Annotated in this window: 50 protein-coding genes (2 of these 50 only partly in view); 20 read left to right on the plus strand and 30 right to left on the minus strand. The window is 74.7% G+C overall.

The window, feature by feature from the left end; all coding sequences use genetic code 11:
• The 3 genes in view from ACBR40_RS42065 to ACBR40_RS42075 are tightly spaced (at most 55 nt apart) and all read right to left on the minus strand, a layout consistent with a single transcriptional unit that may run on beyond the window.
• On the minus strand, positions 1–66 hold the 5' end (the start) of the coding sequence (locus ACBR40_RS42065; protein WP_344205905.1) for a DUF3140 domain-containing protein. It extends 267 nt beyond the left edge of the window; 66 of the gene's 333 nt are visible here — the first part of the coding sequence; its start codon is at positions 64–66; the stop codon falls past the left edge of the window.
• Positions 63–305 carry a DUF2945 domain-containing protein gene (locus ACBR40_RS42070; RefSeq protein ID WP_344205907.1) on the minus strand — a complete coding sequence of 81 codons (243 nt, stop codon included), beginning with the start codon at positions 303–305 and terminating at the stop codon, positions 63–65. The genes ACBR40_RS42065 and ACBR40_RS42070 overlap by 4 nt, the downstream gene beginning before the upstream one ends.
• A gap of 55 nt (positions 306–360) precedes the next feature.
• Positions 361–1515, minus strand: coding sequence for an epoxide hydrolase family protein (locus tag ACBR40_RS42075; protein WP_371252351.1), 1155 nt, complete (start codon positions 1513–1515; stop codon positions 361–363).
• Between the two features lie 63 nt (positions 1516–1578).
• Between ACBR40_RS42075 and ACBR40_RS42080 the strand changes: the two genes are divergently transcribed.
• Together ACBR40_RS42080 and ACBR40_RS42085 are read left to right on the plus strand one after the other, a co-directional pair.
• A complete protein-coding gene (locus ACBR40_RS42080; RefSeq protein ID WP_371252352.1) occupies positions 1579–2559 on the plus strand; it encodes a helix-turn-helix transcriptional regulator in 981 nt (326 codons plus the stop codon).
• A 20-nt stretch (positions 2560–2579) separates the two neighbouring features.
• Positions 2580–3152, plus strand: a complete 573-nt coding sequence (locus ACBR40_RS42085) for an NADAR family protein (RefSeq protein WP_344205910.1) — start codon at positions 2580–2582, stop codon at positions 3150–3152.
• Here ACBR40_RS42085 and ACBR40_RS42090 read toward each other — a convergent pair.
• The 3 genes from ACBR40_RS42090 to ACBR40_RS42100 all read right to left on the minus strand — a co-directional run bounded on the left by ACBR40_RS42090 (position 3137) and on the right by ACBR40_RS42100 (position 7175).
• Positions 3137–3670 carry an RNA 2'-phosphotransferase gene (locus ACBR40_RS42090; RefSeq protein WP_371252388.1) on the minus strand — a complete coding sequence of 178 codons (534 nt, stop codon included), beginning with the start codon at positions 3668–3670 and terminating at the stop codon, positions 3137–3139. The genes ACBR40_RS42085 and ACBR40_RS42090 overlap by 16 nt on opposite strands.
• 17 nt (positions 3671–3687) lie before the next feature.
• The gene (locus ACBR40_RS42095) at positions 3688–5844 is read right to left on the minus strand and encodes an ATP-dependent RecD-like DNA helicase (RefSeq protein WP_371252353.1); all 2157 of its coding nucleotides are present in this window, start codon (positions 5842–5844) and stop codon (positions 3688–3690) included.
• A gap of 188 nt (positions 5845–6032) precedes the next feature.
• Positions 6033–7175, minus strand: coding sequence for an acetate/propionate family kinase (locus ACBR40_RS42100; RefSeq protein ID WP_371252354.1), 1143 nt, complete (start codon positions 7173–7175; stop codon positions 6033–6035).
• 107 nt (positions 7176–7282) lie between these two features.
• On the opposite strand from ACBR40_RS42100, the gene ACBR40_RS42105 reads away from it, so the two are divergent.
• The 4 genes from ACBR40_RS42105 (at position 7283) to ACBR40_RS42120 (ending at position 11390) form a co-directional block, all read left to right on the plus strand.
• Positions 7283–7771 carry a 2Fe-2S iron-sulfur cluster-binding protein gene (locus tag ACBR40_RS42105; RefSeq protein WP_344205913.1) on the plus strand — a complete coding sequence of 163 codons (489 nt, stop codon included), beginning with the start codon at positions 7283–7285 and terminating at the stop codon, positions 7769–7771.
• Positions 7768–8739, plus strand: a complete 972-nt coding sequence (locus tag ACBR40_RS42110; protein ID WP_344205915.1) for a xanthine dehydrogenase family protein subunit M — start codon at positions 7768–7770, stop codon at positions 8737–8739. Before ACBR40_RS42105 ends, ACBR40_RS42110 begins: the two co-directional genes overlap by 4 nt.
• The gene (locus ACBR40_RS42115; protein ID WP_371252355.1) at positions 8736–10766 is read left to right on the plus strand and encodes a xanthine dehydrogenase family protein molybdopterin-binding subunit; all 2031 of its coding nucleotides are present in this window, start codon (positions 8736–8738) and stop codon (positions 10764–10766) included. The genes ACBR40_RS42110 and ACBR40_RS42115 overlap by 4 nt, the downstream gene beginning before the upstream one ends.
• Positions 10767–10832: 66 nt before the next feature.
• Complete coding sequence (locus tag ACBR40_RS42120; protein WP_344205918.1) at positions 10833–11390, plus strand: DUF6328 family protein; 558 nt, start codon at positions 10833–10835, stop codon at positions 11388–11390.
• On the opposite strand, the gene ACBR40_RS42125 is transcribed toward ACBR40_RS42120, so the two are convergent.
• The 8 genes from ACBR40_RS42125 to ACBR40_RS42160 all read right to left on the minus strand — a co-directional run bounded on the left by ACBR40_RS42125 (position 11303) and on the right by ACBR40_RS42160 (position 19748).
• Complete coding sequence (locus tag ACBR40_RS42125) at positions 11303–11668, minus strand: monovalent cation/H(+) antiporter subunit G (RefSeq protein ID WP_344205919.1); 366 nt, start codon at positions 11666–11668, stop codon at positions 11303–11305. The genes ACBR40_RS42120 and ACBR40_RS42125 overlap by 88 nt on opposite strands.
• Positions 11665–11940 (minus strand): monovalent cation/H+ antiporter complex subunit F, encoded by a 276-nt coding sequence (locus tag ACBR40_RS42130; protein ID WP_371252357.1) that lies wholly within the window; start codon positions 11938–11940, stop codon positions 11665–11667. The genes ACBR40_RS42125 and ACBR40_RS42130 overlap by 4 nt, the downstream gene beginning before the upstream one ends.
• The gene (locus tag ACBR40_RS42135) at positions 11937–12482 is read right to left on the minus strand and encodes a Na+/H+ antiporter subunit E (RefSeq protein ID WP_371252358.1); all 546 of its coding nucleotides are present in this window, start codon (positions 12480–12482) and stop codon (positions 11937–11939) included. The genes ACBR40_RS42130 and ACBR40_RS42135 overlap by 4 nt, the downstream gene beginning before the upstream one ends.
• Complete coding sequence (locus ACBR40_RS42140; protein ID WP_371252359.1) at positions 12479–14062, minus strand: Na+/H+ antiporter subunit D; 1584 nt, start codon at positions 14060–14062, stop codon at positions 12479–12481. Before ACBR40_RS42140 ends, ACBR40_RS42135 begins: the two co-directional genes overlap by 4 nt.
• Positions 14059–14865 carry a Na(+)/H(+) antiporter subunit C gene (locus ACBR40_RS42145; protein ID WP_344205924.1) on the minus strand — a complete coding sequence of 269 codons (807 nt, stop codon included), beginning with the start codon at positions 14863–14865 and terminating at the stop codon, positions 14059–14061. The genes ACBR40_RS42140 and ACBR40_RS42145 overlap by 4 nt, the downstream gene beginning before the upstream one ends.
• On the minus strand, positions 14862–17672 hold the full coding sequence (locus ACBR40_RS42150; RefSeq protein WP_371252360.1) for a Na+/H+ antiporter subunit A: 2811 nt from the start codon (positions 17670–17672) through the stop codon (positions 14862–14864). The genes ACBR40_RS42145 and ACBR40_RS42150 overlap by 4 nt, the downstream gene beginning before the upstream one ends.
• Before the next feature lie 124 nt (positions 17673–17796).
• Positions 17797–19182: an alpha/beta hydrolase gene (locus ACBR40_RS42155; protein ID WP_371252361.1), complete on the minus strand. Its 1386-nt coding sequence runs from the start codon at positions 19180–19182 to the stop codon at positions 17797–17799.
• Between the two features lie 146 nt (positions 19183–19328).
• The gene (locus ACBR40_RS42160; protein WP_371252362.1) at positions 19329–19748 is read right to left on the minus strand and encodes an SRPBCC family protein; all 420 of its coding nucleotides are present in this window, start codon (positions 19746–19748) and stop codon (positions 19329–19331) included.
• 141 nt (positions 19749–19889) lie between these two features.
• On the opposite strand from ACBR40_RS42160, the gene ACBR40_RS42165 reads away from it, so the two are divergent.
• Genes ACBR40_RS42165 through ACBR40_RS42175 form a run of 3 tightly spaced genes read left to right on the plus strand, consistent with a single transcriptional unit; the run spans position 19890 to position 27348 of the window.
• A complete protein-coding gene (locus tag ACBR40_RS42165) occupies positions 19890–21800 on the plus strand; it encodes a DUF2397 family protein (RefSeq protein WP_371252363.1) in 1911 nt (636 codons plus the stop codon).
• Positions 21797–22978: a TIGR02678 family protein gene (locus ACBR40_RS42170; protein WP_371252364.1), complete on the plus strand. Its 1182-nt coding sequence runs from the start codon at positions 21797–21799 to the stop codon at positions 22976–22978. The genes ACBR40_RS42165 and ACBR40_RS42170 overlap by 4 nt, the downstream gene beginning before the upstream one ends.
• The gene (locus ACBR40_RS42175; protein WP_371252366.1) at positions 22975–27348 is read left to right on the plus strand and encodes a TIGR02680 family protein; all 4374 of its coding nucleotides are present in this window, start codon (positions 22975–22977) and stop codon (positions 27346–27348) included. Before ACBR40_RS42170 ends, ACBR40_RS42175 begins: the two co-directional genes overlap by 4 nt.
• Here the strand turns inward: ACBR40_RS42175 and ACBR40_RS42180 are convergent.
• The 4 genes from ACBR40_RS42180 to ACBR40_RS42195 all read right to left on the minus strand — a co-directional run bounded on the left by ACBR40_RS42180 (position 27336) and on the right by ACBR40_RS42195 (position 32149).
• Positions 27336–28349 carry a carbohydrate kinase gene (locus tag ACBR40_RS42180; RefSeq protein WP_371252367.1) on the minus strand — a complete coding sequence of 338 codons (1014 nt, stop codon included), beginning with the start codon at positions 28347–28349 and terminating at the stop codon, positions 27336–27338. The genes ACBR40_RS42175 and ACBR40_RS42180 overlap by 13 nt on opposite strands.
• A gap of 38 nt (positions 28350–28387) precedes the next feature.
• On the minus strand, positions 28388–29212 hold the full coding sequence (locus ACBR40_RS42185; RefSeq protein WP_371252368.1) for a PIG-L family deacetylase: 825 nt from the start codon (positions 29210–29212) through the stop codon (positions 28388–28390).
• A gap of 107 nt (positions 29213–29319) precedes the next feature.
• Positions 29320–30480, minus strand: coding sequence for a hypothetical protein (locus tag ACBR40_RS42190; protein ID WP_371252369.1), 1161 nt, complete (start codon positions 30478–30480; stop codon positions 29320–29322).
• A gap of 277 nt (positions 30481–30757) precedes the next feature.
• The gene (locus ACBR40_RS42195) at positions 30758–32149 is read right to left on the minus strand and encodes a tetratricopeptide repeat protein (RefSeq protein WP_344205938.1); all 1392 of its coding nucleotides are present in this window, start codon (positions 32147–32149) and stop codon (positions 30758–30760) included.
• A 90-nt stretch (positions 32150–32239) separates the two neighbouring features.
• On the opposite strand from ACBR40_RS42195, the gene ACBR40_RS42200 reads away from it, so the two are divergent.
• Entirely contained in the window at positions 32240–33052 is an 813-nt protein-coding gene (locus ACBR40_RS42200; protein ID WP_371252370.1) for a DUF1206 domain-containing protein, read from the plus strand.
• 6 nt (positions 33053–33058) lie between these two features.
• Here the strand turns inward: ACBR40_RS42200 and ACBR40_RS42205 are convergent, their stop codons facing one another.
• Together ACBR40_RS42205 and ACBR40_RS42210 are read right to left on the minus strand one after the other, a co-directional pair.
• Positions 33059–34063 (minus strand): glycerophosphodiester phosphodiesterase, encoded by a 1005-nt coding sequence (locus tag ACBR40_RS42205; protein ID WP_344205941.1) that lies wholly within the window; start codon positions 34061–34063, stop codon positions 33059–33061.
• Between the two features lie 35 nt (positions 34064–34098).
• A complete protein-coding gene (locus tag ACBR40_RS42210; protein WP_371252371.1) occupies positions 34099–35961 on the minus strand; it encodes a DUF2264 domain-containing protein in 1863 nt (620 codons plus the stop codon).
• An 88-nt stretch (positions 35962–36049) separates the two neighbouring features.
• On the opposite strand from ACBR40_RS42210, the gene ACBR40_RS42215 reads away from it, so the two are divergent.
• The gene (locus ACBR40_RS42215) at positions 36050–37423 is read left to right on the plus strand and encodes an OFA family MFS transporter (protein WP_344205943.1); all 1374 of its coding nucleotides are present in this window, start codon (positions 36050–36052) and stop codon (positions 37421–37423) included.
• Positions 37424–37531: 108 nt separating this feature from the next.
• Here the strand turns inward: ACBR40_RS42215 and ACBR40_RS42220 are convergent, their stop codons facing one another.
• The 7 genes from ACBR40_RS42220 to ACBR40_RS42250 all read right to left on the minus strand — a co-directional run bounded on the left by ACBR40_RS42220 (position 37532) and on the right by ACBR40_RS42250 (position 43554).
• Positions 37532–38845: an amidase gene (locus ACBR40_RS42220; protein WP_371252372.1), complete on the minus strand. Its 1314-nt coding sequence runs from the start codon at positions 38843–38845 to the stop codon at positions 37532–37534.
• 23 nt (positions 38846–38868) lie between these two features.
• On the minus strand, positions 38869–39660 hold the full coding sequence (locus tag ACBR40_RS42225) for an amino acid ABC transporter permease (RefSeq protein ID WP_344205945.1): 792 nt from the start codon (positions 39658–39660) through the stop codon (positions 38869–38871).
• A complete protein-coding gene (locus ACBR40_RS42230) occupies positions 39657–40325 on the minus strand; it encodes an amino acid ABC transporter permease (RefSeq protein WP_344205946.1) in 669 nt (222 codons plus the stop codon). Before ACBR40_RS42230 ends, ACBR40_RS42225 begins: the two co-directional genes overlap by 4 nt.
• A 4-nt stretch (positions 40326–40329) precedes the next feature.
• Positions 40330–41157 carry a glutamate ABC transporter substrate-binding protein gene (locus tag ACBR40_RS42235; RefSeq protein WP_344205947.1) on the minus strand — a complete coding sequence of 276 codons (828 nt, stop codon included), beginning with the start codon at positions 41155–41157 and terminating at the stop codon, positions 40330–40332.
• 13 nt (positions 41158–41170) lie between these two features.
• Positions 41171–41914 carry an amino acid ABC transporter ATP-binding protein gene (locus ACBR40_RS42240; protein WP_371252373.1) on the minus strand — a complete coding sequence of 248 codons (744 nt, stop codon included), beginning with the start codon at positions 41912–41914 and terminating at the stop codon, positions 41171–41173.
• Between the two features lie 105 nt (positions 41915–42019).
• A complete protein-coding gene (locus tag ACBR40_RS42245; RefSeq protein WP_344205949.1) occupies positions 42020–42859 on the minus strand; it encodes a glutamate ABC transporter substrate-binding protein in 840 nt (279 codons plus the stop codon).
• An 8-nt stretch (positions 42860–42867) separates the two neighbouring features.
• Positions 42868–43554 (minus strand): response regulator, encoded by a 687-nt coding sequence (locus tag ACBR40_RS42250; RefSeq protein ID WP_344205950.1) that lies wholly within the window; start codon positions 43552–43554, stop codon positions 42868–42870.
• Between the two features lie 157 nt (positions 43555–43711).
• Here ACBR40_RS42250 and ACBR40_RS42255 point away from each other — a divergent pair, with 157 nt between their 5' ends.
• Complete coding sequence (locus tag ACBR40_RS42255; RefSeq protein WP_344205952.1) at positions 43712–46546, plus strand: response regulator; 2835 nt, start codon at positions 43712–43714, stop codon at positions 46544–46546.
• A 6-nt stretch (positions 46547–46552) separates the two neighbouring features.
• Here ACBR40_RS42255 and ACBR40_RS42260 read toward each other — a convergent pair whose 3' ends face one another.
• Positions 46553–47605, minus strand: coding sequence for a DUF5685 family protein (locus tag ACBR40_RS42260; RefSeq protein WP_371252375.1), 1053 nt, complete (start codon positions 47603–47605; stop codon positions 46553–46555).
• A gap of 154 nt (positions 47606–47759) precedes the next feature.
• On the opposite strand from ACBR40_RS42260, the gene ACBR40_RS42265 reads away from it, so the two are divergent.
• The 6 genes from ACBR40_RS42265 to ACBR40_RS42290 all read left to right on the plus strand — a co-directional run bounded on the left by ACBR40_RS42265 (position 47760) and on the right by ACBR40_RS42290 (position 52786).
• A complete protein-coding gene (locus ACBR40_RS42265) occupies positions 47760–48674 on the plus strand; it encodes an ATP-binding cassette domain-containing protein (RefSeq protein WP_344205955.1) in 915 nt (304 codons plus the stop codon).
• On the plus strand, positions 48671–49498 hold the full coding sequence (locus ACBR40_RS42270) for an ABC transporter permease (protein ID WP_344205956.1): 828 nt from the start codon (positions 48671–48673) through the stop codon (positions 49496–49498). Before ACBR40_RS42265 ends, ACBR40_RS42270 begins: the two co-directional genes overlap by 4 nt.
• A gap of 41 nt (positions 49499–49539) precedes the next feature.
• Positions 49540–50721: a sensor histidine kinase gene (locus ACBR40_RS42275; RefSeq protein ID WP_371252378.1), complete on the plus strand. Its 1182-nt coding sequence runs from the start codon at positions 49540–49542 to the stop codon at positions 50719–50721.
• Positions 50712–51356: a response regulator gene (locus ACBR40_RS42280; RefSeq protein ID WP_371252379.1), complete on the plus strand. Its 645-nt coding sequence runs from the start codon at positions 50712–50714 to the stop codon at positions 51354–51356. The genes ACBR40_RS42275 and ACBR40_RS42280 overlap by 10 nt, the downstream gene beginning before the upstream one ends.
• An 86-nt stretch (positions 51357–51442) precedes the next feature.
• On the plus strand, positions 51443–52252 hold the full coding sequence (locus tag ACBR40_RS42285) for a transglutaminase family protein (RefSeq protein WP_344205962.1): 810 nt from the start codon (positions 51443–51445) through the stop codon (positions 52250–52252).
• A gap of 93 nt (positions 52253–52345) precedes the next feature.
• On the plus strand, positions 52346–52786 hold the full coding sequence (locus ACBR40_RS42290) for a hypothetical protein (protein WP_371252380.1): 441 nt from the start codon (positions 52346–52348) through the stop codon (positions 52784–52786).
• Here the strand turns inward: ACBR40_RS42290 and ACBR40_RS42295 are convergent.
• Positions 52740–54215 carry an MFS transporter gene (locus ACBR40_RS42295; protein WP_371252381.1) on the minus strand — a complete coding sequence of 492 codons (1476 nt, stop codon included), beginning with the start codon at positions 54213–54215 and terminating at the stop codon, positions 52740–52742. The genes ACBR40_RS42290 and ACBR40_RS42295 overlap by 47 nt on opposite strands.
• 63 nt (positions 54216–54278) lie before the next feature.
• Between ACBR40_RS42295 and ACBR40_RS42300 the strand changes: the two genes are divergently transcribed.
• Entirely contained in the window at positions 54279–55310 is a 1032-nt protein-coding gene (locus tag ACBR40_RS42300; protein WP_371252382.1) for a LysR substrate-binding domain-containing protein, read from the plus strand.
• Positions 55311–55314: 4 nt separating this feature from the next.
• The gene (locus ACBR40_RS42305) at positions 55315–55674 is read left to right on the plus strand and encodes a hypothetical protein (protein ID WP_371252383.1); all 360 of its coding nucleotides are present in this window, start codon (positions 55315–55317) and stop codon (positions 55672–55674) included.
• A gap of 12 nt (positions 55675–55686) precedes the next feature.
• On the opposite strand, the gene ACBR40_RS42310 is transcribed toward ACBR40_RS42305, so the two are convergent.
• Positions 55687–56458: the 3' portion of an acyl-CoA synthetase gene (locus ACBR40_RS42310; RefSeq protein ID WP_344205965.1), read on the minus strand. Its footprint extends 746 nt past the window's final position; the window shows 772 of its 1518 coding nt (coding positions 747–1518); the start codon falls outside the window, past its right edge; it ends in the stop codon at positions 55687–55689.

Below are 56458 nucleotides of genomic sequence, written 5' to 3' on the forward strand. Positions count from 1 at the left end.
CTCCTTGACCGTCATGTTCACGGCCCGGTCGAACTCGGCGGCGATCTCGCGGCGGTCGTCGCTCATTTCTTCTTCCGCTTCTTGAGCGCCGACGCCTTGTGCACGGCCTCGCCGCCGCTCTTGTCGCTGCGCACCACGTACTGGGGCTCCTCGGGCGAGGCGGCGACGGTGCGGCCGGCGGCCTTCGTCCGCTTGGTGATCTTCTTCTCCACCTCGCCCTCGGCGGTGCCGCCGTGGCTGCGCCAGCTCACCTGGTCGCCCTTGGCGAGCGCGTCCTTCTTCGGCTGGTCCTTCTTCTTCGGCATGCACCTGCGGCTACCCGCACCCCGGGGGGATAACCGCAGGTCAGGGCCGCCTTCGCTAGCGCAGCCCGGCGAAGAGGGCGCGCAGCTCGGCCACGAGCAGGTCCGGCGCCTCCAGCGCGGCGAAGTGGCCGCCGCGGTCGAACTCCGACCAGCGCACGACGTTGTGGACCGGCTCGGCCAGCGGCCGGACCGAGAAGTCGGTCGGGAAGACGGCCACGCCCGTCGGCACCGTCCCGCGCGGCTTCGGCGCCCACGCGGCCGCGTCGTTGAAGCGCTCGTAGTAGGTGTGGGCGGCCGGGCCCGCCGTCTCGGTGAACCAGTAGATGCTCACGTCGGTGAGGATGCGGTCGCGGTCCACGGCGTCCTCGGGCAGCTTCGCCGCCGGGTCCGTCCAGTCCTTGAACTTCTCCACGATCCAGGCGAGCTGCCCGGCGGGGGAGTCGTGCAGCGCGGCCGCGATCGTCTGCGGGCGGGTGCCCTGCAGATTCATGTACGCGCCCAGCTTCCGCTGCCACTCCTCCATCCCGGCCAGCCGGGCCCGCTCGGCGTCGGTGAGCGCGCCCATGATCGCCGGGTCGCCGTTCGGGAACGTGAGCAGCGCGTTGACGTGCACGCCGATGACGTGCTCCGGCGCGGCCCGGCCGATGAGCGGCGCGATGAAGGCGCTGACGTCGCCGCCCTGCACGCCGTAGCGGTCGTAGCCGAGCCGGTCCATGAGCGTGGCCAGCGCGGCGGCGGTGCGGCCGTCGGTCCAGCCGGTGTCCGGCAGCGGGCCGGAGAAGCCGTAGCCGGGCAGCGACGGGATCACCAGGTGGAAGGCGTCGGACGCGGCGCCGCCGTACGCGGCCGGGTCGGTGAGCGGCCCGATGACGTCGAGGAACTCCACCACCGATCCCGGCCAGCCGTGCAGGAGCAGCAGCGGCGTCGCCTCGGGCACGGCCGAGCGTACGTGCAGGAAGTGCACGTTCGCGCCGTCGATCGTGGTGGTGAACTGCGGGAAGGCGTTGAGCGCCGCCTCCTGGGCGCGCCAGTCGAAGCCGCCCGCCCAGTACGCGGCCAGCTCCCGCAGGTAGCCGGTCGGCACGCCGCGCTCCCATCCGGTGCCGGGCAGCTCCGGGGCCCAGCGGGTGCGGCGCAGGCGGTCGCGCAGGTCGTCGAGGGCGGTCTGGGGGATGTCGATGCGGTACGGCGCGATGCGCGAGGTCTCCATGCGCAGCACGCTAGAAGGAATCGGTGACAGGTTCGGGCACCGATGCGCGGCAGAATGTCGGCCATGCTGGAAACCTCGGCGCGGCTGCTCCGCCTGCTGTCCCTCCTCCAGTCCCGGGCCGACTGGACCGGCAGCGAGCTTGCCGACCGGCTCGGCGTCGGCCTGCGCACGGTGCGGCGCGACGTCGGGCGGCTGCGCGAGCTCGGCTACCCGGTGGACGCCGCTCCCGGCGTGGCCGGCGGCTACCGGCTGGGCGTGGGCGCGGCGCTGCCGCCGCTGCTGCTCGACGACGAGGAGGCGGTGGCCGTCGCGCTCAGCCTGCGCACCGCCGCCACCGGCAGCGTGGCCGGGCTGGAGGAGGCCGCGCTGCGCGCGCTGGCCAAGCTGCGGCAGGTGCTGCCGTCGCGGCTGCGGCACCGGGTGTCGGCGTTCGAGGCCGCGACCGTCCCGCTGGCCGGGGCCGCCGTCCCCGGCGTCGGCGTCGGCGCCGACCTGCTCACCGCCGTCGCCGCCGCCTGCCGCGACCACCGGCGGCTGCGGCTGCGTTACCGGGGCCGCGACGGGGCGGGCGAGCGGGAGGTGGAGCCGCACCGGCTGGTCCACACGCCGCGCCGCTGGTACCTGCTGGCGTGGGACGTCGGCCGGCGCGACTGGCGGACGTTCAGGATGGACCGCGTCGAGGAGCTGCTGGGCCTGCCCGGCGCCCGGTTCACGCCGCGCACGCCGCCTGACGACGACGCGGCGGCGTACGTCTCGCGCGGCATCACCACCGCCCCCTACCGGCACCAGGCCCGGATCCTCTTCCACGCCCCGCTCACCGCCGTCGCCCCGCGCACCTCGCCGGGCGCGGGCCGGCTGGAGCCGGTGGACGGCGAGCGCTGCCTGTTCACGGCGGGCGCCGACTCCCTCGACGAGCTGGCCGCGTACGTCGCCGCCAAGGGCTTCGACTTCGAGGTGCTCGACCCGCCCGAACTGGCGGCCACCCTGCGCACCCTCGCCGCCCGGCTGCACCGTGCCGCCGATCACTCGGCTGAACAACCGTGATCTGTGGGACAGTCACTCTCATGTCCGACGAACCCGCCCTGCCCATGACCGTCGAGGAGGCCGTCGCCGCCGAACGCGCCGGTCTCCGGCTGAAGTACCTCTACTTCTGGGGCCACCGGCCGCCGCGCGGCGGCGGCGTGGGGCCGGGCTGCCTCAGCCAGTGGTGGCCGGTGACGTTCACCGAGGACGGCCACGTCTACGCCTCGGCCGAGCACTACATGATGGCGCACAAGGCGTGGCTGTTCGGCGACGGCGAGACCGCCGAGCGGATCCTCGCGGCCGGGCACCCGGCCGAGGCCAAGGACCTCGGCCGCGGTGTGCGCGGCTTCGACGAGGCGACCTGGGCCGGGGAGCGTTTCGCCATCGTGGCGCGGGGCAACGCCGCCAAGTTCGGCCAGCACGCCGACCTGGCCGCCTATCTGCTCGGCACCTCCGGGCGGGTGCTGGTCGAGGCCAGCCCTCGCGACCGCGTGTGGGGCATCGGCCTGGCCGCCGCCGACGAACGCGCCGCCTCCCCGGCCACCTGGCAGGGGCTCAACCTGCTCGGCTTCGCCCTCATGGCCGCCCGCGCCACGCTTCAGAAGGCGAGGTAGGCCGGGGGGACGTGGCCGGTCAGCCAGACGCCGTTGGCGCTGAGGTGGAAGACGTGCCCGTCGGCGTGCATCGCGCCCGCTCGCACCACCAGCACGACGGGCGCGCCCCGGCGGGCGCCGACGCGGACGGCGGTGTCGCGGTCGGGCGACAGGTGCACATGGTGGCGGCCCATCGGGCGCAGCCCCTCGCGCCGGATCGCGGACAGGAAGCGGCCCACCGTGCCGTGGTAGAGCACCTCGGGCGGCTCGGCGGGCGGCAGGCCCAGCTCGACCGGCACCGAGTGACCCTGGCTGGCGCGGATGCGGCCGTCCTCGATGACGTAGCGGCGCTTGTCATCGGTCTCCACCACCCGCGCCAGCTCGGCGGGCGTGATCGGGAAGCCGTGCGCGGCGGCGGCCGACAGCAGCTCCTCGACCGGCACCCAGCCGGCCGGGTCGAGGGTGAGGCCGATGCGCCCGGGGTCGTGGCGCAGGTGGCGGGCCAGGAATTTGGATACGCGGACCAGGCGGCGCCGCATCACGTCTTCGTCCACTCTCAGGTCTCCGCTGTCTCCGTCGGCGGGGTCTCCAGGGTCAGGGCCAGGCGGCGGGCCAGGCCGGTGTTGCGGCGGGAACCGACCCGGTGGACGGCCAGCTCCAGCGCCTCGCGCTGCCCCACCAGCACCACCCACGCCCTGGCCCTGGTGACCAGGGTGTAGAGGAGCTTGCGGCGCAGCATGATGCCGCCGGACTCGGCGACGATCGGCGCCACCACGAACGGGTATTCGCTGCCCTGTGAGCGGTGCACGCTGATCGCGTAGGCGTGGGTGAGGTCGTCGAGCTCGTCGAAGCCGTAGGCGACGCTCTCGCCGTCGTCGGTGCGGATGGTGATCGTGCGCTCGGCCGGGGTGACGGCCGTCACCGTGCCCGTCTCGCCGTTGAAGACGCCCTTGTCGTAGTTGTTGCGGATCGGCATGACGCGGTCGCCGACCCGGAACACCGTGGCTCCCGACCAGTGCTCGGGCTTGTCGTCGGCGGCCGGGTTGAGCCGGTCCTGGATGAGCCGCCCGAGCGCGGTGGCGCCGGTCTCGCCCTTGCGCATCGGGCACAGCACCTGGACCTGGCTGGGCTCGACGCCCTGCTTGCGCGGGATCGCGACCATGGCGAGATGGGCGACCCGCTGGGCGACCTGCGCGGGGTCGTCGAGCTCCTCGAACCAGAAGCCGCCCCGGCCCGGCGTGACGGGCATGCGCCCGGCGCGGATGCGGTGGGCCGCCTCGACGATGCCGCTGCCGCCCGCCTGCCGGAAGACATGGGTGAGCTGGATGCGCGGGACGCCGGGCACCCGCAGCAGGTCGGCCAGGACGTCGCCGGGCCCGATGCTCGGGAGCTGGTCGCTGTCGCCGATGAGCAGCAGGTGGCTGCCGGACGGGACGGCCGCCACCAGCCGGGTGGCCAGGTGCAGGTCGAGCATGGACGCCTCGTCCACCACGATGAGGTCGGCCCGCGAGGGCCGCTCGTCGAACAGCGTGCCGGGCTCGGGGTCGGGCTGCTGGGCCAGCATGCGGTGGACGGTCATCGCCGGCAGCCCGGTCAGCTCCGACAGCCGCTTGGCGGCCTTGCCGGTCGGCGCGGCGAGCGTGACCGTGCCGCCCGCCTGCCGCACCGCGGTCGCGATGGCCCGGACCGTGTGGCTCTTGCCCACCCCCGGCCCACCGGTGATCACCGCGACCGTGCTGGTCAGCGCCATGGTGACGGCCGCCCGCTGGTCGTCGTGGAGCGAGTCGTCCTCGCGGAAGGCGCGCAGCGGCAGCGTCGAACGGGCCCTGAGCAGCCGGGCGAGGTGCGTGGCCAGCGCCTGCTCGCGGGCGTGCACGTGCTTGGCGTAGGCCACGAGCTGACCCGGCTGGGCGGGCGAGGTCTCCACCGCAAGGCGGCGCTCGGCGACCAGCGCGTCGAGCTGCGGGCGCACGAGGTCCTGGTCCTGCTCGATCAGCTCGGCCGTCTCGCGGACGAGGGCGGCGACCGGGAGGTAGCAGTGGCCGTCGCGGCTCCCCGCCGCCTCCAGCCGGTCGAGCAGCGCCGCCCTCACCCGCTGCGGGCTGCGCTCGGGCACCCCCGACTGCAGCGCGATGCGGTCGGCCACCCGGAACGCGATGCCCCGCACCCGCCCGATCAGCCGGTAGGGGTCGGTCGCCAGCACCTCGTCGGCGTCCTGCCCGAACGCCTGGTAGATCTTGGCCGCGAGCAGCGGGCTCACCCCGAGCCCCTGCAACGTCACCATCAGCGCGGCGATGGCCTTCTGCTCCCGCCAGGCCTCCACGATCTGCGCCTGCCGCAGCGGCCCGATGTTGACCACCTCGGTCAGCCGCTCAGGCTCGGCGTCGATGACCTTGAGCGTGGCCTCGCCGAAGTGCTCGACGATGGCGTGCGCGAGGCGCGGCCCGATCCCCCTGACCAGGCCGGAGCCGAGATAGATGCGGATGGCCCGGACCGACGACGGGGTGACGCGCTCGCACCCGGACACCGCGAAGCGCCGCCCGTGGCGGGCGTGCCGGCCCCACTCGCCGTGCAGGCGCAGCGTCTCGCCCGGCTGCACCCCGGCCAGCGCCCGGCCGGTCGCCACGAAGCCGGGCTCGCCGTCGGCGCTCATGCGCGCGACGGTGTAAGAGTCCTCGCGGACGTAGACGAGCTGCTCGACCGACGCCTCCACACGGACGATCCAACCATCCCGCACCGACAAACCACCGGGCACGGGGGCGGCACGGGGACGGGAGAGGGGGCGGGGGCGGCAAGCCGGGGCGTGGCAGGTCATGCGGTGCCGGGCAGGTCATGCGGTGCCGGGCAGGTCATGCGGTGCCGGGCAGGTCATGCGGTGCCGGGCAGGTCATGCGGCCCGGGTCACGGGTCCTCCTCGCCGAGGACGCGCAGGCATTCGCGGGCGAGCTGCAGCTCCTCGCGCACCTGCACCACCAGGACGGGTACGGCGGCCCCGTCCGCGCTGACCGGCCCGTCGTCGCGGCGGCCGGTGAGCGCGGGAGGCTCGATCCCGAGCGGCCCGAGCCGCCGGCAGACCGCCTCGCGCACCTCGGGCTGGTCCCAGCCGATCTCGCCGGTGAACACCAGCGCGTCCACGCGCGGCAGCGACGTGGCCGCGGCGGCGATCTCCCGCGCCACCCGGTGGGCGAACACGCGGAGCGCGAGCCCGGCGTCCTTGTCGCCGTCGCGCTCGGCGGCGACCAGCTCGCGGGTGTCGCCGGAGCGTCCGGACAGGCCGAGCAGCCCGGAACGCCGTTCCAGCCCTTCGCTCAGCTCGTCCAGGCTCAGGCGGCCCTCGGCCAGCAGCCAGGTCAGCATCCCGGGATCGACGCTGCCCGAGCGCTTGCTCATGGGCATGCCCTCCAGCGGCGTGAACCCCATCGAGGTGTCCACGCTGCGCCCGCCCGACAGCGCGCACGCCGAGCACCCGCCGCCCAGGTGCGTCATCAGCAGTTCCAACTCGGCGAGCGGCCGGCCGAGCAGCTCCGCCGTACGGTCGGCGGCCCAGGCGTAGGACAGGCCGTGGAAGCCGTAGCGGCGCAGGCCGTGCTTCTCGCGCCACTCGCGCGGCAGCGCGTACGTCGCCGCCTCCTCCGGCAGCTCCGCGTGGAAGGCGGTGTCCGGGCAGAGCACGTGCGGCACCGCGGGAAGCTGCTCGCGGGCGGCCTCCAGCAGCGCCAGCGCGGGCGGCAGGTGCAGCGGCGCGAGGCTCGTCACGCCGCGCAGCGCCGCCACCGTCTCGTCGTCGGCGACCGCCGGGGCGCGCACCGCCTCGCCGCCGTGCACCAGGCGGTGCGCCACCGCCCGGATGTCCCGGTCGAAGTGCCCGCCGAGGAAACGCGCCAGCTCCTCCCGCGCCGCGGCCGGGTCGGCGGCCCGTTCGGCGTGCGCGCTGTCCAGCACGCAGCCGCCCTGCACCAGGTCGAGACGCAGGCTGGAGGAGCCCGCGTTGACGGTCAGCACCGCCGCCGATTCGCTCATCCGCTCGTCGAACGCCAGGCCCATGCGCCCCCGGCTACCCGACACCGCCCGCGCAAAACGGACGGCTGCGGACGAAGGCGCTTTACCGCCCCCGGAGGTTGCCCGGCGATCAGGTCGGGTAGCGAGCGCTCATGGACATCCGCCTTACGGTGAACGGCAGGCCGCACCCGCTCGACGTCGACCCCCGAATGTCGCTGCTCGATCTGCTGCGCGAGCGGCTGGGGCTGATCGGCTCGAAGAAGGGGTGCGACCACGGGCAGTGCGGCGCCTGCACCGTCCTCGTCGAAGGGCGGCGGGCCAACTCCTGCCTGGCGCTGGCGGTCGCCATGGACGGCCTCTCCGTCACCACCGTCGAGGGGCTCGCCGACGGCGAGCAGCTGCACCCGCTGCAGGCCGCCTTCATCGAGCACGACGCCTTCCAGTGCGGCTACTGCACCCCCGGCCAGCTCTGCTCGGCGGCCGGCATGCTCGGCGAGCCGGGCCCGAGCGCCGTCACCGAGAACCTCCTGGACGACCCCGAGCTCACCCCGCACGAGATCAGGGAGCGCATGAGCGGCAACCTGTGCCGCTGCGGCGCGTACGTCAACATCGTCAGCGCCATCTCCGAGGTCGCCCGATGAGGCCGTTCGACTACGCCCGCGCCACCAGCGCCGCCGACGCCGTGCGCCGCTACCGCCCCGGCACCATGTACCTGGGCGGCGGCACCAACCTCGTCGACCTCATGCGCCTCGGCGTGGCCCGCCCCGAGCACCTGCTGGACGTCAGCCGGCTGCCGCTCGACGCGGTCGAGGAGGTCCGCGGCCGGCTGCGCGTCGGCGCGGCGGTGCGCAACACCGACCTCGCCGCCCATCCGCTGGTGCGCGCCCGCTACCCGATGCTCGCCCGCGCGGTGCTCACCGGCGCCTCCGGCCAGATCCGCAACATGGCCACCGTGGCCGGGAACCTGCTGCAGCGCACCCGCTGCGCCTACTTCCAGGACGTGAGCAGGCCGTGCAACAAACGCCGGCCCGGCTCCGGCTGCCCCGCCATCGAGGGCGACCACTCCAACCTGGCCGTGCTCGGCCACTCCGGCGCGTGCGTGGCCACCCACCCGTCCGACATGGCGGTGGCGCTGGCCGCGCTGGAGGCGGAGGTGCACGTCACCGGCCCTGGAGGCGACCGCATCGTCCCCATGCCCGGCCTGCACCGCCTGCCCGGCGAGGCCCCGGAACGCGACACCGTGCTGGAGCCCGGCGACCTCATCACCGCCGTCGAGCTGCCCGCGCCGCCGCCCGGCGCGTCCCTCTACCGCAAGGTGCGCGAGCGGGCCTCGTTCGCCTTCGCCCTGGTGTCCATCGCGGCCGTGCTCGACGTCGCCGCCGACGGGACCGTCGCCGGGTGCCGGATCGCGCTCGGCGGCCTCGCGCACGTGCCCTGGCGGGCCGAGCGGGCCGAGCGGGAGCTGATCGGCCGCCCGGCGACCGGCGGGACGTTCCTGGCCGCCGCCGAGGCAGAGCTGGAGCAGGCCAGGCCGCTGCCGCGCAACGCCTACAAGGTCCCGATGGCCCGTGACCTGATCGTCAACACGCTGGAGGAGCTGGCACCGTGAATCGCGTCGAGGGCCGCGTCAAGGTCACCGGGCTGGCCACGTACGCGGCCGAGTACCCGGTCGAGGGCGTCGCGTACGCCTATCCCGTCCAGTCGCTCATCGCCAAGGGCCGGGTCGCCCGGGTGGACGCCGCCGCCGCGCTCGACATGCCCGGCGTGCTCGCCGTGCTGTCCGTGGCCGACCCGCCCGAGCTGGCCGAGGACGCCGACGCCGAGCTGGCGCTGTTCCAGCGGCGCGAGGTCGCCTACCGCGGCCAGATCATCGCCGCCGTCGTGGCCGGCACCTACGACGAGGCGCGCGCCGCCGCCGACGCCGTCCGGGTCGAGTACGAGCCCGCCGACCACGACGTCAGCCTGCGCGCCGACCACCCGGGCCTCTACCGACCGGAGGTCGTCAACCCGAACTTCCCCTCCGACACCGAGCAGGGCGACGTCGAGGCCGGGCTGGCGGAGGCGGCGACCGTCGTGGACGTGACGTACACGACGCCCGTCCTGCACAACAACGCGATGGAGCCGCACGCCGCGCTCGCCGTGTGGGACGCCGAGGGCACCCTGCTGGTCTACGACTCCACGCAGGGCGCCACCACCGACCGCGACATGATCGCGAAGACGCTGGGCCTGCCGCCCGGCCGGGTCCGCGTGGTGGCCAGGCACGTCGGCGGCGGCTTCGGCTCCAAGGGCACCACGCGGCCGCACGCCGTGCTGGCCGCCCTCGCCGCGCGCGTCACGGACCGGCCGGTCAAGGTGGCGCTGACCCGGCAGCAGATGTTCGACGTGACCGGCTACCGCACACCCACCATCCAGCGGCTGCGCCTCGGCGCGGACGGCGAGGGCCGGCTGACCGCGCTGGAGCACGTCGCCTACGAGCAGAGCTCGACGCTGAAGGAGTTCGCCGAGCAGACCGCCGTCCCGGCCCGTGTCATGTACGCCACCCCGGCCCTGCGCACCGCGCACCGCCTGGTCCGGCTGGACGTCGCCACCCCGTCGTGGATGCGCGCCCCGGGGGAGTGCCCCGGCATGTACGCCCTGGAGTCGGCCATGGACGAGCTGGCCTACGCGGCCGGCGTCGACCCGGTCGAGCTGCGGCTGCGCAACGAGCCCGAGACCGAGCCGGAGAGCGGCCTGCCGTTCAGCTCCCGTGACCTGGCCGGCTGCCTGCGCGAGGGCGCCCGCCGCTTCGGCTGGGAGCGGCGCGACCCGGAGCCGGGCGTCCGGCGCGACGGGGAGTGGCTGATCGGCACCGGTGTGGCCGCCTCCACCTACCCGGCGAAGCGGAGCCCGTGCCAGGCCGTGGCGTGCGTGCGCGACGGCGGCTTCCTCGTCCAGGTGGCCGCGGCCGACATCGGCACCGGCGCGCGCACCGCGCTCACCAGGATCGCCGCCGAGACGCTGGGCGTCGCCCCCGACCGGGTGCACGTCGAGCTCGGCGACAGCGACCTGCCGGCCGCGCCGGTCGCCGGCGGCTCGATGGGCACCGCTTCCTGGGGGTCGGCCGTCGTACGCGCCTGCGAGGAGCTGAAGAAGGACGGCAGGGAGGGCCGCGCGGACACCACCGAGGAGGTCGGGCAGGACTCCGAGCTGGCCAGGCACGCCTTCGGCGCGCAGTTCGCCGAGGTACGGGTCAGCGCCGTGACCGGCGAGATCCGCGTGTCGCGGCTGCTCGGCGTGTTCGCCGCGGGCCGCATCGTGGACGCCAGGCTGGCCCGCTCGCAGTTCATCGGCGGCATGACGATGGGCCTCGGCATGGCGCTCATGGAGGAGACGCTGACCGACGAGGAGTTCGGCGGCTTCCTGCGCCGCGACCTCGCCCAGTACCACATCCCGGCCTGCGCCGACGTCCCGGACGTCGAGGCGGTCTGGCTGGAGGAGGAGGACGAGCGGCTCAACCCGATGGGCAGCAAGGGCATCGGCGAGATCGGCATCGTCGGCACCGCGGCCGCCATCGGCAACGCCGTCCACCATGCCATCGGCCACCGCGTCAGGGAGCTGCCGATCACCCCGGCCAAGATCGTCATGGCCAGGTTTTGACACTTTTTTACGTGGAAGTAGATCGCTCTTCACGCCGCATTCCGCGGCGACGGCACAGGAGGGCGCGTGAGCCGAGAATCGGACAAGGAACGGGCGGACCGCAATTTCGTGGAGCTCCTGCAGGGGGCCCGCGTCGCGGTCACGGGCGTGCAGGTGCTGTTCGCGTTCCTGCTGACCGTGCCGTTCTCGCAGCAGTTCGACCGGCTGGCCCCGGCCGACCGGTGGCTGTTCTTCGCGGCGCTGGTCGGCGCGGCGGTGGCCTCGATCTGCTACATCGCGCCCACGGCGCAGCACCGGGTGCTGTTCCGTCAGGGCCGCAAGGAGCTGCTGGTGAAGCGCTCCAACTTCTACGGCATCCTCGGCGCGCTCGCGCTGATCGTGTCGATGACGGCGGCCACCGGCCTGGTCATCGACTACCTGTTCGGGCCCCGGCTGGCCTGGCCCGTCGCCGGCGCGATCGCCGTGCTGGCCCTCTGGACGTGGTTCGGGCAGGCGGCGCTCGACCGGGCGAACGGCGACGATCAGGACCGCGACGATCAGGACTCCGGTGAGGTGCCGGACGGCTCCTCCGGCGGCAGCGACGTCCCGTCGTCCTCGTCCTCCCGTGAGGAGTCGCGGGCGTAGGCGGCCCGCGCCACCGTGTACGCCGCCACCGCCACGGTGATCACCTGCGAGAGCCCGACCAGCGCGAGCGGCCCGGCGGTCGCCCAGGTGGGCCGGTGCAGCCACATGGCGAGCAGCACCAGCAGCACCCCCGCCACCTGGGGCTTGGTCCCGGCGTGCATGCGCTCCAGCGTGTGACGGAACTTCACCAGACCGGCCCCCGCCGACAGCGCCAGCACCGCGCCCAGCAGGAGACAGGCCCCGGCGAGCGGATCGAGCGAGCTCATCGTGCCGCTCATCTGGGCCTCCTGCCGCCGGACCGGGCGGTGAAGAACCGGGCCAGCGACACCGACCCGACGAACCCCAGCAGCGACAGCACCAGCAGGATCGGCAGGTCGGAGTAGTCGTCCCTGGCCACCGCGAACGCGCCCGCGCCGCACATCGACAGCGACGTCATCACGTCCAGCGACACGGCCCGGTCCAGCATCGACGGGCCGCGCGCCGCCCGGTACAGCGTCAGCACGGCGGCCACGCCGAGCAGCGCCAGCGTCAGCGCGTACACCAGGGTCACGGCGTCCCCAGCTCCTCCCGGTCCGCGCGGGTGCCGAACGCGGCCACCACCCGCGACTCCAGCGCGGTCACGTCGCCGCGCACCTTCTCCGTCGCGTCGCCCGGGATGCCGAGGACGTGCAGCATCAGGCACTGCTCGGCGAGGTAGGCCTCCACCACGATGCTGCCGGGCACGTTCGACAGCGCGGTCATGATGAGCACCGTCATGGGCTCCGACGACGTGCGCAGGCGCACCCGGACGAGCTGCGCGGGCGGCGGCCCCGGCCGGAACACGTAGAACACCACCCGCGCCGTCGAGGCCACCAGGTCCCATCCGAAGTACAGCAGGAAGCGCGCCAGCGCGACGGGCCGGATCCTGATGCCGGGGTCGAGTGCGGGCAGCGGCAGCAGCCACGACACCACCGTGCCCGCCGCGATCCCGCCCAGCACGTTGCCCGGCGACACCTCGCCCCACAACGTCACCCAAACCAGCGTCAGCCAGGCCACCAGCGGCAGCGGCACCCTGCGGCCCAGCACGCGCGGGGCCAGCGACCGCCCGTTCACCGCCGGTCTCCCAGCACCGCCGAGACGTACGGCTCGCGCTCCATCAGCTCGCCGGCCGTCCGCCAGGTCAGCGCCGACAGCGGCCCGGCCAGCACCGTGTACGCCAGCCCGAGGGCCACCAGCGCGGCCACCGGCCCCGCCAGCGCCGCCGGCAGCGTGGTCGTGGTGACCGTCGGCTCCTCGCCGGTGTCCTCCTCGCTCTCCACCACCGTGCCCGCCCGCTCCTCCCGTGTCTCCCGCCAGAACGCCTTCGCCCACGTCTTCGCGACGGCGTACAGGGTGAGCAGGCTCGTCACCAGCCCGGCCGCCACGAGCGCCACCGGCAGCGGCCCGCCGTGCGCCAGCCCCGCCTGCACCAGCATCAGCTTGCCGAGGAAGCCCGACATCGGCGGGATGCCGGACAGGTTCATCGCGGGCACGAAGAACAGCACGGCGATCAGCGGCGCCGCCTTCATGAGCCCGCCCAGCCGGTTCACCGACGTCGTCCCGGTCCGCCGCTCGATCAGCCCGGTCACCAGGAACAGGCTGGTCTGCACGGTGATGTGGTGCACCACGTAGAAGATCGCGCCCGCCATGCCGGCGACCGTGGACAGCGCCACCCCGAACACCATGTACCCGATGTGGCTGACCAGCGTGAAGGAGAGCATCCGCTTGATGTCGGTCTGCGCCACCGCGCCGAGCACGCCGGTCAGCATCGTGGCCAGCGCCACCCACATGAGCAGCGTCGAGACCGGGCCGCCGGGGAACAGCAGCGCCTCCAGGCGGATGATCGCGTACACGCCGACCTTGGTGAGCAGGCCGGCGAAGACCGCCGTCGCCGGGGCCGGCGCGGTCGGGTAGGAGTCGGGCAGCCAGGCCGACATCGGGAACAGCGCCGCCTTGATCGCGAACACCAGCAGCAGCGTCAGCTCCACCAGCAGCTTCACCTGTGTCGGCAGCGTGGCGAAGCGGGTGGCGAGCTGGGCCAGCGACAGGGTGCCCGTGGCCGCGTACGTGATCGCCAGCGCGATCAGGAACAACATCGACGACGCCAGCGCCATCAGCGTGTACGTCGCCCCGGCCCGGATCCGCGCCTCCGTGCCGCCGAAGGTCAGCAGCACGTACGAGCCGCTCAGCAGCAGCTCGAAGCCCACGAACAGGTTGAACAGGTCGCCCGACAGGAACGCGTCGGCCACCCCCGCCACCATCACCAGGAACGCCGGATGGAAGATCGCCATCGGCGCGTCGTGCTCCTGCTCGTCGTAGGCGTTGGCGATGGAGTAGACCATGACGCACAGCGTCACCGCCGACGACACCACCAGCACCAGCGTGGAGAGCCGGTCGGCCACCAGGCAGATCCCGACGGGCGCGGGCCAGCCGCCGAGCTCGGTCACCAGCGGCCCGCCGGAGTCGGCCGCCACCAGCAGCAGCACCGACACCGCGAGCGTCAGGCTCATCGTGCCGATGCTGAGCAGCGACTGCAGCCGCCGCAGCCGCCCGCCGATGGCCAGCTTCACCCCGGCGGCCAGCAGGGGCAGCAGCACCGGCACGCACACCAGCCCTTCCAGCACGGCCCTGTCCACGGGGATGGCGAGGATCATGAGTCCTCGCCCTCCAGCTCCGGGTCCTGGGCCAGCGCCTGCCGTTCCAGCTCGCGGCGGATGGCCGCGCGCAGCTCCCGGCGCGCCTCCCGCTGCCGCGCCTTGAGCTGCCTGCGCAGGTCGCGCTCCCTGGCCGCCTGCGTGACGCGGCGCCGCTCGTGCTCCTCCCGCAGCTCCTCGATGCGCAGCGCGTTGTCCACGGCGGGCTCGCGCAGCGACGCCTCCTCCAGGCGGCGCTGCAGCTCCTCCTCCGTGGCGCCCCGCTCGCGCAGCCGCCGCGCCCACTGCTCCAGCTCGACGTGGACGCGGTCGATGCGCCGCTCCAGGTCCGCCTCCTCCAGCCGCTCCCGTTCGGCCTGCTCGGCCTCCAGCCGGGCCAGCTCGGCCCGCTGCTCGGCGATCAGCCGCCGGTAGGCGTCGTTGCGGCGGTGCAGGGCCTGGCTCAGCGCGCCGCGCCGGGCGCGCAGCCGCACCCGCCGGTCCTCGGTGTCGTCCTGGACCTCGTCGCTGCCGGTGAGCTGCCACGAGCGGTGCACCATGGCCAGCACGAACGCGGTCACCCCCAGCGTGATGACGATCGCGGTGAGCACCATGGCCTGCGGCAGCGGATCGGCCTTGCCCGCCGCCCCGACGAACGGGGGCACGCCCGCGTTGCCACCGGCGGTGACGATGAGCAGGTTCACCCCGTTGCCCAGCATGATCACGCCGGCCAGCACCCGGACCAGGCTCCGCTCCAGCAGCAGCGCCACCCCGGCCGCGATCAGGGCGCAGGAGGCGGCGAAGGGCAGCAGCGGCGCGTTCACCCCTCCTCCCCGGCGTCCGGCTCCGCGCCCTCCCCGGCGTCGATCTGCCGGTCCAGCTCCGCGCCGAGGCCGCGCAGCACGTCCTGCACCATCCCGATGACCGACAGGTAGACGCCGATGTCGAACAGCAGCCCCGTGGACAGATGCACGTGCCCGAGCACCGGTACGGTCACGTCGGTGGCCAGCATGTCCAGTGCCGCCTGCCCGGCCAGCAGCCCGATCAGCGCCGTCGCCGCCGAGAGGGTCAGCCCGACGCCCATGAGCACGCCCGCGTGCACCGGCAGCGCCACGGCCAGCTCGTTGCGGCCGCCCGCCAGGTAGCGCACGGTGATCGCGAGGCCGGCCACGATGCCGCCCGCGAACCCGCCGCCCACCCCGCTGTGCCCGATGAACAGCAGGAACACCGACAGCAGCAGCACCGTGTGGAAGGTCAGCCTGGCCGCGATCTCGAACGGCACGATCCGCCTCTCCGCCGGCCGGGTCGAGGCCAGCCAGTGCGTACGCTCGGCGGGCGGCTGCTCGCCCCGCTCGATCGCGTACGACCGCCGCCGCAGGAACACGAGGCTGGTCACGCCCAGCGTGAGCACGATCAGCACCGAGCTCTCGCCCAGGGTGTCCCAGGCGCGGATGTCGAGGATGACGGCGCTGACGATGTTGGCGATGCCCGCCTCCCGCGCCGCGGCCTCCATGAGCCCGCCCACCGGCGCGGCCGTGCGGGCGCTCATCGCCTCCATGCCGGCGCCGGTCGCCACCACGGCCACGGCCAGGCCGAGCGCGGCGCGCAGCGGCAGGGCCAGCCGCCCCCTGACCGGGTCGATCGGCAGCCGCCGCAGCACCAGCGCGAAGATCACCAGGCTGAGCGTCTCGGCCAGGAACTGGGTGAGCGCCAGGTCGGGGGAGCCGTGCACGAGGAACAGCAGCGCCGTGCCGTACCCGGTGAAGCCCACGATGACGGCCAGGAAGATGGACGCGCGGGCGAACAGCGCCACCACGGCCGCCGCGACCGTCAGCACCGCGACGACGAGCTGCTCCGGCCGCTCCCACCACACGACCGGCGACTCCAGGCGGGGCGTGCCGCCGTAGATGACCGAGAACACGCCGACGCCGATCGTGGCCAGCAGCGCGAGCAGCAGGTAGTCCGGCACCGAGCCGCGCTGGATCACGCCGGTGACCTGGATGGCGAGCCGGTCGAGGCGGCGGATCAACGCCCAGTACGCCTGCCCGGAGTCCACCAGGTGCAGCCGCGCGCCCATCCTCGCGACCGGCTCCCCGGCCAGGAACAGCGCCACGCCGCCCGCCAGCGCCGCCGCCGACAGCAGCAGCGGCAGGCCGAACCCGCTCCACACCACCAGATGGGCGGCGTGGCCGGGGTCGCGGAAGAAGGCCGCGTAGCCGGTCTCCATCGTGTGGCCGTACCAGGACGAGAACGGCACCAGGACCAGCCCGAGCGCCGCCAGCAGCGCCGCGGGCACGAACATCGCCGCGGCCGGCCGCTCCACCTGCCCCTCCATCGGCCGCTCCAGTGGCCGCTCCGCCAGCCCCGGCTTGGCGGCGAAGGCCCCCCACAGGAAACGCAACGTGTACGCCGCCGTCAGCGCCGACCCCGCCACCGCGCCCGCCAGCGGCCACGGGGCGCCGCTCAGCGCCTCGAACGCCGCCTCCTTGCCGACGAACCCCGCCAGCGGCGGCACCCCCGCCATCGACGCTCCGGCCAGCACCGCCGCCGCGCACACCCACGGCATCGACCGCCCGAGCCCGCTCAGCTCGCGCAGGTCCCTGGTGCCGGTCGCGTGGTCGATCACGCCCACCAGCAGGAACAGCGCCGCCTTGAACAGCGCGTGCGCGAGCAGCATGCCCACGCCCGCGAGCGCCGCCCCCTGCGTGCCGTATCCGAACAGCGCGATCAGGAAGCCGAGCTGGCTGACCGTGCCGTAGGCCAGCAGCCGTTTCAGGTCGCTCTCGCGCAGCGCCCGCCAGCCGCCCAGCACCATCGTCAGCAGCCCGAGCGCCACCGCCGGCACCCGCCACCCCGTCAGGTCCCCGGCCGCCGGCCCGAGCCGCGCCACCAGGTACACGCCCGCCTTCACCATCGCGGCCGCGTGCAGGTACGCCGAGACCGGCGTCGGCGCCGCCATGGCCGCGGGCAGCCACGAGCTGAACGGGAAGACCGCCGACTTCGCCAGGGCGCCGGCCAGGATCAGCCCGATCGCGGCCGGCCCGACGGCGCCGGGACCGACCTCGGAGATCCGGTACGTGCCCGCCGCCGTCCCCACCAGCACGAACCCGGCCAGCATGGCCAGCCCGCCGAACGTGGTGACCGTCAGCGCCTTCATCGCCGCCTGCCGGCTCATCCGGCTCTCCGGGTCGTACCCGATCAGCAGGTACGAGAAGACGGTGGTCAGCTCCCAGAAGACGTACAGCAGGAGCAGGTCGTCGGCCGTCACCAGGCCCAGCATCGACCCGGCGAAGGCCACCATCACGCCGCCGTAGCGGCCGAGCCCCTCGTCGCCGGCCGGGAAGTACCGGGCGCTGTAGACCAGCACCAGCACGCCGACGCCGGTGACCAGCGCCATCATGAGCATCGCCAGCGCGTCGGCGCGGAAGGCCAGCTCCAGCCCCGTCGAGGGCGCCCACCGGGTGACCTCCTCCGCCGGCACCCGCCCGCTCAGCCCCAGCCACGCCGTGTACCCGAACCCCGCCGCCGGAGCCAGCGCCAGCACCGGCAGCGCGCGCCGCCCGCCGATCCGGCGGGCCAGCCAGGGAGCGCACACCGCCGCCACCGCGTGCAGGATCAGCAGCGACTCCATAGGCTCCTCGGGCGGGGGCGGGCATACCGGTCTCGTCCGCCCAATCTCGCCCACGCCGCAACCCCGGCCGCGCAGGCACGGCCGGGGTTGACCAGTCCCTCACCAGGGGGAGGGGCTGGCGGCATCAGACCTTGGCGGAAGCGTGGCAGGCCCCGCGGGCCGGCGCGCGGCCCGTGATCAGGTAGCGGTCGACCTGGCGCTCCACGCAGGACGAACCGCCGTGGTAGGCCGTGTGGCCGTCGCCGTCGTTGGTCAGCAGCACGCCGTGGTCGAGCTGCGCGGCCAGCGACCTGGCCAGCGCGTACGGCGTCGCCGGGTCCCGCGTCGTGCCCACCACCACGATCGGCGGCGAGCCAGGGGCCGTCACCTTCTTGGTGAACTTCCGTCCCTTGACCGGCCAGTACGGGCACGGCGTCTCGGGGTGGTCGACGCAGGAGATCGCCAGGCGGGCCATGGACTCGTTCTTGTAGGTGCCGTCCTGGTTACGGCCGTTGTAGAGGTCGGCGAGGACCAGCAGGGCGGTGCCGTCGCCCTTGAACGCCATCGCCAGCGAGCCGCGCAGGTACTTCCAGGAGCCGGCCGAGTAGAGGGCGGCCATGATGCCGGTGCGCACGATCGACTCGGTGACCTGCCGCCCGTCCATGGTGTTGCGCAGCGGGGCCCGGTCGGCCCGGCGGAGCAGCGTGTCCAGGCGCCTGCGGGCCACGGTCAGAGTGTGCTTCCTGAACGGGCAGTCCGCGCGCCTGAAGCAGTCGCGCAGGAACGCGTTCATCGCCACCTGGAACCCCTGCGCCTGCGAGCGCTGGAACTCGGCCCCCGTCTGCTGCGGGTCCTCCGCGCCGTCGAGCACCATCGCCCGGATCCGCCTCGGGTAGAGGTCGGCGTACCTGGCGCCCAGGTAGGTGCCGTAGGACCAGCCCAGGTACGTCAGGCGGGCGTCGCCGAGCGCGGAGCGCATCACGTCGAGGTCGCGGGCGGCCTCGTAGGTGCCGACGTGCCGCAGCAGCTCCTTGCCGGAGCCGGCGGCGCAGGACGTGGCCAGCGCCTTGCTCCACTGCGTGATCGCGGCGCGCTCGCGCCGGTCGTCGGGGGTGGAGTCGGCGGCGTGGTAGGCGTCCATGCCGAGCGTGCCGAGGCAGCGCACCGGGGCCGACCGGCCCACGCCGCGCGGGTCGAACGACACCACGTCGAAACGCTGCCGCAGCGCGGCCGACAGGACCGTCCTGTCGGCCCGCAGCAGGTCCACGCCGGACGCGCCGGGGCCGCCGAAGTTCAGGACCACGGAGCCGATCTTCTTCCCGGTGGCGGGCAGCCGGATCAGAGCGATCTTGATCTGCCGGCCGCCCGGCTTCGCATAGTCGAGCGGGACCCGCAACGTGGCGCACTGGAAACCGCCGCCGCACGATGTCCAGGCCGGCCGCCTGCTGTCATGGGTGGTGGCACCGGCGAGACCGGTCATGGCGAGCAAAGCGGTGAGGACCGCTGAAATGACAAGGATTGAGCGTCGCATGCTCAAACGCTGAACGTGAAAGCTTGCGATGCCCTTTAATAACGCTGTATTAGATCATTTGCAAGAATAAGAGCAGTGATCGGAAAAATCCGGCGGCGCGGCGGAAATGGGGATTTCGGCGCTCAGTCGGAGCTTGGTCTCTCAGCTCAGCCGGAGCCCTCGACGCGCCGGTTCACCTCATCGGCCAGCCGGTCGAGCGAACGGTCGAGCAGCTCGCGGACCTCCGCCGACCGCTCCCCGCCCTCGGGCTCGTCCAGCAGCGAGAGGTGCACCGTGACCTCGCTCGTCCCGCTCGCCGAGTCGGACACCTGGAGCCAGCCGGCGTAGTCGGGGTGGTCACGGCCGCCCCACTCGACGCGCAGCTGGTCCTCCTGCGCGCGGAACAGCCCCTCGTGGGTCCCCTCGCCCGGCACCAGGTCGCCCTCGGCCTCCACCCGGTCGGGGCCCGCGTCGGAGACGTGCAGGCCGCGCGGCAGCCAGCGGTCCATCACTGCGACGTCGGAGGCCACGCCGAACACGATCGTGCTCTCGGCCGGCATGCCGCGAGATGCCTCGAATTCCGCCATTTCGACCCTCCGATATCCGTTCCCGGGTTGTTTCCAATCTGCCGCAGTACCCGGGTGATCCGCTCGCAAACCGGGGCCTTCCTCCGGCCGTTCCCCGCTACCGTTTGCGTGGTCCGGAAATCGCGCGAGAGGAGCGGGGCGATGGCTGAGCCGCCGAGGATGCCGCCGGAGCTTTTCCGGTTCGCCACGACGGAACGGGCGGACCTGCACACCGCGGTCCTCCACGCCTTCGCCGCGGCCGCCGGCCGCCTGGAGACCGCACTCACGCCGGCCGGGCTGCGCGCCCTCCTGCCCGCCGGGGCCTGCGGGGAGCGGGACCTCGCCGCCGCGCTCCGCAGACTCACCGCCTGGGGGCTGCTCGACGTCGTCTTCGACCACGGGAGCGGCTTCGGCACGGCTGAGGCGTACCGGCGCGAGAGCATCCAGTACGCCCTGACCCCGCGTGGCGAGGCCGCGCTCGCCGGCCTCCGTCACGCCACGGCGGCCCTGTCGTCCTCCGGGCCGCCCTCCGGCGCCCTGCACGCCGCCGTCCTCGACGCCGTCGCCGAACGCCTGCGCGAGCTCGCCGACCTGCTCCGCGACCCCGACCCCGGCCGCGACCGGCGTGTCTTCACCGCGCTGCGCGAACTGGAGCGCCACTTCGACGACCTCCGGACCGACGCCGGCCGCTTCACGGCCGACCTGCGCCGCCTCCTGCGCCCCGGCGAGCCCACGCCCGATGCGGACGTGGTGTATCTACGGGAGACGGTGGCGTACCTACAGGAGTACGTTGCGGGCCTGGACCAGCGACGGGACGCCATAGCCCGGGCCCTGGAGGCCGTCGCCGCGCACGGCGTGCACCTCCTGCACACCCGCGCCCTCACCGGCGCGGGCCTGCGCCCGTCGCGCGCGGATCCGGCTCCGTCCCGCGCCGACTTGCCCCCGTCCGCTGTGGATCTGTCCCCGCCCCAGGCGGAGCTGCCTCCGTCCCGCGCCGACCTGCCCTCGTCCGCTGTGGATCTGTCCCCGCCCCGGGCGGACCTGTCTCCGTCCCGCGCCGACCTATCCCCATCCCGGGTGGACCTGTCCCCGTTCCAGGCGGGGCAGGACCCGGTGGCTGCATGGCTGGAGGAGCGGGCGGTGCGGTGGGAGGAGCTGCGGGCGTGGTTCGGTGCCGAGGACGGCGGGGCGCGGCGGCTGCACGACCAGGCAAGGCAGGCCGTCGTCGCGCTGCTGGAGTCGCTTGACCGGATCGCCGATGCGCGGCACCGCCCGGTCGGAGCCGCCGCCGACTTCCGGGCGCTGGCCCGCTGGTTCGCCGCCGCCCCCACCGAGGAGGACGCCCACCGGCTGTGGGACGCCGCGTTCGGGCTCGGGCCCGCCCGGCACGCGCACCTCGGGCACGCCGACGCCGAGCTCGTCCCCGCCGGGGTGCCGTGGGCGCGGGCGGAGCCGGTCGAGGTGTCGGCGCTGCTGCGGGCACGGGGGCGTACCGAGCGGGTGGGCCGTACCGGCAGGGTCCGCGACGTGACGGCCCTGCGCGCCGAGCGCCGCGCCCGCGCCGCCAGGGAGCGCGCCGCCCTGGAGGCCGCCTGGTCCTCCCTGACCACCACCAGCTCCACCCCGCCCTCCACCGCCGGACCCTCGTCACCGAGCCCTGGCGGGCCGTCGTCGTCCGGGGCCGGCGGGCTGGGGTCCTCCGGGGCCGGTGAGCCGGGATCGTCCGGCGCCGTCGCGCTGGGAGCGGCGGGAGCCGGCGGGGCGGGGTCCTCCGGGACCGGGGCGGTGCGGTTGTCGCGGCTGGGCGAGCTCGACCACGACGGCCTCGGCCGCCTGCTCGACCTCCTCGGCCGCGCCCTCGCCGAGCGCCCCGACTCCACCGGGTTCCGCCGCGCCACCACCGCCGACGGCCGGATCGAGATCGTGCTGCGCGACCCGGAGGACGGCGCGATGGCGGAGCTGCGCACCCCGGAGGGCTGTTTCCGCGCCCCCGACTACCTCATCGACCTCCGCACCCCCGGCCACGGCCGCGAGGCGACCCCGACCACTCACGGCCGGGCGGTCGGGGCGTGAACGGCCGCGCCAACCAGCTCGTCCGGGCCGAGAAGGAGGAGATCGCACGGGCCGTCAGGACCCTGCTCGGCCGCCCCCTGGTGTCCCGGCACGCCGACCCGGCCGCGTTCGACCTGGTCAGGAAGCGCCGCCGCCCGCTCGTCCAGTGGTTCGACTACTTCTGCGGCTGGCGGCTGGTCGTCGAGCCCCGCCAGGGGTACGCCCGGCTCGCCAAGGTCTCCCCGCGCGCCGACGCCACCCGCCCGGCCCGGCGTACGCGCGGCTCCGGGACCCCGTTCGACCGTCGCCGCTACACGCTGCTGTGCCTGTGCGTGGCCGAACTGCTCGCCGCGCCCGTCACCACGGTCGGCCTGCTGGCCCGCCGGGTGGCGCGGGCCGCCGCCGCCGAACCGGGCGTGCCGCCGTTCGACCCGGCACGGGGGGAGGAGCGGGCCGCGTTCGCCGACGCGCTCGCCCTCCTGCAGCAGTACGGCGCCCTCACCCCCCTCCACGAACCCTCCCCCCGTGACGCCGACGTCCTCTACCGCGCCGACACCACCCTGCTGACCCGGCTGCTCACCACCCCCGTCCCGCCCTCCACCCTCCACGCCCCCGACCTGGCCGCGCTCACCGCCGAGCCCCGCTACGGCGGAAACGACCCGACGGAGACCCAGCGCCTCCTGTGGGCCCGCCACTCCCTCGTCCGCCGCCTCCTCGACGAGCCGGTCGTCCACCACGACGACCTCACCCCCGACCAGCACGCCTACGCCGCCTCACCCACCGGCCGCCGCACCATCCGGCGCGCCGCCGAGGAGGCCGGTTTCGTCCTGGAGGAACGCGCCGAGGGCTTCCTCCTCGTGGACCCCGACGCCATCGCCACCGACGACCGCTTCCCCGACGACGGCAGCCCCGCCAAGGTCGCCGCCCTGCTCCTGCTCGACCCGCTGATCACCGGCGGCCCCCTGACCACCGCGCGACTGGCGGACGAGGCCGCCGGCCTGCTGCGCCGCTTCCCCCAGTGGGCCAGGTCCTACCAGTCGCGGGACGGCGCCGCCCGCCTGGCCGCCGACGCGCTGGAGGTGCTCGCGCGCTTCGGCCTGGCCCGCCGAACGGGGGACCGGGTCACCGCCCTGCCCGCCGCCGCCCGCTACCGCGTCGCCCCTGACCACCCCGACGCCGACTTGGTGGAGGACGCATGACCGTCACCGAGCTGACCAGGGCCCGGGCCGCGCGCGGCGGCGAGGCCCGCTGGACGCCCGAGCGCGCCGGGATACTCAACGTCTGGCGCTACTACGACGAGGTGTTCGAGTTCCACCGTGGCCGGCTGCTGCTGCGCGGCCCCAACGGCAGCGGCAAGTCCAAGGTGCTGGAGCTGCTGCTGCCGTACGTGCTGGACGCGAGCCTCAAGCCGAGCCGGCTGTCCACGTTCGGCGGCAGCGAGCGCACCATGCACTGGAACCTCATGGGCGACGGCGCGGGCGGCGTCACCCGGGCGGGCTTCGTGTGGCTGGAGTTCCGGCACGCCGACGGCCGCTGGTTCACCTGTGGCGCCCGGCTCCAGGCCACCGTCCACACCAAGAACGTCACCGCCTCCTACTTCACCCTCACCGACGCCAGGATCGGCGTGCCCGGCGGCATCCGGCTGACCGGCGACGGCGGCCACCCGCTCACCCGCACCCAGCTCGCCGAGGAGCTGGGCGAGGCGGGCACGGTGTACGAATCCGCCGAGGCGTACCGGACCGTGGTGCGCCGGACCCTCTACGCGGGGCTGAACGAGCAGCGCTACGACACGCTCCTGACCGCGTTGCGCCAGCTCCGTACCCCCAAGCTGTCCGAACGCCTCGACCCCGGCCTGCTGTCCGACCTGCTGTCCAGCGCGCTGCCGCCGCTCGCCGAGGACGAGCTCCGCGACCTCGCCGAGGGCTTCGAGCGGCTGGAACGGCAGCGCGAGGAGCTGCGGCGGCTCGACCGGGACGTGACGGAGACCGACCGGCTCGCCGCCCGGCAGCGCGACTACGCCCGCCGCGTCCTGCGCGCGGCCGCCGCCGGCGTCCTGGAGAGCCGCGCCGAGCTGGACGCGCGGGCCGAGGAGGCCACGGCCCGGCGCGCGGCGTTGCGCGAGGCCGAGGAGGAGCTGCGGGCGGCGACCCTGCGGCTGGGGGAGGAGGAGTCGCGGGAGCTGGCGCTGGCGGCGCGGATCGACGGGCTGAAGGAGAGCGAGGCGTACCGGATCGGGAGCGGCCTGCACCGGCTGCGTGAGGAGGCGCGGCGCGCCCACGAGACGGCGGCGGCGCTGCGCGACCAGGCGGGCGCGGCGGCCCGGGCGGCGGCGGCCAGGGAACGCCTCTCGCTCCGCGCCGCCACGGCCGCCCGCGCCGCGACCGCACTGGCCGGCCGGGCCGACGCCGAGGCCCGCGACGCGGCGCGGCGAGCCGGTCTCCTCAGCGCCCACGACCTGGACACCTCGGGTACGAGCACGAGAGAAGAGGCGCGGGCGGCGCGCGAGCTGGTACGGGTCGCGGTGAGCAGCCGGGCCGCGCAGATCCGCGAGGTCAGGGCCGCGGCGCTCGCCCACGAGGAGGCGGCCGGCCGCCGTACCGCCGCCGAGCGGGACCGCGACCTGGCCAGGGACGCCCTCGACGCCGCCCGCGAGACCGGCGAGCGCACCGGCCGCCTGCGCGAAGAACGCCTCAAGGACCTGGCCGCCGCCCTCGCCGAGTGGGCTGCCGGCTGCGTCCATCTGCGCCTCGACCCCGGCCGCCTCGCCGCCCTCGCCGGTGACCCCGCCGCCGCCGACGAGGCGGTGACCGAGGCCAGGATCGGCGCCGCCGTACGGATGGCGGCGCGCGAGCACCAGCTCACGACCGTACGCGACAACCTGGCGAAGGAGCGGGCCGAGCTGGCCGCGGAACGCCGCGGCCTCGACGAGCGGGCCGTCCTGGAGCCGCCCGCCCCCCGTGCCCGCGACAGGTCCGCCCGCGAGGGACGTCCGGGGACGCCGCTGTGGCGGGCGGTCGGGTTCCGGCCGGGCGTCGACCCCGGCGTCCAGGCGGCGGTGGAGGCCGCGCTGGAGGCGTCGGGCCTGCTCGACCTGTGGCTGCTGCCGGACGGCGGGTTCGCCGCGGACGAGCACGACGCGTTCGCCGTGACCGCGCTGTCGCGTCCCGCGCCCGGCGCCAGCCTCGCCGACGTGCTGCTCGCCGAGCCGGGCTCCCCGGCGCCGGTGGAGGCGGTGCTGGGCGCGATCGCGTACGCGCCCACCGCGCCGGGCGCCGACCATCCGGCCGTCATCGGCGCGGACGGCACCTGGCGGCTCGGCCCCGCCGTCGGCCGGTGGGCCAAGCCGGAGCCCTCGTACGTCGGCGCCGCCGCCCGCGAACGGGCCCGCCGCCGCCGGATCGCCGAGCTGGACGAGCGGTTGGGCGACGTGACGGGCCTGGCCGCCGAGTGCGGGCACCTGCTCGCCGTCCTCGCCGGCGACCGCGACGCCCTGGCCGCCGAGCTGCGGCGCAGGCCCGACCGCGGGCCGTACGACGCCGCCGCCCGCGCCCTGGACGCGGCGCTCGCGAAGGTCGCGCTGCTGGAGGACCGGCTGCGGGCGGCCGAGGAACGGCTGCGCGGGCGCGAGGCGGAGGCCGTCCACGCGCTGAGGCGGGCCACCGAGCAGGCCGCCGCGCACGCCCTCCCGACGGCCCTGCCCGCCCTGGACGGCCTGGAGGAGGCGTTGCGCGCCGCCGAGACCGCCGCCGCCGTACGTCATGAGCGCCACGCCGACGCCCGCACCGCCCACGAGCTGGCCGCGTACGCCGCCGAGACCGCCCGCGAGTACGAGGACCTGGCGGTACGCGCCGTCGAACGAGCGGAGGAGGCGGCGTCGGCCATCAGCCTGGCCGAACGCCTGTCCGCCATCGAACACGCCGTAAGCTCCGCCGTCGAACCCGCAGCCGCTTCCGCCGTCGAACGTGCAGCGAGGCCCGCTGGGGATTCTGCGGCCGGTTCTGGCATTGAACGTGCGGCGGGGCCCGCTGGGGTTTCCGCCGCCGATTCCGCCGTCGTACGTGCAGCGAGGCCCGCCGGGGAATCCGCGGGCAAGCTCGCCGTCGAGCCCGCTACAAGCCCCGCTGGGGAACCTGCCGCCGGCTTCGCCGTTGGAGCCACTACAAGCCCGGCCGGGGACCCCGCCGCCGGGTCCAGGGGCGAGTCCGCCGCTGGCTCCGCGGACGACGCCGGCCGCCTGCGGGTGCTCGAACAGCTTCACGACGTCCAAGCCGCACACCGCTCCTCCCGCCGCCTCGTCAAGTCGCTCAACGAGGGCCTGGCCCGCCTCAACGCCCGCCTCGGCCGCCTCCAGGGCGAGCTGGCCGCGGCCGAGGAGAAGCACGCCGGGGCGGAACACGCGTACGACGCCGCCCGCGCGCGCCTCCACCGCCTCACCTCCGGCCACCTCCCGTACGACGCCGCCCTGCCGCCCGAAGCAACCTCGGACCCCGCCGGTACGCCCGTCGAGGCGGCCCGGCGCCTGGCCGAACACCTCGACGCGGTGCCGTACGAGCCGCGCCACCTCCGCGAGGCCGAGACCCGCCTGCGCGACGCCGTCCACCACGCCAGGGAGGCCCTGGCCCACCGGGCGACCCTGGAGCTGGCCTGCGACGACGACGTACAGGTGCTCACCGCGAGCACCGGCGGCGCGCGGACCGGCGTGGCGGCACTCACCGACACACTGCGCGCCGAGCGGGACGCGCGCAGGTCGGGCAGCGGCCAGGCGGAGCGGGACCTGTTCGACCGCATGCTCGGCGGCATCGCCCGCCGGCACCTGGCCGACCGCATGAGACAGGCGACCGCCCTGGTCGAGGACATGAACCGGCGTCTGGCACGAGTCCGCACCGCCTCCCGGCTCGCGGTCCGGCTGTCCTGGCAGGTGGACCCGGCCCAGCCTGCGACCACCAGGAACGCCCGCGACCTGCTGCTGCGCGACCCGGCCGACCTGGACGAGGCGGCCCGCGAGACCCTGTACGCCTTCTTCCGCGACCGGGTGGAGGAGGCCCGGGCCGACGGCTCCCCGGCGAGCTGCTGGGAGGACCAGCTCGCGACGGTCCTCGACTACACCTCCTGGCACCGGTTCACCGTCCGGCTCGACCGCGGCGACGGCCAGGGCTGGCAGGACCTCACCAGGAAGCTGCACGGCGCGCTGTCGGGCGGGGAGAAGGCGATCGCGCTGCACCTGCCGCTGTTCGCCGCCGTGGCCGCGCACTACCAGACCGACCCGGGCTGCCCCCGGTTCATCCTGCTCGACGAGGTGTTCGTGGGCGTGGACCGGACGAACCGCGGCCAGGTCTTCGAGCTGCTGGTGGACCTGGGGCTGGACCTCGTGCTGACCTCCGATCACGAATGGTGCGAATATCGCGAGCTCGACGGGATCGCCGTCCACCAGCTCATCACCGGCGACGGCGACGACGCCGTGACGACGGCCCGCTTCGTCTGGAACGGCCACCGCACCGCACCCACCGATCCCAGCCGGCCGTCAGGAACGCCTGGTCCCGGCCCGGACGCCGGCGTTCAGCCCGGGTGATCAGGGTGAGTGGTCAGTCGGGTGGCCCAGGGCGGGTCGGCGCCGGGGACTGAGCAGGTCAGGGCGGCTACGCGGGCTGCGAACGCCGCCGCCTCCGCCGCCGTCCCCAGGTCCAGGCCGTCCAGTCGTCCGCCGAGGTGGCCGCCGGCGTGCAGGTGGTGCAGGAGGCCGGCGGTGAAGGAGTCGCCCGCGCCGACCGTGTCCACGACCTCGACCTTGGGGGCGGGCACGGTGGTGCGCTCGCCGTCCAGCGAGACCAGGGCACCCGCGGCCCCGCGCGTGACGACCACCAGGCGGGCACCCGCCTCGTGCCAGGTGTCGCAGGCGTGTTCCTGGGACACCCCGGGCAGCAGGAACTCCAGGTCGTCGTCGCTGAGCCTGAGGATGTCCGCCCACGAACACCAGCGCGCCACCTGGTAGTCGTCCTTGGCGGCGAGGCTGGGGCGGACGTTCGGGTCGATCGAGATCGTGGCGTGCGCGGACGCGGCCCGCGCGAACTCCTCGACCGCCGCCCGCCCCGGGGCCCTGACCAGGGCGAGCGATCCGGTGTGCAGGCAGGCGGCGGCGCCGAGCCTGGCCGGGGTCAGCTCGTCCCGGCTCCACTGCCAGTCGGCGGCGCCCTCGGCGTAGAAGGTGTAGCCGGCGCGTCCGTCGGCGTCGAGGGCCGCGATGGCGAGCGTGCTCGGCTCGGCGGCCTCGACGCAGCCCGACAGGTCCACGCCCGAGGCCGCCAGATGCCCGCGGAACAGGTCGCCGAAGACATCGCCGGAGAGACGGCCGAGGAAGCGCGCCGGGGCGCCGAGCCGGGCCAGCGCCACGGCCGTGTTGGCGGGGCCACCCCCCGGCAGCACCTGCAACTCCAGGCCGCGCCCGCCGACGGCGACGGCGGAGCCGGCCCCGCCGTCGCGCTCGAAGCTCCTGCTGTCGCCTCCGCCGTCCATGGAGGCGGAGGGGCGGGTGGTGAAGGCGTCTGCGACGCACTCGCCCAGGACAGCGATCATCGGGCTGCCTTTCCTCAGTCGGGCGCCGGTGACAGCGGCTAGTGGCGCAGGCCCGTGAACAGGTCTTCCTCGTGGGTGGGGGTCCGCACCTTGGACAGCACCCGCTCGAACGCCTCGTACGAGAACGCCCGCTGCTGGGTCTCCTCCGGCATGCGCAGCAGGAAGATGTTCTCGCCCTGGCTCTCGTGCGCCCGCAGCGCCTTGAGCTTGCGCTCGGTGTAGGGGGCCACGTCGACGACCGTGGTCACCCGCTCGTCGGGGGTGCCGAAGTCGTCGGGGACCTCGAAGTCGCCCACGTCCATGCCGCTGTCGCGCATCAGCTCGAACATCTGCTTCATCGCCGAGCGCGGCATCGCCGTGTAGTAGAACTTGTCGGGGATGCCGGTCGACTCGACGGCCGCCACGGTGATCCGGTGCGTCTGCACGTGGTCGGGGTGGCCGTAGCCGCCGCCGCCCGTCTCGTCGTACGTCACCACGACTTGCGGCCGGTAGCGCTCGATCAGGGCGGCCAGCCGGCCCGCCGCCTCCTCCACCGGGACGTTGGCGAACGCGTCGGGGTGCCCGTTGCCCGCCCATCCGTCCATGCCGGAGTCGCGGTAGCCGAGCAGCTCCAGGTGGTCGATGCCCAGGTGGGCGACCGATTCGCGCAGCTCGGCCAGGCGGCGGGCGGCCACCGCCGCGTCGTCGTGGCCGTCCTCGCCCGGTTTGACGCCGCCGTCACCGTCGCCCTGCTCACCGTTGGTGCAGGTGACCAGGACGGTGCGGACGCCCTCCTCGGTGTAGCGGGCCAGGATGCCGCCGGTGCTGAGGCATTCGTCGTCGGGGTGGGCGTGGACGACCATGAGCGTGAGTTCCCGATCCATGGGCCGAAACCCTACCCGGCCCCACCGACATTCCCGGCCCGGCGCTCCCGGCCCGGAGACCCCGCCCCGTCCCGCCCCAAGCCGGGGCGAGACGGGGCTCACGGGGGTTATCGGGCGTTGAGCAGGTCGGTGACGTTGGCGGCGCGGAGCATCGCCGGGGTGAGCAGGCGGGCGCGGTGCTCGGGGACGCCTCCGGCGCGGGCGGCGGCCGTGAGCGCCGTGCCCAGCCAGGCGGCGTCGAGGGCGCGGCCGTCCGGGCGGCGGATCAGCGGCTCGCCCGCCGGCCGGCTGGCGCACAGGACGCGCAGCAGCGGGCGGGCCAGCGGCGTCACCAGGAAGGCGGCGACGTCGTCCCGTCCGTGGTTGACGGTGACGACGGCCGGCTGCCCCACGGTGCCGTCGGGCACGGTGCGCACGTCCTGCCGGGTCAGCCCGGCCAGGGCCTCCACGGCGGCGCCGGTCAGCTCCAGCAGCGCGACGGCCGCCGCCTCCGCGGTGCGGCCGTCCGCCGCGAGGCGGGCGACGCCCTCCCGGAGCAGCCGCCGCTCCTCCGGGGTGACCGCTTGACCGTCCCCCTGGCGGGCCGGCCTGGCCGGCGTGGCGCCGGCGACCTGGTTGTGCCGGACGACGCCGCAGCGCCAGGCGTAGGTGTAGAACGACAGCAGGGCGGCCCGCTTGCGGCTGACCGTCTTGCTGGTCAGCGGCCTGCCGGGGCTCCGGGGGACGCCGCCGGTACGGGCGGCCTCGCAGAACGCCTCCAGATGGGCGCCGGTGACGGCCAGGAGCTCGACGCCCGGCTCGGCCACCTGCAGCCAGCGCAGGAACGACGCCACCACCTGCAGCGCCACCTGGCGGGCGGCGGCGGACGGCTTGTCGCACAGCCAGGCGGACACCGTACGGCGGGCGAGCGGGTCGAGGGCGTCCACCAGGTCCACGTCGGCGCCGGGCACCTCGCCGCCGTCCTTGGGGCGGCGGCGCGGCCGGAGGCCGGGGATCTGCCCGACGCTCCCCGGCGCGGTGTCCTCCGCCCGGCCGCTGTCCGGGGTCGCGGCCGGTAAGCGGTGGTCGTGCGGCGCGGGGCCGGCGTCCGGCGACGACGGCGTGATCGGCGCCGTCGGCGCGGCCGGCGTCACGGGCGAGGCCGTCGTGACGCGGGGGACCCCGCGTACGGTCTCCCGTCGCGGCAGGCCGCTCTCCCGGCGGACCGGGGCGTCCTGCTCATCAGTGGAAGCGGGGGAGGGGCTGGTGAGGGGATCGCCTTCGCGCATGGTCAGCATGTGATCGGCACCGGCCGGGTACGCGCCCGAAGGGCACGACCGGGTGGGGCGTCGGCGACGGCGGGCGTCCATGGGCACGGCACGAGCATCACGGGGGTGGCCGTCGCGGCGGCACGGCGAGCGCGACGACCCGAGCCTGGCAGACCGATCATGATCTCGATCTTCTCACGAACGCCGCCTCGTGAAGACCTCTACGGCCCCGGGAGTCCCTTGCGAATCGGCGGTCACACGCCTTGCTCCTGAGTCATGACTCAGTCGAACGGCCCGGTCAGAGTACGCGGGCGAGCTCGCCGGCCCGCGTCCGCGCGGCCGCCGCCGCGGCCCGGTCGCCGAACGCCTCGGCCACGGCCGCCTGCTTCAGCCAGTTGTACGGGCTGCACGGCCGCACCCCGATCCGCTCGCTGACCAGCGTCCGGGCGACGTCCCGCGCCCCGGCCCGCAGCGCCGCCTCCAGCAGCGTCCGCTGCACGGCGTCGCGCTGGGCATGGCTGCCGCCGAACTCGTTGACCCGGTGCCTGATCGGGTACAGCAGGTCGAGCGCCGCCCGGTGGTCGCCGCGCCCGAACGCGACGAGCGCCCGGCACACCGGCAGCCCCACCCGCAGCGTCATGTCCACGTTGGTCACGCCGGGACGGGCCTCGGCGACGTACGCCTCCCGCGAGGCGATCAGCTTGTCCGCCTCGCCCAGCCGCCCCGCGCCCACGTACGCCATGACCGCGTGCATGTCGTTGAAGGCGTAGAACGGCTCGGCCACCCGCGCCGGCCAGGCGTCGGCCAGCGCCCGCCACCGCTCGGGCTGCTCCGACCCCTCCAGGTGGAGCCGCCACAGCAGCGCGGCGGCGTCCAGCAGCTCCAGGCACGACTGCCCGTCGGCCAGCGCCGCGTCGTAGATCGCCAGCACCCGCGGCACGTCCCCGGCCTCCAGCGCGAACAGGCAGTAGTGCCACCAGGCGTGCACGTTGAGGAACGTCCCCGCCGACCAGTCGGGCACCCGCGCGTCGAGATAGCGCAGCCCGTCGCCGAAGCGGCCGCGCATCTCGTACGTGTGCGTGACGGCGTGGATCGCCCACACGTCGCGCCGGTCGAGCTCGACCGCCCGCAGCCCGACCTCCTCCGCCCGGTCGTAGTGCCCGGCCTCCTCCAGCCCGAAGGCGTACATGCCGAGCACCTGCCCGTAGTGCGGGTCGCCGGGACCCCAGGCGGTGAGCGCGCCGCCGACGCGGTCGCGCAGCGAGCGGGCGTCGCCGGTGAAGAAGTCGACGTGGTGCCCGGCGATCAGCGCCAGCGCGTCGCGCGGATGCTCGGCGGTGATCTCGGCGAGCAGAGCCCCGCAGGTCAGGAAGTCGCCGTCGAGCAGCGCCCGCACGGCCGCGAGATGGGCCCGCTCGCGCGGCGGCAGGGATCTCCCGCCGGCGCGCCGGAGGAAGGCGTGGAAACGCACCCGCGCCGTCCGCGCGTCCTCGGCCTCGGTGGTCAGCAGCCCGAGATAGGCGGCGAGCACGTGGCCCATGGGGAAGTCGGGCGACTCCTCCAGCGCCGCGTTCGCCTCGGCGTCGACCTCGGCCCGGAAGTGCAGCAGCTCGTCGATCGCGCGGTCGTAGTGGCGGGCCGCGGCGGCGCTCGCCCCGCTCATGGCGAGTCCGTGCTGGTCGGTCCTCACCTGATCATCGTAACGACGACGCCGCCCGATACCGAGGTCTGCAACGCCGTTTCCGGGGCATCTCGTACGTCTCCGAACCCCTCTGGAGGGATGATGAGCACGGCGGGACAAGAGGTACGCGGCGCGGCGCGGAGAGCGGCCCGCCACCCCGTCATGGACGTCGCGACGCGGATCGGCCTGGCCTGCCGCGGCGTGCTGTACGCGCTGGTCGGCGCGGTGGCGGTGCAGGTCGGCCTGGGCGAGCGGTCGAAGGAGGCAGACAAGGCGGGCGCCATCGAGGCGGTCGCCGAGCTGCCCTTCGGCGCGGGACTGCTGTGGATCATGATGGTCGGGTTCGTGGCGCTGGCGCTGTGGCAGATCTCGGAGGCGCTGTTCGGGGGCGGCGAGACGATCGAGCGGGCCGAGGCGGTCGCCAGGGTCGCGGTGTACGCGCTGGTCGTGGTCAGCCTGATCAGCGTGCTGACGAAGGGGAAGGCGTCGTCCGACGACGAGAAGTCCCGCGACATCACGGCGACGCTGCTCGGGCTGCCCGGCGGGCCGGTGATCGTGGGCGCGATCGGGCTCGGGCTGGTCGTGCTCGGCGGCTACTGGGTGCGCCAGGGGCTCGTCAAGGGGTTCAGGAAGGAGCTGGACCGGGCGGGCATGCCCGCGCCCGCCCGTACCGTCATGGACCACCTCGGCCTCGGCGGGTTCGTCGCGAGGGGCGCGGTCGCCGCGCTGGCCGGGATCCTCGTCTGCCGGGCGGCGGTCACGTTCGACCCGGACGAGGCGGGCGGCATCGACGCGGCGCTGCGCGAGTTCGCCGGCACGCCCGCCGGGCCGTGGCTGCTCGTGGTGGTGGCGCTGGGGCTGCTGCTGTTCGCGGCGTACTGCTTCGGCGAGGCGCGCTGGCGTCGCACGTGAGCCGGGTCAGCGCCGGCGGCGGGCCCGCTCGGCGAGCACCGCGCGGGCCGTGCCGGGGTCGTCGCAGAACGCGCCGTCGATCCCCGCGTCCAGCAGCTTGGCCAGCCAGCCCGTGACGTCGCCGATCGCCCGCGGGTGGGCGGGGCTCGCCGGGTCGCCCGCCCGGTGGTCGGCCGGGAGCTGGGAGTTCTCGCCGCGTACCGTCCACACGTGCACGTCGAGGCCGTGGCGGTGGGCGTCGGCGACGAGCGTCGTGGGCGGCAGCGTCCGGCCGTCGGCGTCGCGCGGCACCACGTGCCGGGTGTCGACGCCGATGCCGTCGGCGTACCCGGCGATCTCGCGCAGGCCGTCCGGCGTCACCAGGTCCTTCGAGGAACGGGGGTCGCCGGCGGCGACCCAGTCGTAGGGCGCGCCGTCGTACGCCACGAGCTGGATCAGCGGCAGCTCCGTCCTGGCGCGCAGCTCGCGCAGGTTCGCCGTCTCGAACGACTGGATATACGCCGCGCGCACCCGGTGCCGGCCGAGCACCTCCAGCAGCGGCTCCTCCAGCGGCAGCCCGATGGAGGCGAAGTACGACGGATGCTTGGTCTCCGGGTACACCCCGACGCCCGCCCGCAGCGCGAGCCGCACGACCTCCTCGAACGTCGGGATCTCCGCGAGCCCGTCGAACGCCGTGTTGCCCGGCCGCAGCTCCGGCACCCGCTCCTTGGCGCGCAGCGTCTTCAGCTCGGCCAGCGTGAAGTCCTCGGTGAACCAGCCGGTGACAGGCCGGCCGTCGATGGTCCTGGTGGTGCGCCGGTCGGCGAACTCGGGCCGCGCGGCCACGTCCGTCGTGCCGGAGATCTCGTTCTCGTGCCTGGCCACCAGCACGTGATCCTTGGTGGCGACCAGGTCGGGCTCGATGTAGTCGGCGCCGAGGGCGATGGCGGTCTCGTACGACATGAGGGTGTGCTCGGGCCGGTGGGCGCTCGCGCCGCGGTGCCCGATCACGATGGGCGCTGTCTGGGTCACGAGGGCGACCGTACCGCCGCGCGGCGCGCACGGTGTCAGACGGGCAAGGGGATCTCGTCCGTGGCGCCGTCCGGCCAGGTGATCACGTCGTCCTTGACCACCGGCGGCTCGCCCCCCGAGCCGCCCTCGCCCAGCAGCAGCGCGGCGGTGTACCAGCGGCCGGGCTCGGCCGGGCCCGGGGTGGCGCACCACGGCACCAGCGTGCGTCCGGCGAGCGGCGTGGCCGCGACCGCCACACCTTGCTCCGTCAGCCCGGGGCCGCCGGTCACGCGGGTCGCGGGCCCGCCCTCGGGCGCGGGCCACCCCCCGAGACGCAGCCGCCCGCCCGGCTCGTCAGCCCGGGGGTCCGATGCGGAGGCCCGGGGGTCCGATGCGGACGTCCGGGCGTCCCGCTCGGCGGGGAGGCGGGCGAAGCGGACCTCCCAGGCGCCGCGCACCGCCGAGACGACCTCCACCTCCGGCCCGTCACGCAGCTCGCCGCCCGGCCGGCTGTACCCGTGGTCCGGGCCGGGGCCCTGCTCGCCCCAGCGGGCCCGCCACCGCGACGAGCCGACCAGCGTCCCTGACGGCAGCGCGGACACCGGCCCCGCCGTGAACCCCGTTCGGTGGGAGGCCCGCCCGTCCTCGTCCAGCACCGCCACCGACTGGTCGAGCGGATCGCCGGACAGCAGCGGGAAGGTGGCCGTGGAGTAGCCGAGCCGGGCGTAGAGCGGCGCGTCGGCGAGGCGCGCGCCCGGCCGCGCGTGGTCGGTGCCGTGGTTGACGACCCGGACGATCCCGTCCGCCCGCGTCCCGCTGACCAGCCAGCCGGGGGCCCGCACCACCCGCGTGAAGTCGCCGGTCTCGACCGGCAGCGGCTCCTCGACGGCCGTCCACACCGGATGACCGGCCGGCAGCGACAGCCCCAGCAGGCCCTTCGCCGCCCAGTACGGCGAGCCGGGCCCCGAGTAGTCCTGCGCGATCCCGCGCCACGGCCCGTGCCAGCCGAGGGTGAGCACCCCGTCGCGGTCCGGCGCGCCGCGCTCGGCGAAGTGCCGCACGATGCCCGACGCGGCCCGGCGCAGCAGCCCGGGGGAGCCGACCCCGGCCCGCGCCCCCGCCCAGAACGGCGCCGCCGCGGCGAACCGGTAGGTCAGGCTGCGCCCCTGGACGAGCGGCGAGCCGTCGGCCCCCACCAGGTGCACGGCGTCGTCGAGGAAGCGCTCCAGCCGGGCCAGGTACGCGGGATCGGGGTCGCGGCCGGCCATCTCGCTCCACAGCAGCGGGTACAGGTGCAGCGCCCACCCGTTGTAGTGGTCGTAGGAGCGTTCGGGGCCGTCGGCGTACCAGCCGTCGGCGCGCTCGAACGTGCGGGCCAGGGCGAGCCCCGCCTCGATGTCCTCCTCCGCGTACGGCCCACCCACGGAGGCCAGGAACTGCTCGGTGACGATCTGGAACCAGACCCAGTTGATCGGCGGGTAGGCGGCGCCGACCGCGGGGGCCAGCCAGTCCACCACCTGCTCGCGCACCCGCGCCGGCAGCCGGTCCCACAGCCACGGACGGGTCAGGTGCAGCACCAGCGCGACGGAGGCGGCCTCCACCTTGGCCTGGTCGTGCTCGTCCAGCCGGGGCCACCGCTCGGGTGAGGCCGGGTCCACGCCGGCGGCCAGGCCCTCGGCGTACCACTCCATGAGGCCGAGCGGGTCGCGCCCGTCCTCGCCGGCGACGCGGAAGCCGGCGGCGAGGAACGTGCGGGCGAAGCCCTCCAGGGCGTCGACGTCGGGGCCGTACCCGCCGGGCGGCCCGGGGAAGGCGACGCGCGCGTGCGCGGGGGAGGCGTGGGCGCGGGCGGCGAGGAGCAGGCGGTCGGCGAGGGCGGCCCAGTGCTCCCTGGTCCAGCCGGTGTAGGGGGAGATCACCCGTCCAGCAAACACGGGTATGCCGTTCGTCGACAAGAATTGACCGCTCGCCGTAAAGATTCGCCGCGTCCGCAATACCGCATACAGTATGTTGCGCGTGGCAGGATTCCTCAGCCGGTCCCGGACCGTCGCCGACCCCTCCTGGAGCCGCTGGCTCGTGCCGCCCGCGGCGCTCTCGGTGCACCTCGCCATCGGCCAGGCGTACGCGTGGAGCGTGTTCAAACCCCCGCTGGAGTCCGCGCTCGGGCTCTCCGGCACGCAGAGCGCGCTGCCGTTCCAGCTCGGCATCGTCATGCTCGGCCTCTCGGCCGCCTTCGGCGGCACGCTGGTGGAGCGCAACGGGCCGCGCTGGGCCATGTTCGTCTCGATGACCTGCTTCTCCTCCGGCTTCCTGCTGTCCGCGCTGGGCGTGGCCACCCGGCAGTACTGGCTGGTGGTGCTCGGCTACGGCGTCGTCGGCGGGATCGGGCTCGGCATCGGCTACATCTCCCCGGTCTCCACGCTGATCAAGTGGTTCCCGGACCGGCCCGGCATGGCGACCGGCATCGCGATCATGGGGTTCGGCGGGGGAGCGCTCATCGCCTCGCCGTGGTCGGCGCAGATGCTCGGCGCGTTCGGCGCGGACACCGGCGGGATCGCGCTGACGTTCCTCGTCCACGGCGTGGCCTACGCGGCGTTCATGACCATGGGCGTGCTGCTGGTCCGCGTGCCGCCCGAGGGCTGGCACCCGCGCGGCTGGACCCCGCCCGCCGCGGGCCGCCGCCCGCTGGTCACCGACGCCGACGTCTCGGCCCGCAACGCCATCCGCACCCCGCAGTTCTTCTGCCTGTGGGTGGTGCTGTGCTGCAACGTCACCGCGGGCATCGGCATCCTGGAGAAGGCCGCGCCGATGATCACCGACTTCTTTGCGGGCACGCCCGCCGCCGTCGCGGCCGGGGCGGCGGCCGGGTTCGTGGCGCTGCTGTCGCTGGCGAACATGACCGGCCGCTTCGTCTGGTCCTCCACCTCCGACCTCATCGGGCGCAAGAACGTCTACCGCGTCTACCTGGGCGCGGGGGCGCTGCTGTACCTGGTCATCGCGCTGGCGGGCGCCTCGTCCAAGCCGGTGTTCATCGTGTGCGCGCTCGGCATCCTGTCCTTCTACGGCGGCGGCTTCGCGACCGTACCCGCGTACCTGAAGGACCTGTTCGGCACGTACCAGGTGGGCGCCATCCACGGCCGGCTGCTCACGGCCTGGTCCACGGCGGGCGTGCTGGGGCCGCTCATCGTCAACGCGGTCGCCGACGCCGGCGAGGCCGCCGGCCGCTCAGGCCCCGCCCTCTACACCACCTCGCTGTACGTCATGATCGGCCTGCTCGCGGTCGGCTTCCTCGCCAACGAGCTGATCCGGCCCGTGGCGGACAAGTACCACGAGCACCCGTCCCGGGGGACGGTCACGCAGGAGAAGGGACAGACCGTATGAGCAGGCGCACGGCGCTCATGGCGGTGGCGTGGGCCTGGGTCGGCCTGCCCTTCGCCTACGGCATCTACAACCTGCTGCTCAAGCTCGCCCAGCTCTTCGCCTGAGCGGTCAGCGGCACTGCCGGGCCGCCGCGAACAGCTGGGCCTCGCCGCCGGGGCGGGCGACGAGCTGCAGGCCGACCGGCAGCCCGTCCACGAGCCCGGCCGGGACGGTCAGCGCCGGACGGCCGAGCACGTTCCACGGGCTGGTCATGGCCAGCAGCGCCGCGCGCACCTGGATCGGCTCGCCGCCGAGCTCGGCCTCCCGCGCGCCGATCGGCGGGGCGAGGATCGGGACGGTCGGCGTCGCCAGCACGTCGTACGGGCCGAACAGGGCCTCGGCGTGCTCCTTCAGCTCCCGCCGGGCCTCCATGGCCCGGACGTAGCGCCAGGCGGGCAGCTCGGCGGCCACCCGGAGGCGGTCGAGCACCTCCGGGTCGAACAGGCCGGGCGCCGAGGCCAGCCGGCCGGCGTGCACGGCCGCCGTCTCGCCGCTCTGGACCGCCAGGTACGTCTCACGGAACAGCTCCAGGACCTCCGGCGCCATCCGCGCCTCGCCCGCGACCGGCCCCGCGGCGGCCCGCGCGGCCTCGGCGACCCGCGGATCGGTCGGGAAGAGACTGTCCGGCTCCAGCCACCCCACCCGGACCTCGCCCACCGTCTCCGAGAGCCCGGAAGCGGTCAGGGCTTCGTAGGCGAGCCGGCAGCAGGACGCGGTGGCGGCGAGGACGCCGACGTGGTCGAGCGTGCGCGAGAGCGGGAAGACGCCGTCCGCCGGGATCGCGTCGTAGGCGGGCTTGAACCCGGCCGCCCCGCACAGGGCGGCGGGGATGCGGACCGAGCCGCCGGTGTCGGTGCCGAGCGCCAGCGGGACCAGCCCCGCCGCCACGGCCGCGCCGCTGCCCGCGCTGGAGCCGCCCGTCATACGGGAGGGGTCCCACGGGTTGCGGGCGGGCCCGCCGGCGGAGCGGTCGCCGGTCGGCCCGTACGCGAACTCGTGGGTGGTGGTCGTGCCCACGACGACCGCCCCGGCCCGCCGCAGCAGGGCCACGCAGGCCGCGTCCTCGTCCGCCACGTGGCCGGCGAAGTGCCGCGACCCCATCGTCACCCGCATCCCGGCGATCATGATGAGGTCCTTCACGCCCGCCGGGATGCCGTGCAGCGGCCCCCGGTCGATCCCGGCCGCCAGCTCCTCGTCGGCCCGCCGGGCCGCCTTCGCCGCCCCGGCGGCGTCCACGGTGACGAAGGCGTTGAGCTCGGAGCCGGCGATCGCGTCGAGCGCGAGCGCGGTCAGCTCGGCGGCGGTCGTGCGCCCGGAGCGCAGGTCGCGCCCCAGGCCGTCGAGGGTGCGTCCGGTGAACGGGCCGGGAAGGGGGATCGTCATGGTGCCATTGTCGTACGACCAGGTCAGCGGCCCAGCCGGTGGGCGAGGCGGTCCAGTGAGGTGTTGATGGCGATGAAGATCGCCGCGATGAGGATCGCGGCCGGGATGACGTTGGAGAAGTTCGCGGCGATGCCGTTCAGCCCACGGTCCACCAGCTCGTCGTAGCCGACGATGAGCCCGAGCGCCGAGTCCTTCAGCAGCACGATGAACTGGCTGACCAGCGCGGGCAGCATCACCCGCACGCCCTGCGGCAGCAGCACCAGGCGCATGACCTGGTTCTTGCGCATGCCGACCGCGTACGCCGCCTCCCGCTGCCCCTTCGGCAGGCTCAGCACCCCGGCCCGGATGATCTCCGCGATCACCGACCCGTTGTAGAGCGTGAGCCCGAAGACCACCGCGGCGAACGCCGAGATGTTCACCCCGATGACCATGTACGAGCCGAAGAACGCGAAGAAGATCAGCAGCAGCAGCGGCACCGATCTGAAGAACTCCACCACCGCGGCCGCAGGCACCCGGATCCAGGCGTGCTCCGACATCCTCGCCACCGCGAAGACCAGCCCGAACAGCCCGGCCAGCAGCACCCCGGCCACCGCCGCGCCGAGCGTCCCGGCCAGGCCGGGCAGGATGAAGGTGGCCCACACGTCGCCGCGCAGCAGCGGCAGCCACTTGTCGGCGGCCCACTGGTCCTTCTCGTCGAAGCGCACGTACACGACGTAGGCGAGGGCGAGCAGGACGAGCGTGACCGTCCCGGCCAGCACGCGGTTGCGGCGCACGCCGCGCGGGCCGGGAGGCTCGTAGAGGTTGGCGTAGCTCATCGGGCCACCGCCATCCGCCGCGACAGCCAGCCGAACAGCAGGCCCATCGGCAGGCACAGCAGCACGAACCCGGCGGCGAAGCCGAGGAAGATCTCGATCACCTGGTCCCCGTACGTCTCGATCATCTCCCGCATCCGCACCGACGCCTCGCTCACGCCCACCACCAGGGCGATCGTGGTGTTCTTGGTCAGCGCGATGAGGATGCTGCCGAGCGGCGCCACCACCGCGCGGAACGCCTGCGGCAGCGTGATCAGCCGGAGCGTCTTGACGAACCCGAGCCCGAGCGAGCGGGCCGCCTCGGCCTGCCCGACGGGCACCGTGTTCAGCCCGGAGCGCAGCGCCTCGCACACGAACGCCGAGGTGTAGGCGGTCAGCCCGATGCAGGCGAGCCAGAAGTTGTTGGTCGCGATGTCGTCGGACAGCTCCACGCCCAGGTTCGCGCCGACGCCGAGGCCGGTGAACAGCAGCACCAGCGTGAGCGGGGTGTTGCGGGCCACCGACACGTACGTGCCCGCCGCCGCCCGCAGCGCGGCGAGCGGCGCGACCCGCATGGCGGTCAGCAGCGTCCCCAGCACGAGGGAGCCGAGCGCGCTGACCGCCGTCAGCCTGATCGTCATCCAGAACGCGGCGAGGATCGTCCCGCCTTCGGTCAGCAGGGCTTCCATACGATCAGTACCGCTCCAGCTGCGGCGCCTGCGGGAGGGCGAAGCCGGAGGCGCCGACGCTGGCCTGCAGCGCCTTGGTCCAGCTCCCGTCGGCGAACATCTTCTCCAGCGCGTCGTTGACCGCCTTGCGGCCGGCCGTGTCGTCCTTCTTCAGCCCGATGCCGTACTTCTCGGTGCTGAACGGCTTGCCGACCACCTTGAGCTTGCCGTTGTGCTGCGCCGCGTAGCCGGCCAGGATGACGTTGTCGGTGGTGATGGCGTCGAGCTGGCCGCCGAGCACCCGGTCCACGCACGCCGAGTACGTCCGCTCCTCCTGGAGCTGCACCTCCTTGGCGTACTCCGCCTTGACCTTCTGGGCGGGGGTGGAGCCGGCGACCGAGCACAGCTTCTTGCCGTTCAGCGTCTCCGGCCCGGTCAGCGAGGAGTCGTCGGCCCGGACCAGCAGGTCCTGCCCGGCCACGAAGTACGGCCCGGCGAAGGACACCTTCTGCTTGCGGGCGTCGGTGATCGAGTACGTCGCCACGACCAGGTCCACCTGGCCCTGCTCGATGAACGCCTCCCGGTTGGCCGACACCGTCTCCTTGAAGGTGATGCCGTCGGGCTCGACGCCGAGCTGCTTGGCGACGTACTTGGCGACCTCGACGTCGAAGCCGGTGAACGCGCCGTCGGGGGTGCGCAGGCCCAGCCCCGGCTGGTCCGCCTTGACCCCGATGACGAGCTTCTTCTCGTTCTTCGCCTTGTCCACCACGGAGTCGTAGCTGTCCTGACCGCCGCCGCAGGCGGTCGCGAGGGCCATGACGGCGAACACCGCGTAGAGGGACCTTCCGAACATGACGTGCGCTCCTTTAGTGCGTGAGGATCTTGGCGAGGAAGGACTGGGCGCGCTCGCTGCCGGGCGCCGTGAAGAATCCGTCAGGGGTGTCCTGCTCGACGATCTCGCCGTCGGCCATGAAGACCACCCGGTCGGCGGCCCGCCGGGCGAAGCCCATCTCGTGGGTGACGACGACCATGGTCATGCCGTCGCGGGCGAGCGCCGTCATGACCTCCAGGACCTCGTTGACCATCTCGGGGTCGAGCGCCGAGGTGGGCTCGTCGAAGAGGATCACCTTCGGGTCCATGGCCAGGGCCCGGGCGATCGCCACCCGCTGCTGCTGGCCGCCGGAGAGCTGGGCGGGGTACTTGGCGGCCTGGCCGCCGATCCCCACCCGGTCGAGCAGGTCGCGGGCCTTGCGCTCGGCGGCGTCCTTCGGCCTCTTCAGCACGTGCACCTGGCCCAGGACGACGTTGTCCAGGACCGTCTTGTGCGCGAAGAGGTTGAAGGACTGGAAGACCATGCCGACCTCGGCCCGCAGCCGCGCCAGGGCCTTGCCCTCGGCCGGCAGCGGAGTGCCGTCCACGCTGATCGTGCCCGAGTCGATGGTCTCCAGCCGGTTGATGGCGCGGCACAGGGTGGACTTGCCCGCCCCGGACGGGCCGATGATCACCACGACCTCGCCCTTGGAGACCGTCAGATCGACGTCCCTCAGCACGTGGTGGTCGCCGAAGCGTTTGTTGACCCGGTCCAGGACGATCAGGGCCTCCTGTGTCATGCGTCACGCTCCTTGTCTCGGTCCGCGATGGCGTAACCGTAGGAGCCGCGTGTTGCCAGGAAGGGCTTGTGATCGTTCTGCTCAGGAATCGGGCCGGGTCGTGATCTAGCGGGCCGACGGCTTGGAGCTCTCCGAGGTGGCCCCGGACACGCCGATCGTGTCCCGGTAGGCGCGCTCCCACTCGCCGCCGGCCAGCCAGCGGGCGATCAGGCCGTTGAGGTAGTCGCGGAAGGCCAGGTCGTCCTTGCGGACGCCGATCCCGTACGGCTCGCGCCCGAACGGCTTGCCGACCAGCCGCAGCGCGTCGGGATGCTGCGCCTGGAGGCCGAGCAGGATCGTGTCGTCGGTGCTGAGCGCGTCCACGCGGCCGGACAGCAGGGCCGGCACGCACACGCTGTAGGTGTCGACGATCTCCAGCCGGGCCCCGGACACCTCGGCACGCAGCCGGTCCGCGGAGGTGGAGCCGATCGCCGTGCAGACGGTCCTGCCGTCGAGGTCGGCAACGCCGCGGATGCGGGTGTCGGCCGCCCGGACGAGCAGGTCCTGGCCCGCGTAGTAGTACGGGTCGGTGAAGGTCACCAGGCGGGCGCGGGCCGGGGTGATCGAGTAGGTGGCGACGACCAGGTCCACGATGCCCTGGGAGATGAAGTTCTCCCGCTCGCGCGTGACGGTCTCGACGAAGCGGATGTTGCGCTCGCTGCCGGTGAGGTCGCGGGCCACCAGCCGGGCGATCTCGGCGTCGAAGCCGATGATCCGCCCGGTGGCGGGGTCCTTGTAGCCGAACATGGGCTGGTCGAACTTGATGCCGACGACGAGGACGCCGCGGTCCCTGATGCGGGCCATGGTCGAGCCCTCGGGGAACGGGTCGGCCTGCCCGCAGCCCGCCGGCACCAGGCACAGCACGAGGCACAGCAGCGCGGCGAGCGCATTCCTCGAACTGGTCATCTGGCCCGTCATCTAGCGCGGTAACGGTGCTGGGGCCGGCCGGTGGGACCGTACCTCGGCCTGGTCTCCACCAGGCCCCGGTCGACCAGGTGCTCCAGGTAGCGGCGGGCGGTGGCGCGGCTGACGCCGATGCTGGCGGCCAGCTCGTGCGCGGAGACGTCCTCCGCGACCTCGGCCAGCGCGTCCAGCACGGCCTGCTCGGTGGCCGCGGAGATGCTCTTCGGGCGGAACGGCTGGTCGGTGTGGAGCGAGCGGAAGATGCGGTCGATCTCCTGCTGCTCGGCGAAGCGGCCGCTCGCCTCCAGTTGCTCGGCCGTGGCCGCGTAGCGCAGCAGCGTCTGCTCCAGGGTGCCGGTGCGGGTGGGCTTGACCAGGTAGTACAGGGCGCCGCGCTGGATGGCGGCGCGCACGGTCGCCGACTCCTTGCGGCCGGAGATGACGATCACGTCCGCGGGCGGCTGCTCGGGGCGTCTCAGCCGGTGCGCCACCTCCAGCCCGGGGAGGTCGGGCAGGTGCAGGTCGAGCAGGATCAGGCGCGGCGCGAAACGGGCGGCGGCGGCGAGCGCCGCGTGGCCGCTGTGGGCGATCCCCACGACCCTGAACCCGAGCACCCGGTTGACCTGCGCCTGCAAGGCGGCCGTCACGACCGGGTCGTCGTCCACGATGAGTACGGTGATGTCCCTGGACTGAGGCACCGCACGCTCCTCGCTCCATCTGACAGAGGTTCAGTGCAGCTTAGGTGGCTTTTGCTAATAAAGATCGACTTTAGCGCATTCTGCTCAAGTTGATCCTCCCACCGGCGGCTGATCCCTCCTAGTCTGGAGCCGGGTGATCGGGAGGAGACGGACGCCGGTGAGATGGCTGCTCGCGGTGACGGCCCTGTGGACACTGCTCGGCCTGCTGCCCTTGGCGCTGCTGACCTCCTCCAGCATCAGCCTCTCCGAGCAGGCGATGAGCAACGAGGTCAGCGACCGGGTCAAGACCACCGCCTCGGTGAGCCGGGTCGTCGTCGAGCAGCAGATGGGCTCGCTCAAGCAGCTCGTCGTCGCCTTCGCCGAGCAGCCCCGCGTCCGCGAGGCCGTCAAGCACACCGGCGCCGAGACCCTGCGCGGCTACCTCGCCGAGCTCAAACGTACCCGCGACGACGGCGTCAGCGGTCTCATCCTCACCTCGCCCGAGGGCGAGATGCTGGGCGCCGAGCCGCCGAGCGCGCTGCCCCAGGACATCGGCAACTCCGACTGGTACCGCGCGGTGCGCGACCGCCGGCAGGCGCACGTCTCGCAGGCGTACACGCCGACCATGCGGGACGTCTCCCGCGCCGTCGCCGTCGCCGCGCCCATCCCCAGCGCCGACGGCGAGCGCATGCTCGGCATCCTCACCGTCGTCTACAGCCTGGACGCCATCCAGCGCTTCGCCGAGGAGGCCGCCGAGGCCCAGAACATCCGGCTGCTCATCACCGACCGGGCCGGCGTGCTCGTCGCCGACCCCGGCAGGAAGCTGTACGCCCTCACCTCGCTGCGCGAGGACCCGCGCGTGGACGCGGCGCTGGCCGGCCGCACCTGGAACGGCAGCTTCCGCGGCATCGACGGCACCGTCCTGTCGGCCTCCGAGCCCATCCCCAGCATCGGCTGGACGGTGACCGCCGAGGTGTCGGCGTCCGAGGCGCTGGCCAGCGCCGAGCAGCTGCGCGGCACCGTCGTCACCGTCGCCGGCCTGCTCGCCCTGCTCATCCTCATCGGACTCGGCATCCAGATCCACTCCACCCGCGGCCGCCGCCGCGCCCAGGCCACGCTCGCCCGCTACGCCGCCGAGCTGGCCGCCGCCAGGGACGAGGCGGTCAGCGCCTCCAGCGCCAAGTCCGAGTTCCTGGCCAAGATCAGCCACGAGATCCGCACCCCGATCAACGGCGTGCTCGGCATGAACTCCCTGCTCATGGGCACCCGCCTGGACGAGGAGCAGCGCCACTACGCCACCACCGCCCAGGAGTCCGCGCAGAACGTGCTGCGCCTGCTCGACGACTTCCTCGACCTGTCCAGGATCGAGGCCGGGCACCTCCAGGTGGAGGAGGCCCCGTTCGACCTGCCGCGCCTGTGCGACGAGGTGGTGGCGCCGCTCGCGCCGCTCGCCTACGAGCAGGGGCTCTGGCTGACGCTCCGCCTCGACGAGAACGTGCCCCGCCAGGTCGCCGGCGACCCCGCGCGGCTGCGGCAGATCCTGGTGAACCTGGTCGGCAACGCGCTGAAGTTCACCGTCCAGGGCGGCGTGGACCTGCACGTCTCCCTGGAGGAGGGCGAGCCGGGCGAGCCGCGGGTGACGCTGCGCTTCGCCGTCTCCGACACCGGCGTCGGCGTCCCGCCGGACGACCGCGAGCGGGTCTTCGGCGTCTTCCGCCAGGTCGACTCGCCCATCACCCGCCGCACCGGCGGCAGCGGCCTCGGCCTCGCCATCGCCAGGCAGCTCACCGAGCTGATGGGCGGCGAGATCGGGCTCGACAGCGTGGAGGGCGTCGGCAGCAGGTTCTGGGTGCGGCTGCCGATGGACGTGCTCACCTGGTCGGAGCCGGGAGCCGGGGCGCTGCAGGGGCGGCGGGCCCTCGTCGCCGACGCCCGCCCCGAGGACCGGGCGCTCGCCGGGCGCTACCTGTCCGAGGCCGGGCTCGCCGTCCAGGAGACCAGGGACGCCCGCTCGGCGCTGGTGCAGCTGCGCACCGCGGCGGCCGGCGGCGGGCCGTACGAGCTGGCCGTCGTCGCCCTCGACCTCGGCGCCGAGGGGAGCGGCTCGCTCGCGCACGCCATCCTCAGCGACCCGCTGCTCCAGAGCACCAGCGTGGTCGTGGTCGTCACGCCCGGCCGGGCGCGCTTCGCCTGGCCGGCCGCCGCCGGCGAACGGGCCGTGCAGTCGATCACCCGGCCGCTCAGCCGCCGCCGCCTGCTCGCCGCCGTCGAGAACGCCCTCGGCGTCGCGGAAGGCTGCCCCGGGGAGCCGCGCGAGCTCGTCCAGGACCCGGCGGCGGAGCCCGGCGGCGTACGCATCCTGGTCGCCGAGGACGACGAGGTCAGCCGCCAGGTCGCCATGCTCGTCCTGCGCCAGGCCGGGCACGAGGTGGACACCGTGGACGACGGCGCGCAGGCCGTGCGGGCCGTCCTGACCGGCGGGTACGACCTGGTGTTCATGGACTGCCAGCTCCCCGTGCTCGACGGCCTCGCCGCCACCGCCGAGATCCGGCGGCGCGAGGAGGCGCGCACCCCCATCATCGCCATGACCGCCGCCGCCATGCCGGACGACCGCGTCCGCTGCCTGGAGGCCGGCATGGACGACCACCTGGCCAAACCGGTGGACTGGCCCCGGGTGCTGGCCAGAGTCCCCGAATGGGCCGCCTACGGCAGCCTGCCGCCGGAGCTGGCCGGGCTGTCGCCCGAGGCGGTCGCGGACGTGGCGCAGGCGTACCTCGCGACCGCGCGGCGCACCTTCGAGGACCTGCGCGCCGCCGCCGACGCCGGCGACCACGCGCGGCTGGAGGCACTGGCGCACCGGCTCAAGGGGAGCTGCGCCACCGTGGGCGCCACCCGTGAGGCCGAGCTGTGCCGGCGGGTCGAGGACCTGGCGCGGGCCGGCGCCGTCGAGCGGGAGGCCGTCGAGGAGCTGGACGAGCTGCTCAAGGAGACGCCCCAGTGGATGCTCGGCTGAGCGGCGTCAGTTGCCGCAGCCGTCGCAGCAATCACAACACTTGCAGCAGTTGCCCACCTCGCAGCAGCTCCCATCGCCGAAGTAGCAGCGGTCCTCGCACGGGCGGCCGGCCCGCCTGCTCCAGCGCGGACGCCAGATCCCGCAGGTGAAGAACGTCGCGACGCCCGCCGCCGACTTCCTGATCCAGCCGGGCCGCTCGTAGGAGGCGGTCTCGGCGAAGGCGCGGTCCACGGCCCGCCGCACCTCGGTGACCAGCAGCGCGTCCACCAGGTGCCGGTCCTCGAACGCGGCCTCGCGCAGCGCCAGCTCCAGCCCGTGGGCCGCGTCCTCGCACAGCCGCCGCGCCTCCCGCTCCGGCGTGCCGGTGACGGTCAGCGGGTTGAACGCGCCGCGCGCCTCGTCCTCCGCGCGGTCCTCGACCGCGTCCAGCAGGTGCGCGAGGCGGCCGAAGAAACGGCCCGCCTCGGCCAGCGCGGCCGCGTTGCCCGGCCGCCCGGCCAGCTCCGCGGTGTACGCGAACGCCGCCGCCACCGCCTCCTCCGTCGGCGCGGTCAGCGTGAGGACGCCCGTCGAGGGCCCGGCGGAGCGTTCCACGTCGAGCTGGCGGTCCACGGTGGCGGTCAGCGCGGCGGCGTCGAAGCCCACCCCGGCCGCCAGCCTGGCCCCGCCCTCCTGCCAGCGGGCCGCCAGCCTCCGCCGGGCCGCCACCGTGCCGAACGCGGCCTCGCCGTCGGCCACGTGGTCGCGCAGCTTGCCCGCGGCCAGCACCAGCGAGACCGCCGCCGCCAGCCGGGCACCGCCCGCGCGCGCGTCCACCACCTCGGCCGGGCGGAACCCGCGCAGCGCGCACGGCCCCGCCGTCCGGCGCGGCGCCGTGCCGGCCGGGAGCTGGGCCTCGGCCAGGACGGACACGACCAGCGTGTCGTAGTTGGTGGCCAGCCGCGCGCCGTGACCCTCCCCGTCACGTAACGTCAGGCACAACCCGCACAGGTGCGCCCGCCACGCCTGCATCAAGGACGGGCAGCCGTGCGCCGCGCACGGGCGGAGAATTCCGAACACAAGACCTCACTCAGGGGATGACGATTCCGGCTGGCGCGCATCGTAGGGCCTGCCACCGCTCCCCGACATCCCCACCATGGGGGTTTACCGCCATCGAAGTCGGCGGTCCGCCACCATGGCCGCGGCCCCGCCCGCCCGCCTAGCGTGAGGCGGCGTGATCAGACTGACGGGACTGAGCAAACGGTACGGCGACCGCCTCGCCCTCGACGACCTGACCCTCGACGTGCGGCCCGGCGCGGTGACCGGCTTCCTCGGGCCGAACGGCGCGGGCAAGTCGACCACCATGCGGCTGATCCTGGGCCTCGACCGGCCCACGGCGGGCGCCGCGCTCATCGGCGGCGTCCCGTACCGGCGGATCAGGAACCCCCTCCGCACCGTCGGCGCGCTGCTGGACGCGCGGGCGCTGCACCCGGCCCGCTCCGGGCACGCCCACCTGGTGGCGCTGGCGCGCAGCAACGGCATCCCGCGCGGGCGGGTCGGCGAGGTGCTGGAGGCCGTCGGCCTGGAAGGCGCGGCCCACCGCAGGGCCGGTGCGCTGTCGCTGGGCATGAGCCAGCGGCTCGGCATCGCGGCGGCGCTGCTCGGCGACCCCGGGGTGCTGCTGTTCGACGAGCCCGTCAACGGCCTCGACCCGGACGGGGTGCGGTGGGTGCGCGGGCTCATGCGCTCGCTCGCCGCCGAGGGCCGCACGGTGTTCGTCTCCAGCCACCTCATGAGCGAGATGCAGCTCACCGCCGACCACCTGGTGGTGATCGGCAAGGGCCGGCTCATCGCCGACGCGCCGCTCGCGGAGGTCATCGCGGGCAGCTCGCTGACGGCCGTGGTCGTCCGCACCCCGCACGCGAGAGAGCTGGCCGCCCGGCTGCGCGCCGCCGGGGTCGAGGTGACCAGGACGGGCGAGAACGAGCTGGTCGCGACCGGCGCGCCCGTCGAACGCGTCGGCGACCTGGCGCACGAGGCCGGCGTCAGGCTGCACGGGCTGCGGGTCAGGGAGGCGTCACTGGAGCAGGCCTACCACGAGCTGACCGAGGGCGACGTCGAGTACGGCGCGGGAAGGAGAGGCGCATGAGCGCGACGACGGAACGGGACGCCGGGGGCGTGCGCGTCCTCTGGCAGGCGGCCGGCGCCGAATGGGCGAAGCTGTGGTCGGTGCGGTCCACGTGGTGGTGCCTGGCGGCGGCGTTCGCCCTCATGGTGCTGGCCGCCGTGACCCTCGGCGGCGCGTTCGCCACCGAGGCGCTGCGCTCGGACGGGCCGGCCGCGGCGCCCGTGCCGGCCAGTGAGGCGGCCGTGTCGGCGACGTCGTTCGCCCAGTTCGCCCTGGTGGCGCTGGCCATGCTGACGATCACCGCCGAGTACGCCTCCGGCTCGATCCGGGTCACCCTCCAGGCCGTCCCCGTGCGCGGGGTGATGCTGGCCGCCAAGGCGCTGGTGCTCGCGCCCGTGATGGCCGCCACCGGCGTGCTGTCGGGCGCGGCGGCCACCGCGGCCGTGTACGCGCTGCTGTCGCTCGACGTGTTCGGCGGCCTGGTCGTGCTGCCGGCCGGCGAACTCGTGCGTGACCTGGCCGGCATCGGGGTGTACTTCGCGCTGATCGCGGTGCTCACCCTCGGCGCCGGGGCGGCCCTGCGCAGCGCGGCCGGGACGCTGACCGTCGTGTTCATGCTGCTCATGGGGCTGCCGCTGCTGCTCATGATGACCGGCAGCGGGCCGGCGGTGGCGATGTCGCTGCGGATGCCGCTGTTCGCGGGGCTGGCGTTCATGGGCAGCACGGACAACATGACCGGGGGGCCGATCCCGTACTCGTCGGGGGAGGGCCTGGCCTGGCTCCTGGCCTGGACGGCGGCGGTCCTCGCGGCCGGCCACGCGGTCCTGCGCCGCCGTGACGCCTAGACTGCGCCGGGGCCGTACCCGTGAAGCGAGGGAGTGAGCAGGTGACGGAGGGCGCGCGCACGGCCGGCCGGCCTTCCCTGGCGCGGGCGCCCGTCGGGGTGCTGCTCGGCACGGTCACGGGCGTCGCCGGGCTGGCGCTGATCTGCCTGGGCTGGCCCGCGCTCCTCGTCCCCGCCGCCCGTCCCGCCGCCGGGCGGGTCGTCGCCCGGCTGGCGGCGCTCGAACGCGCGAGGCTCGCCCGCTGGTACGGCCACGAGAGCGCGGGGGAGGGCGGCCTCGGGTTCGTCGCCGCGCGGGCCCTGGTCGGAGCGCTCGCCGGGTACGCCTGCTTCAACGCGCTGTTCCTCGCCGTCCTGCTGCTGCTCGGCGGGCTGTGGGACCTCGTGCTCGGCGGCTCGGAGCCGGTGCCGGTCACCCTGCCCGGCGTACGCGTCGTGACCAGCAGCGGCGCGCTCGGCCTGACCGCCGGGCTGGCCGCGCTCACCCTGACCGCCCTGCTGACCCTGGCCGCCGCCGCGCTCGACCGGGCCGTCGCGGCCCGCTTCCTCGGCCCCGACCGCCAGGAACGGCTGCGCCGGCGGGTGGCCGAGCTGACCGCGTCACGTACGGGCATCGTCAGAGCGGTGGACGACGAGCGCCGCCGCATCGAGCGGGACCTGCACGACGGCGTCCAGCAGCGCGGCGTCGCCCTCGCCATGCTCCTCGGCCGCGCCCGCCACCAGATCGCCTCGGACGGGGCCGGCCGGGCTCGTGTCGCCGAGCTGATCGACCAGGCCTACACCGAGTCGCGCCGGCTCCTCGACGAGCTGCGCGGCGTGGCCTGGCGCATCTACCCGACGGCACTGGACGAGCTGGGGCTGCGGGCCGCGCTCGACGGCGCCGCCGAGCGGGCCGGCGTGCCGGTCACCGTCCACTACGGGCTGGCCGGACGGCCGGTCTCCGAGGTCGAGACCGCGCTCTACTTCGTGGCCCGCGAGGCGATCACCAACGCGGTCAAGCACGCCGCCGCCCATGACATCCTGGTGGTGCTGAGCGAGGACGAGCGGACGGTGAGCGTGGCCATCTCTGACGACGGCAGGGGCGGCGCCGACCCGGCGGGCGGCGGGCTGTCCGGTCTGGCCCGGCGGGTGCGGGCCCTCGACGGCGAGCTGAGCGTGCACAGCCCGCCCGGCGGCCCGACGAGGATCACCGCCACCCTGCCGAAGGCGCCTCCGTGCGGCTGATCCTGGCCGACGACTCCGTGCTGCTGCGCGAAGGGCTGACCCGGCTGCTCGACGAGGCCGGCCACGAGGTGGTCGCCGCCGTCGCCGACGCGCCCGCGCTGCTCGACGCCGTCGAGCGGCACCGTCCCGACGTGGCCGTGATCGACGTGCGCATGCCGCCCACCCACCGCGACGAGGGGCTGCGGGCCGCCCTGGAGATCCGCGAGCGCCACCCGGAGATCGGCGTGCTCGTCCTGTCCCAGTACGTCGAGCAGCACTCCGCCGCCCGGCTCCTCGCCGGCTCCACCGAAGGGCTCGGCTACCTGCTGAAGGACAGGGTCTCCGAGGTGGCCGAGTTCCTCGACGCGCTGGAGCGGGTCCGGGCCGGCGGCACGGCTCTCGACCCGGAGGTCGTACGCAGCCTCCTGGCCCGCGCCACCCGCGCCGACCCGCTGAGCCGGCTCAGCCCGCGCGAGGCCGAGGTGCTGCGCCACCTCGCCCAGGGCCTGACCAACGCCGCCGTCGCCGAGCGCCTGCACGTGTCGCTCAGCACCGTCGAGAAGCACGTCAACGCCGTCATGGACAAGCTCGACCTGCCCCGCGACCCCGGCTACAGCCGCCGGGTGCTCGCCGTCCTGCGCTACCTTGGCGCCTGAGGAGCGCTTGTAACATCCGGTGCCGCCCGGCGAAACACGCCTCTCCTACCCTCCGCCGCAATGGCGGGCTACAGAGAGGCGATGGCATGGGCTGGCGCTTGAAGGTCTCGCACGTGACGCACGTGGAGTACGACGGCGAGGCGCACTCCTCCTACAACGAGGTCAGGATGACCCCGGCGCACAACGTGCTCTCCAGCCGGGTCACCGTGACCCCGTCCGTCCCCGTCTTCACCTACGAGGACTACTGGGGGACGAAGGTGACCTCGTTCGACGTGATGGAGCCGCACACGTCGCTGACGGTCGAGGCCGTCAGCAGGGTCGAGACGGGCCGGCCGCCCCGGCGCGTGGCGGCCGGTTACGACCCGTCGCTGAAGGAGCTGCTGCGCTCGACCCCGATGACCGCGGTCGGCCCCGAGCTGGAGGAGCTGGCCAGGGTCCAGGCGCTCGGACGCGACCCGCACGCGACGGCCGGGGCGATCTGCGAGATGGTGACGGCGCGGGTGGCGTGCCTGCCGGGCGCGGGCGGCGCGCGTACCTCCGCGCAGGAGGCGTGGGACCTCGGCAAGGGCGCCTGCCAGGACCTGGCGCACCTGACGGCGGGCCTGCTGCGCGCCGCCGGGCTGCCCGCCCGCTACGTCTCCGGCTACCTGCACCCGCGGCCCGCCGCCGAGGTCGGCGAGCCGGTGGACGGGCAGAGCCACGCCTGGGTGGAATACTGGGCCGGGCAGTGGCTGCCGCTCGACCCGGCCGGCCGCGGCCACGTCGGCGAAGCGCACGTCGTGGTCGCCCGCGGCCGTGACTACTCCGACGTGCCGCCGCTCAAGGGCGTCCACCGGGGCCCGGCCGGCAGCCGCCAGGAGATCACGGTGACCCTCACCCGGCTCGCCCCCGCCTGACTGCGCACCGCCTCAACGTCTTCTCAACACCGCTCCCCGCATGCTGGCCCCAGCCCCGCCGGGGAGCGGGGGAGCGGCGTCGAGGAGGCCACCATGACCGGCAGGATCGCGAACGGATCGGCGAACGGGACCGCCTGCGGGCTCGCGGCGGAGGTGCGGCGCTGCCTGGCCGAGTGGTCGCGGCGGACGGGGATCGCCGTCGAGACGTGGGCCCTGCCGGCGGGTGACGTCCCGCCGCGGGCCGCCCGCGCCGTGCCGGCCGCGCTCCGCGAGGCCCTGGCGCTGGCCGGACGCGAGACGGCGGCCGTCTCGCTCGTGTCGGTCGCGGTGACCAGCGGCGACCGCGGCCTGCGCATGACGGTCAGCGACAACGGCGCGGGCCTGCCCGTGGACGAGCGTGGGCCGGAGGTCACGGCCATGCGGGCCGCCTTCGCCGCCGCGGGCGGCACGATCTCGGTGCGCGCGGTGCCCGGCGAGGGCACGACCGTCACCGGCGTGCTGCCTCTGCGGCGACCCGGCGGCCGCCGTCCGTGAGCGCCGGAGCGCGGCCGCTGGTGAGGACGACGGCGAGGGCGGCGAGCAGGAGCCAGGCCGTGGTCAGCGCGATGAGCCACGGCCAGCCCGCGCGCCCGTACACCACGCTGCCCACGGTGCCGCCCGCGCCGCTGCCCAGGTAGTAGCAGAGGGTGTAGAGCCCGGCGGCCCGCCCCCGGGTGCGGGGCGACGCCTGCGCGGTCACCCAGGCGTTGGCGATGGCGTGCGCCGCGAAGAACCCGGCCGTCAGCACGGCGAACCCCAGGGCGATCACCGGCAGCGCCGGGTGCAGGGTCAGCGCCGACCCCGCGACGGTGACGAGCAGCGCGGTCACCAGCGCCGCCGTCCGCCCGAAGCGCCCCGCCAGCCGCCCGGCCGCCGCCGACGACACGGTGCCCATCGCGTACGACAGGAACACGAGGGACGCCGCGGCCGGGGCGAGCGACAGCGGCGGCGCCGCCAGCCGGAACCCGGCCGCGTTGTAGAGCGCCACGAACGCCCCCATGGCCAGCGCCCCCACCGCACAGGGCACCCACACCCCAACCCCAAGCGCCCCCCGAGCCCCGCCCGCAGCACACTCCTGCCGGGCGCCCGCGCCCGTGCCTGCGTCCGTGCCCGTGCCTGCGTCCGTGCCCGTGCCTGCGTCCGTGCCCGTGCCTGCGTCCGTGCCCGCGCCCGCGCTCGTGCCTGCGCCCGCGCTCGTGCCTGCGCCCGCGCTCGTGCCTGTGCCTGCGCCTGTGCCTGTGCTCGCGCCTGCGCCCGCGGCCGTGCTCGCGCCCTTGCCCACTCCCGTGTCCGCCCTCGGGAGGGTCAGGGCTGCGAACAGGGCGCAGGCCAGCGCCACCGCCGCCACCACGGCCAGGGACCCGTGCCAGCCCAGGGGAGCGGCGGCGAAACCGGTGCCGAGCCGACCGAGCATGCCGCCCACCGAGTTCCCGGCGATCATCGCGCCTACCGCCGCCGCGAGCCGCTTCGTCCCCAGCGCGTCCGCCAGGTACGCCGCCGCCACCCCCGCGAACCCGGCGATCGCCACCCCCTGCACGGCCCGCATGCCGAGCAGCACGGGGAAGGTCGGCGCGAGCGGCAGCAGCAGCCCGAGCACCGCCGACACGAGCACCGACCACACGATCACCCGCCGCCGCCCGACCCGCTCGGCCAGCGCCGCGACCGGCAGCACCGCGACGGCGAGCGCCCCCGTGGCCACGCCGACGGCCAGCGACGCGCTCCCGGGGTCCAGCCGGAACCCCTCGGCGAGCTGCGGCAGCACCGGCTGCGGCGCGTAGAGCAGCGCGAACGACGACAGCCCGCCCGCCGCGACGGCCGCGCTGACCCGCCGCGTCCCGCCGGCCCCCGGCGTCCCGGCCGCGCCCGGCGTGCTGCCGCCGGGCGCGGCGTCGTTCCTGACCTGCTGCCGCTCGCGAAGAACCATGCCGTCAACGCTAAGCAAAGCTAATAAATGCGTCCAATACCGCGATGAATGATAATTCATACCGTGACGCATGAATCGCCCGACGCCGCCGACGACCGGCTCGCCGCCCACCTGGCGCCCGCGCTCGCCCTGCTCGCCGCCGTCGGCGAGACCGGCCACGTGACCCGCGCCGCCGAACAGCTCGGCATCCCGCAGCCCACCGCCAGCCGCCGCCTCGCCGCCCTGTCCGACCTGGTCGGCGCGCCGCTGCTGCTCCCGTCCGGCCGCGGCATCCGCCTGACCAGGGCGGGCCGTACGCTGGCCGCCGCCTCCGGCCGCGCGCTCGGCGCGCTCGCCACGGCCGCCCGCGAGGTGCGGGAGGAGATCGACCCGGCCAGCGGGCGCGTCGTCCTCGGCTTCCTGCACCTGCTCGGCCGCACGCTCGTGCCGTCACTCATCCGGCGCTTCCGCGAGCGCAACCCCGGCGTGCGCTTCAGCCTGGCGCAGGGCTCGCGCCAGGACATGCTGCGCGCCCTCCGTGAGGGCGAGATCGACCTGGTCTTCGTCGCCCCCATGCCGCTCGGCGACCCCGACCTCGCCGGACGGCCGCTCGCCGACCAGGAGCTGGTGCTGGCCGTACCCCCGGGCCACCGCCTCGCCGGTCGGGCGCGGGTGCGGGCGGCGGAGCTGGAGGGGGAGGAGCTGGTGACGCTGGAGCACGGGTACGGACTCCGCCAGATCACCGACGACCTGTGCGCGGCGGCCGGGTTCGAGCCCCGCATCGCCTTCGAGGGCCAGGAGTCGGAGACCGTCCGCGGCCTGGTGGCAGCGGGCCTCGGCGTGGCCGTCCTCCCCCGCACCGACCCCGGCCCGGCGGCACTCCCGCGCACCGGCCCTGGCCGGGCCGCGCCGTCACGGAGCGACCCGGGGCCCGCCGTCGCCGGGGTCGTGGAGGTTCCTCTGTCGCCGTCGTTGTTCCGGACGATCGGGGTGTGCTGGGTGGCGGGGGAGCGCCTGACCCCCGCCGCCCGCGCCTTCCGCGACCACGCCTGTGCCGCGCCCCTGGACCTCGGCCCGGGGTTCCGCCCGCCCACCGTCCCGGGCACGGCAGACTGACCCCATGACGCATGACACCTCGGCGATCACCCATGGCTCGCACGACGGGGACGCGGGCGTGCCGGGCTCGCTGGCGAGGGTGCTCGCCGACGTGACCGCCGAACGGGCCGCGCAGGACGCCAGGTTCGGCCTGCAGCAGCTGCCCGACGGCACCGGCGGGGCAGACGCGGCCGCCCGCGCCGCCGCGGCCTGCGACGAGACGGACGCCGCGGACCGCGCCGGCACGCTCACCTGGCGGCACATCCTGGCCGAGGAGGTGCTGGAGGCGTTCGCCGAGACCGATCCCGACCGGCTGCGCGCCGAGCTGGTCCAGGTTGCGGCCGTCGCCGTCAAGTGGATGCAGGCCCTCGACCGCCGCCCGTGACGGGAGCGGGCCTCAGAACGCCTCGCGCAGCTCCCGCTTCAGCACCTTGCCCGAGGCGTTCTTCGGCAGCGCCGCCACGAACGTCACCCGCTTCGGCGTCTTGAACGGCGCCAGCCGCTCCCGCAGGAACGCGACCAGCTCCTCCTCGGTGACCGAGGCCCCGTCGCGCACCACCACGGCGGCGGTCACCGCCTCGATCCACCGCTCGTCCGGCACCCCGAACACGGCCGCCTCCGCCACCGCCGGATGCTGGTAGATGGCCTCCTCGACCTCGCGGCTCGCCACGTTCTCGCCGCCGGTCTTGATCATGTCCTTCTTGCGGTCCACCACGGACAGGTAGCCGTCGGCGTCCATGACACCGAGGTCGCCGCTGTGGAACCAGCCGCCGCGGAACGCCTCGGCGGTCTTGTCCGGGTCGTTCCAGTAGCCGAGCATGGCGTGCGGGCTGCGGTGCACGATCTCGCCCACCACGCCGGGCGGCACCGGCCGGTCCTCGTCGTCGACGATCCTCGTCTCGACGTTCAGCGCGGGCCGGCCCGCCGAGCCGAGCCGGGTGAGCTGCTCGTCGGGGCCGAGGATGGTGGCGACCGGCGCCATCTCGGTCTGGCCGTAGAAGTTGAACAGCCGCACCTGGGGCAGCCGGGCCGCGATCTCCTTCAGCACCTCGACCGGCATGATGGAGGCGCCGTAGTAGCCCTTGCGCAGCGACGACAGGTCGCGCCGGTCGAAGTCGGGGTGGCGCAGCAGGCCGATCCAGACGGTCGGCGGGCAGAACAGCTTGGTC

This window comes from Nonomuraea sp. AD125B, assembly GCF_041402765.1.
GTDB classification, from domain to species: Bacteria; Actinomycetota; Actinomycetes; order Streptosporangiales; family Streptosporangiaceae; genus Nonomuraea; species Nonomuraea bangladeshensis.

Bases quoted from the DNA above. Each gene is read 5' to 3' on its own strand.
- ACBR40_RS42070 (WP_344205907.1), bottom strand. From the start codon at position 305: ATGCCGAAGAAGAAGGACCAGCCGAAGAAGGACGCGCTCGCCAAGGGC.
- ACBR40_RS42075 (WP_371252351.1), bottom strand. From the start codon at position 1,515: ATGGAGACCTCGCGCATCGCGCCGTACCGCATCGACATCCCCCAGACC.
- ACBR40_RS42080 (WP_371252352.1), top strand. From the start codon at position 1,579: ATGCTGGAAACCTCGGCGCGGCTGCTCCGCCTGCTGTCCCTCCTCCAG.
- ACBR40_RS42085 (WP_344205910.1), top strand. From the start codon at position 2,580: ATGTCCGACGAACCCGCCCTGCCCATGACCGTCGAGGAGGCCGTCGCC.
- ACBR40_RS42090 (WP_371252388.1), bottom strand. From the start codon at position 3,670: ATGCGGCGCCGCCTGGTCCGCGTATCCAAATTCCTGGCCCGCCACCTG.
- ACBR40_RS42100 (WP_371252354.1), bottom strand. From the start codon at position 7,175: ATGGGCCTGGCGTTCGACGAGCGGATGAGCGAATCGGCGGCGGTGCTG.
- ACBR40_RS42105 (WP_344205913.1), top strand. From the start codon at position 7,283: ATGGACATCCGCCTTACGGTGAACGGCAGGCCGCACCCGCTCGACGTC.
- ACBR40_RS42110 (WP_344205915.1), top strand. From the start codon at position 7,768: ATGAGGCCGTTCGACTACGCCCGCGCCACCAGCGCCGCCGACGCCGTG.
- ACBR40_RS42125 (WP_344205919.1), bottom strand. From the start codon at position 11,668: ATGAGCGGCACGATGAGCTCGCTCGATCCGCTCGCCGGGGCCTGTCTC.
- ACBR40_RS42140 (WP_371252359.1), bottom strand. From the start codon at position 14,062: ATGATCCTCGCCATCCCCGTGGACAGGGCCGTGCTGGAAGGGCTGGTG.
- ACBR40_RS42150 (WP_371252360.1), bottom strand. From the start codon at position 17,672: ATGGAGTCGCTGCTGATCCTGCACGCGGTGGCGGCGGTGTGCGCTCCC.
- ACBR40_RS42155 (WP_371252361.1), bottom strand. From the start codon at position 19,182: ATGCGACGCTCAATCCTTGTCATTTCAGCGGTCCTCACCGCTTTGCTC.
- ACBR40_RS42160 (WP_371252362.1), bottom strand. From the start codon at position 19,748: ATGGCGGAATTCGAGGCATCTCGCGGCATGCCGGCCGAGAGCACGATC.
- ACBR40_RS42165 (WP_371252363.1), top strand. From the start codon at position 19,890: ATGGCTGAGCCGCCGAGGATGCCGCCGGAGCTTTTCCGGTTCGCCACG.
- ACBR40_RS42175 (WP_371252366.1), top strand. From the start codon at position 22,975: ATGACCGTCACCGAGCTGACCAGGGCCCGGGCCGCGCGCGGCGGCGAG.
- ACBR40_RS42180 (WP_371252367.1), bottom strand. From the start codon at position 28,349: ATGATCGCTGTCCTGGGCGAGTGCGTCGCAGACGCCTTCACCACCCGC.
- ACBR40_RS42185 (WP_371252368.1), bottom strand. From the start codon at position 29,212: ATGGATCGGGAACTCACGCTCATGGTCGTCCACGCCCACCCCGACGAC.
- ACBR40_RS42190 (WP_371252369.1), bottom strand. From the start codon at position 30,480: ATGCGCGAAGGCGATCCCCTCACCAGCCCCTCCCCCGCTTCCACTGAT.
- ACBR40_RS42200 (WP_371252370.1), top strand. From the start codon at position 32,240: ATGATGAGCACGGCGGGACAAGAGGTACGCGGCGCGGCGCGGAGAGCG.
- ACBR40_RS42215 (WP_344205943.1), top strand. From the start codon at position 36,050: ATGTTGCGCGTGGCAGGATTCCTCAGCCGGTCCCGGACCGTCGCCGAC.
- ACBR40_RS42220 (WP_371252372.1), bottom strand. From the start codon at position 38,845: ATGACGATCCCCCTTCCCGGCCCGTTCACCGGACGCACCCTCGACGGC.
- ACBR40_RS42225 (WP_344205945.1), bottom strand. From the start codon at position 39,660: ATGAGCTACGCCAACCTCTACGAGCCTCCCGGCCCGCGCGGCGTGCGC.
- ACBR40_RS42230 (WP_344205946.1), bottom strand. From the start codon at position 40,325: ATGGAAGCCCTGCTGACCGAAGGCGGGACGATCCTCGCCGCGTTCTGG.
- ACBR40_RS42235 (WP_344205947.1), bottom strand. From the start codon at position 41,157: ATGTTCGGAAGGTCCCTCTACGCGGTGTTCGCCGTCATGGCCCTCGCG.
- ACBR40_RS42240 (WP_371252373.1), bottom strand. From the start codon at position 41,914: ATGACACAGGAGGCCCTGATCGTCCTGGACCGGGTCAACAAACGCTTC.
- ACBR40_RS42245 (WP_344205949.1), bottom strand. From the start codon at position 42,859: ATGACCAGTTCGAGGAATGCGCTCGCCGCGCTGCTGTGCCTCGTGCTG.
- ACBR40_RS42270 (WP_344205956.1), top strand. From the start codon at position 48,671: ATGAGCGCGACGACGGAACGGGACGCCGGGGGCGTGCGCGTCCTCTGG.
- ACBR40_RS42285 (WP_344205962.1), top strand. From the start codon at position 51,443: ATGGGCTGGCGCTTGAAGGTCTCGCACGTGACGCACGTGGAGTACGAC.
- ACBR40_RS42290 (WP_371252380.1), top strand. From the start codon at position 52,346: ATGACCGGCAGGATCGCGAACGGATCGGCGAACGGGACCGCCTGCGGG.
- ACBR40_RS42295 (WP_371252381.1), bottom strand. From the start codon at position 54,215: ATGGTTCTTCGCGAGCGGCAGCAGGTCAGGAACGACGCCGCGCCCGGC.
- ACBR40_RS42305 (WP_371252383.1), top strand. From the start codon at position 55,315: ATGACGCATGACACCTCGGCGATCACCCATGGCTCGCACGACGGGGAC.